Below are 57671 nucleotides of genomic sequence, written 5' to 3'. Positions count from 1 at the left end.
ACTTAAGTTCAAGTTCAATTCTATTTTTTGAAATATCAGTAAATTCGACTTCAAATTTTTCGAGTTTTTTAATTCTAACCTTATCTTTTAAAATAAAATTTTCCAAATCTTTAACTTGACATTTAGTTAAAATATAATCAAAACTTCCTGAAAATTTCTCAAACTCTATATTTTTATTTTCAAACAAAAGGATTTCTTTCTCAAACTTTTGTTTCTCATCAATCAAATCATCTTTAGATTTCAAAAATTTTTTAATTTCTGATTTTTCAAAAAGCTTTTTCTTCAACTCCAAATCTTTTTCCAAAACTAATTTTTCAAGTTTTTCAATCTCAAATTTAATCTTTTTTTCATCAAAACTATCCTTCTCCTTTTCAATATTTGAAATTACTACTTTCAAACTCTTAATCTGTTCTTCAATTTCCAAAATTGTAGATTTTTTCTTTTCAAGTACAAGTAAATTTTTTGAAAGCTTATCTATTAAAGTATCTCTTTTTTCAATTGCATCCTTATGTTTCTTCAAATCATTTTGTAATCTCAAATCCTCTAGACTAAATTTTTTAACATCCTTTTCAAGAATCTCAACATTCCCATTCAAAACTTTAATCTCATTTGAAATTTTAGATTTTCTCTCAAGTTTCACATCAAAAATTTTTTTATCCTCTCGAATCTTCTTCAAAAAAATATCAAAAGAATTCAAAAGTTGTTTATACTTGTCAATACCAAAAATTTTTCTTATAACTTCAAGTCTGCTCTCAGAAGTATCAAACAAAATACTCTTCAAATTCTCTTGAGGTGTATAAACACTAAATCTATAAACTAGATTTTTATTCTTAGTCAAAAATTCTTTAGGAAAATTAAGTAAACCAAAAACATAAGCATTAAGTTCTTTTGGAGTAAGTTCAATTAAACTATCTCCATCTTTCACATACCCTATTTCTTGAGAAATCATATCAGTACTTTTCTGCTTCTTAACACTTCTAAAAATCTCAAAAACTTTACTCTTATCTTCTAAAACTAATTTTATCGAACCCTTACTCTCTCCCTTCCTCAAAAGTTCAAATCCTTCAATATCTCCCTTTTTAAAACCAAAAAAAGCAAACTCAATTGCAAGAAGAATAGTACTCTTACCAGAACCTATATCCCCACTCAAAAAATTAATTCCTGTATCAAAAGAAATAGTCTCTTTTTTATAACTTCGAATGTTTTCAAGCTCAATAGATTTAATAATCATTTTTATATAAAAATAACAAAGCAAAGGAGTTAATAAAAGTTGTTATTTTTCTAATCCAATTCACTAATATAAACTGTCCCTCGACGATTCTCATAAATTAAACTAAAAATACCTGCCCTAGGTTTTATACAATAAGCTCCAGATTCACCAGCCTCAAATTCATACTCTGGAGCATGAGTATTAATTATAGTATTAACATCAAACAAAGCAATTCTTGAACCTCCATCATAGAGTGTTTCTAAAATAGAATTATCTTCATTTGAAATACCAGTCATATCAATACTTGAAATCGAATCTCTATCACTAACAAAACAAACTAATTCAACTTTAGTCGAAACAGCATACTTGTAAACTTTCTCAGACCCAATAGTAGTATAAACACTATAAAAATGTTTCTCAAAATCTTGATAAAATTTACTATTCTCATATTTCTCAGAACTACTCAAAAAACTTGAGACAAAACTAATAACCATAAAGGATGCAAAAACTACAATAATTATTGAGAACACATAAATAAATACTTGACTAACATCTCCTTTCTTAGATTTAGAAAAAAAGGTTCCGAACAAATTATTAGGAGTGACTGCATCTTTTTTACCTTTTGGTAAAAATGGTACCGAACGAGTATTACAAGTGACTGCATATTTTTTAGACTTCATACAATTAAATAAAAAAATTAGTTTATAAATATTATCTAAAACATAAAAATAATAAAAAATTAATTCTTTTTCAAAACATAAAACAAAATACCATTAAAAAATAAAACAATACTAAGCATCAAAATTGATTGATAAATACTAAAAATATCTGCCACATAACCAACAATTGGAAGTAAAATCAATTTAACAACGGACTTAAATAACTCTAAAATAGAGCCCATCGTAGCACGATTTTCAGAATCAACATACGAATGAAACAAACTATTTGCAATAGGTGATCTAATATTTTCTATAATAACAATTAAAAAAAACAAAAAAACTCCAATAATTGAAATATAACCAAAACCTAAAATCAAAGCAGGAATAACTGCAAAGAGAGTCAAATAATTAATAGTCTTAATTTGACCAAACTTATTCTCAAACAAGTAAGAATAACGAACAATAATTGCTCCTAAAAATAAAAAAACTGCATAAATAACTCCAACATATTCAATCTTTATCCCAGCATCAATCATATAAGGTTGAATAAACTTATCAAGAGCCACAATAACTCCTGAAAATAATGCAATATTTAAAACCAATTTTAAAACGCTAACTTTTTTTAAAATCTCACCAAAAGAACCTCTAATAAAAATAAGACTTTTAGAAAAACTTATTTTCTTTTTCTTCTCTTTCAAATCCTCCCAAAATAAAGTGAAAACAAAATTCAAAAATGCAGGAATTGCAGCAATAAAAAATATAAAACTAAACCCAAAATAAACAACTAAAAAACCACCAACAAATGCACTAAGCGATTCACTAATTCTTGCATAAAATTTTTGTTTTCCTTTAACTTCAGTATAAGTAATCTTAGTCTTATTCCTATTTGAATCCAAAAAATCATAAACATATGCAGTCTCAGTACCCGACCTAAAAGCAATTCCTAATTCATAAACAACCTGTGCTAAAACAAACATCCAAAAACTAGAAGAAAAACCAAAAACCAAAAAAGAAACAAAAATCAAAAATTTAGATAAAATAATACTTCTCCTCTTCCCGTAAAAATCTGCAAAAATCCCCGTTGGAATCTCAATTAAAAAACTAAACACACTACCAATTGTAAAAATCCAAAAAATCTCTTTATAGCTAAGTCCAAAATCTAAAAAAAATAAAATTAAAATTGGCATAAAATACAATTGATTCTTCAAAAAAGACGCCAAATAAAACTTAAAAACTTGATTCATATAAAATTAAAAAACAAACAAAACTATTTAACATTTATGCAACCACTAAAAAGAAACATTATTAAAACGCCTAAGAATAATAAATATATGATGATACTTTGGATACTTGCACTAATAGACATACACACTCTAATAGTTCTAATGTTCAACGAATATATGAGTCCACTCTACATATTCTCCGGAAGCTCATTTGCAATACTCAAAGGAATAATATTTTATCTTCCAAATCGAGATTTTTTTTCTCTTTTGGACATAATTGTTGGCGTTTTAATGTTATTTCTATTAATTGGAAGTTTATGGAATCTTATTTGGTGGACAATATTTTTATACTTAATCTATAAAATAGTTTTAAGCTTTGCAATCATTAGTTGAAAATCAAATGATAATTTAATACAGCTGAACTTGCATGTTGTGTGAAATCATTTCTTAAAGTTTGACAAAAATAATCACCATCATTTCTTCCACCACAAAACCCTCCTATTAACAAATCAGGATTCCCCTCAAATTTATTTCCAGTTTTATTTTCATAATCTTCTACAGATTCAATTTGCATATTAATTACATCTCGATAAGTCAAATCAATATACTCCTTCAACTCATCAATTCTAGAATAATTATTTTTATCTGCAATATCATATGCAATAATATTTCCTTCTAAAAACGCAGCTTCAGAAATAGTAATACTAAACATTAAACAACCAGAATTTTCACAAACAGGATTATTTACTCTATAATCCAATCCTTTATTTAATAAATCTTCCATATAAGGATAATAATCTTCATCAACTTCATCTAACTCTGTTAAAAAATATAATATCCAAGAATAAAATGATCTAGCTTCTTCTTTATCAAAAGTATACTCACCTGCAATTTCAAAATACTCCTCAAAAACATCTTTTGAAAAATTTAAAATATTTTCATCAGAATCAATATAATTATAATATGAAATTAAAGCAAATAATGTTTCAGAAGTTCCATAAGGAGAAATTTTATTATGTTCTTTAGGTAAATAATAAATATACCACAAACCTCCTTCCTCTGCCTTCATTAAATAAATACCATTAATTATTTTTTCTAAATCATCATATTCTCTTTGTGTTAATTCAACTCCAGATTTTCTTAATTCAGAAAGTGCTAAAATATAAAATGCTTGAGTATTTATTTGCGCAATACCATCATGCTCAATATATGCTATTTCAGTAACACCTAAAGTATCATATTTAATATATTCTTGAATATTCTTTCTAATCTTATTTATTTGATTCAGAGAAACTTCATTCTTATTAAAATTATATAACCTTACATAACCCCAAAAAGAACCTAGTTCTCTTACAATATTTCTTTCGTTAAAAATTAAATCATCTTCAGGATAATACAAATAATGAAATATATTCGATTCATTTTGAAAATTGTCAAACCATTTTTGTGAGATTAATAAAGAATTTTCTAACTCAACTAAATTTTCAGAGTTATTATTTATATCCCTATTCACTTGGATTTTATAATCGTTATTTTGATTAATAATAATAAAAGAAAAGAAAACTAAAATAATAATAATAAATAAATTAAAAATAAACAATAATTTAAAAAAATTAATTTTTTTCATAATCTAAATATAATTTAATAAAGACATTTATCTCTTTTTCCCTTTTCAATTAAATCTTTATTTTCTTTAACTAAAATCTTATAAAACTCTAATTCTTCAGGAGTCAAATCAATATTATCATCACCATCATCAGGTGCATAGTAAAACAAACAAGCCCCTAAATCCGTAGAACTGCCATCATAATATCCATAGGCATAATCCTTATAACTAGATGCCAATTCCTGATACCTAACCACAAATTTATTATCTATTATTCCAAAACTAGGAACTGTCAATGTTTTCTCATAGTCCCTATTCCAAGCTGTATAGCTACAAGTAACTTGAGAAGGTACACTCATACCTAAACTTATCACATCATCAATTGAAGTAGGTATATCTTCAATCTCCGACCAAGAAATACTTCCATCATTTAAATCAGAAGGAATTCCAGAAACTTCAGACCAACTAACTCCATCTTTAATATTAGCCGGAACTGTTGGATCACTCTCAAAAGTCAAATAACCATTATTTGAAACATAAGTATCAACATCTGCTTCAGTTAAAACACTATCCAATTCACAAGCAACAGTTCCATCAGAATTAACTGCTCTAATACTTTGTCCAGAAGGACAGATGTCATTAATCCTATCTTGAATTTCCAAATCATTAACATCATCTGAACCAATTGTTCCATCAACAATCATATTAGAAGTAATCGAATTTGCCTGATTCTCATTAACCATTCTTGCATCAAGTTCAACTCCCTTATATCTTGTATCTTCATTCAAATCAACTTGATTTACAAAAGTAAAACTATTACTTGGATCTGCACCCTCATCTTCCCCAAAAATTCCAGGGACAATATCTTTCGCATATGTCCAAATACCATTATTATCTGCATAAGCAACTCCTCCAAAAAAAATTATACACAACAAAAAAATATTTGTATAAAAATTAAAATTCTCTTTAAATTGACTTTTCATAATAATCCTATTAAATTATTCTTATATTAACTTTAAGATTTACTGATAAGTAACACAAAAAACTAAATTCTCAAAAATCAATCCCTTTTTTCACTACAAAACCTTTATTAGAATAATGTCTAATATCTTTAACCTCAATCTTTCTAAAACAATTTTCAAGTAAGTTATCATTTGCATATCTTCCTGAAATAATTAAATTAGAATCAAACATTTTAACAACTTCTAAAACTTCTTCCAACCCTAAAAGTCCAGTTTTAATTGTTGTATTTAATTCCTCTGCAACAACTAAATCATATTCGTCAACTGATTTCTTAAGTTCTTCTAAACCAAATTTTGCTTCAGTAAAATCTTCATCAATATTTTCAAATCTGAATTTTTTCCCATCAAATCTTTGAGTTCCAGAAACAAAATATGGTATCTTCATTTTATCAAACAAAAACCTCTCAGAATAGAAATCTCCTCCTTTATCAAAATAAATAAGTTTAACTTTTTTTCCTGAGATAAATTGTCTAAAAATCTCTCCAAAACAAAAAGTACTCTTCCCCTTTCCATTTCCAGTAATATTTGAAATATTACTCTTTTCCAAATCAACTTGTAAATAATCAAAATCACTAATTAAATCTGAAAAATCAAAAACTTTTTCAAAGTCTTCTTTTTTAGAAAAAGTAAAAACTATTTCTCCATAAATTTCTTTATTTTCTGCGATTTCTCGAATTCTCTCAAATGATAATTTATCTAAATCACAATTATCAAAAACAATTAAATCATAACTTCGACTTAAATCAAAATTATCATAAGAAAAAAAATCTATTGGAAACTCTTGCAAAAAACTCTCACCAGAAAAATCTGAATTAATATATACTACCTTTAATTCTGCTCCCAATCCACGCAAAACTAAACCTAAAGAAACATTTGAAAATTGATTCAAATGTGAATCCAAATACAAATGAACTCGATTATTTTTTTTAATCATTTACTTATTTATTCTTAGCAATATTATAAGCTCTCATATAATTCTCTACAAATTTTTTCCAACTAAAATTACTTGAAAATAAAACTGACTCTTCTTTTTGTTTTCTAATTTCTTCATCAGATTTATTCAAAAAATCCTCAAAATAATTAAACAAGTCAATTACAGTTTCATCTGAATTTTGACTCTCACGCATCAAAACCTTTGTTGAAATATTCTCAGTAAAATCTCTAACAATTGCCCTTCCAAAACCTGCTAAATCGGAAGTAACTGTAGGTACTCCATAAGCAATACTCTCTAGTGGCGTATAACCCCAAGGCTCATAAAATGAAGGGAAAACTCCTAAATCAAAACCAAGAATTGTATCATAATAAGGAGTATTCAAAAATCCATCATTACCATTTAAATAAACTGGCATCAAAATAACTTTTACTTTATCATCTTTTCTATTCAAAAGACTTCCGTCAATAAATGCTTTAATAATCTCATTATCGTAAGGAACACTATGAGTAGAAAGTGGCGCAACTCCCATTAAATCCTCTTTAATATCTTCTCCTTTAATAGATTTTAAAACAGTTTCATTAACATCAAAATTTCCAATCGGAATAAGGAAAAAATTAACCAATTGTTTGCTAGAATTTTCATCCTTCAACTTCTTATTTAATTTTGAAAGTGATTCAATATAAACATCAACCCCCTTATTCCTAAATTCGTTTCTCCCACTAGTATAAAAAAACTTAGTATTTGAAAAATTAACATCATAAAAAGGTCTAAAAAAATGCTCTGCAAAATCTTTAATTCTCTCATTTGACATTTTATGAACCATATCTAAATTATGTAAAAATTCAAAATCAAAATTATCAAAACCATTATATAAAATTACATCAGCTTCCTTACCATAAAGATACTTAGCCTCTTTATTAGTAATATGAGAAACTGTTGTAAAACAATCTGCAAATTTTGCAAGTGCTCTCTCAGTTTGATGTTTCGTATAAACTCCTAATTCATATGCTTTCTTGTCTGAATCAACATTTTCAAGCAATTTATATACATCATCACCAGTACCACAAATAGTTCTACCAAGCATAGTTGCATGAGTTGTAAAAACTGTTTTAAAATTATCTCTTGCAAAATTTTTCAAATAAAAAATAGCACCACCAGACATCCATTCATGAGAATGAACAAAAACCTCTCCTACAATTTTATTTCCTATTTTCTCACAAACAATACCACAACACCAAGACCACAAAATAACCTCATCAAAATCATACCAATCAGAATTAAGTGAATCGATTTCATACTTATCCCAAAGTAAAGATTTAATCTCATTAATATGTGAAGAATATCCACTATGCTCAACTAGAATTACTTTAGGTCTTCCTTCAATTTTCCACTCACCAAAATGAACTTTAATTCCTAAATTCTCAAGTTCTAAAACTTCATTTTTAAATTCTTCAGGAACTTCAATCGAATTAAACTCATCAGTATTGCCTTTAAGGTAAGGTCCAACAGTAAAATAATTTTCAAATTTATTTCCAATTTGAGGCACTTTTGAAGAAATAACAGTATGAATTCCACCAACTTTATTACACACTTCCCATGAGATCTCAAACAAAGATCCTAATTTTTCCATAGAACTAAATGTGTAATCTTTATGAAAACATTTCGTAACTCTAAAAGCAAGTCCTAATATATTTTAATTCAACAGTAAAGACTAAATTGTATAAACAATTTATAATATGTATTATTAAATGAAAGTTTTAATGTTAGGTTGGGAGTTCCCACCATATTTTGCAGGAGGTTTAGGTATTGCCTGCTATGAACTAACAAAATCTTTGAGTAAAATTGACAACATTGACATAACTTACATCATGCCATATGGACCTAAGGAAAAACAACATAGTTCTAAACTAAAAATTAGGTCCGCAAATCAGCCAATAAAAAATATAGATTTTGACCTAAAAATAAAAAATGTAGATACACTATTATATGCTTATGATTCATTTTCAACATATAGAAGTAGATTCCAAAATATACTAAGAAACGAGTCTGAATTTTGTGAAGATAAAAATCTAAAAGATTTATATGGACCAAACATTTTAAAAGAGGTTTATCTTTATGCAAAAAGAGTCGCAGCCCTATGTATGAATGATGATTTTGACGTAATTCATGCTCATGATTGGACATCAATCCCTGCAGCTTTACTTCTAAAAGAACTTACAGGAAAACCAGTGATACTTCATGTTCACATCACTGAATTTGACAAAACAGGTGGTGCCGGTGCAAACCCTGAAATTTTCAAAATAGAAAAAGAAGGATTTGAGAGAGCTGATGTATTACTTGCAGTAAGTAATTTTGTAAAAGATAGATTAAACAACAACTATGGAATTAATTCTGAGAAAATCAGAGTAGTACACAATGGTGGAGTATCTGATTTAAGACCAACACTTGAAAGACAAAATGTTGTAAAAAAAGAAGACAAGATTGTTCTCTTTGCAGGAAGAATTACAACACAAAAAGGTCCGGAATTTTTTGTAAGAGCAGCAAGAAAAGTTTTAGACTACGAACCAAATACAAAATTCATAATGGCAGGAAGTGGAGACATGCTTCCAAAAATGATAGAACTTGGAGCAGAATTAGATATTGGAAAAAACTTATTATTTTTTGGAGTATATACAAGAAAAGAAGCAGACATACTTTTCGGAACTGCAGACTGTTTTGTTATGCCTTCAGTATCAGAACCTTTCGGATTAGTACCTCTTGAAGCAGTTGCAAAAGGAACACCTACAATTATATCAAAACAATCAGGAATAAGCGAAGTATTAGACCATTCATTCAAAGTAGACTTTTGGGACACTGAAGAAATGGCAAATAAAATAATCTCACTTTTAAGATATGAACCTCTTCACTCCCACATAAGAGAAGAAGCACATAGAAACTTTGACAAATTCAGTTGGGATTTACCAGCACAAAAAATTTATAACATATATCACGAAATATCAAGAAGATGAGTTCAAATATATTTAGTTCAGGAGGAGAAAAAGAAAAAACTGAATTCAAAGATAAAGTAGATACTCATTCCAAAGCAATTTTAACAGTTGTCGAGAGACAAAAAGACCTTGAAAGTTCTCTAGATATTGTTAATGAAAAAATCGAATTAATTGACCATAACTCAATTAAAAATTTTAAAAAAATATTCAATGATATGAATATAATTAGAACAGACTTAAGAGATCTAAAAGAAGAAGTTGCTGACATAAAAGACTATAATTCTAAAATCACTAAACAACTAAAACTAATGTCAACAAAAGATGAAGTAACCAAATTAGAAAAATACATTGACCTTTGGGATCCAATGAATTTTGCAACAAAAGATGACCTAGAAAAAATCAGTAAAAGAACAATTAATGAATTAAAAAAGATTTTACACGAATTCTTAAAAGAATAAAATTAACAATTAATGAATTAAAATGTCACAAATTTTATTTGTGATGAGTTAAAAAGTAAAATTCTCATAATTATTAAAAAAATAAATTCATACTCTAAATTTAGAAACTAAAGATTTAACTCTAGAATTATTACTATTCTCAACATACTCTTTTATAAAAAAGTCCAAACTATCTGTCGCAGAAATTATATCAAAACTAGGTAATGCAAATAGAGTGAAAGTTTCAGACTCATAAGCTGCCTGAACATATCTTCCATTTGAATATAAAATTATATCTCCTCCAATTAAATTCGAATCACATTTAGCAAACCTTTTAAATCCATCAAACAAATAATCAACTATAATATCATTCATATTCAAACATAAACAATACAATTATATAAAACTATCTCTAATCCATCCCAACAACAAAATTCTCAAGCAAATTATAATCTGAAGTCCCATTCATCTTATATAAAATAGTCTGAGAATCAAATTGATTAAGAGATAAATTCCAAGTAAGCATATCACCATCATAAGTCCCAGCTATAGCTGAGAATCCTGAATTAATCAAACTCAAATCATAATAATTAAAATTAGAATCGATAAAGTCATGGAAAATATAATCTTGATAAGTTCCATAATTAGTAATATTAATCAAAACAGTATAAGCATTAACACCCAAATAAGTTATACTTTTATTAACTTCAATATTTTTATTAGGAATAACATAAAAACTAATCGAAGCATTTACTCTATTATCAACAGAATCATTAGCATAAAAGACTAAATTTCGAGTACCACTAGTAAGATTCGCTAAAGTGAAAATCCAATTCTTAAGCGCATATTGATTCAAATTATAAATAGTAGAATTCGCATCAAACTCCATCCATACATTATCAGCCTCAACCAAAGTAGTAACATTAAAATCAATAATATCATCATAACTAATCTTCATACCATCAATAGGGAAAATAACAGTAATTACTGGCAAAGTTCTATTAATATTAATATATCTCAACTCTGAAACATTCATATTACCTAAACTATCATTAGCATAAACTTTGTAAGTATATAGATTATTCTTTAACATACTCTTATTAATACCACAAACATAATCAGGAGTTGAACCAGTACAAGACATAGTTTCATTCACCCCATCAAATTCTAAAGTAACAGTATCTAGAACCAAATCATAAATTGAAACATTAATATAAGTCCAAGATCTATTCACGTAACTATTATTAGCATCAGTAATTGGAATAAAAGAAATTTTAGGTGCAATATAATCAATATAAATAGTTCTATTCAAAATACTAGTATTGCAATTAGCTGCTAAATCACAAGCAATAAAAGTCCATTTAAATTTCCCTGAATAAGGAAAAATAAAACTCAAATTAGATTGATTAAATTTTCCAGAAATTAATGAAGTGTTAACACCAATTAAATCTCCAGTAGAATTATAAACCAAAAGACTAAAATTTTTCAATCCAACAATATCAGTAAAATTACCAACAAAAAAATTCTTACTAATATTAACAGCAGTATCATTCTCTGGAGAAACCAGCTCAATCATAGGTGGAGTCAAATCAATAATTAAAGTATAATTAACACTATTCCAAGCATAATTCCCTGCTTCATCATAAACTAAATAATTCCAATAATAAGCACCTTCCACAACAAAATCAATTTGAAGATTTGAAGAATTAAAAGTCCCAAAAACAATTGAATCATTCAAATATATCAAAGAACCAGTCTCATTCCAAACATGCAAAGTTGAATTCCACAAAGCAACATTATCACTAAAATTTCCTAAAAACAATTGAACATAATTACCAAAAGAAGCATTCAAAGGCGATGTCAAATTTACAACTGGAAGAGTTGTATCAAGATACAAGGTAATATTCTCATTCAAAACATTAAAATTACCTGCCTCATCATAAACCAGATAATTCCAATAATAAATTCCCTCTCCAGCAAAATCAAAACTCAAGTTAACAGAATCTGAAAGCCCAGAAAGACTAGTAAAATTTGTACCCAACAAAGCACCAACTGAATCATAAACTCTTAGAGTTGCATTTTTCAAACCAAAATCATCAGTAAAATTAGCAACAAATAATTGCTTCAAAACATTAGATTTCGTAAGATTCACAGGAGAAATAATTGTCACATTAGGATTAATTAAATCTATGTTAATTGTAAAATTATTTAATGCAAAAACACTATTTCCTACATAATCATAAACTAAATAATTCCAATAATAAGTTCCCTCAGTCAAGAAATTAAAACTTAAATTAGTAGAATTATAAGTCCCAGAAATACTAGTAAAATTAGTACCCAACAAAAGACCTAAATCATCCCAAACATATAAAGTTGCATTAGCCAATAACATTAAATCAGAAAAATTTGCAGCAAAACTAATATTTTGTTGATTAATAAAAGAATCATTCAATGGCGATATTAAAGAAACATTAGGTGTAGTCTTATCTACATAAAATAAAAATTTAGATGAATTTCCTCTCTGCAACTTAGAAGAATCCTCAATACAAGAAACATACCAACTATGATTGCCCTCAACAAAGTAATGATTAATATTAAAATATTGATCCACATCATTAGTAATAGAAATATCTGTATCCTCCAAAATATCATCAATATATAACTCACAATGACTCATATTAAAAAAACCATTAGTAACATTATAAGTGAAATTTTGATAAACTTCAACATTACTCCAAGTATTATTTAAAGGGAAAATATTCTCAACAAAAGGAGGATTAATAGTAAAGTTTCTCATAACATAAACAAAATTCACATACCAATCTTCAGCTGGGCCACCATATTCAATCAATCTAACATTAACAGAATTAAAATCATTATTAAATTTAACATAATTTGTCAAATCACAAGAATATGTTAAAGAACCTTCAGGCACAGTACATGCAACTTGATACAAACCACTAGTGTCATTTAACCATTCAACATTTCTAGTTGTAGTACCTCCAGTAGCATATTCTAATAAAACTTCATAACTATCTAATATTGCTCCACTTGAAGGCAATACTGGAGGGAAACCAAAAGTCAATGTTTCAGTTGCTCCCGAACCACCAACATTAAATACCTGACCATCACTCTTATTAATCTCACTAAGATTTGAAGCACTATTAGGTCTAAAAATTAGATTAACTCCAACTTCATCAAAATAAGAAGCATTTAAATTCTCACTAAAATTAAAAATATACTCTCCAGTATCAGATATCAAATCATCAGGTTGAACATGATTATAAATAAAATTTCCTGAAGAATCTGTATTAACAAAACCTGAATAAGTAGGACTAAGTAAACCACCAGGATAAATTTGAGAAACATTAACAACTCCAGACTTTAGCCATTTAGATCCTGTAAAGATTATAGTCTCACCAGGTGCAAAAAAGAAATCACCAGGATTCGCTATAGGAGTCCTCCTAATAACTTCAAAACTAGCAGTTTCATTAATAGAAGTATCGTTAACTTGAAAAGCAGTAATATTATATATACCTATTGGCGCATAATCACCAAGAGTATAAGAAATATCAAACTCATTAGAAGCATTAACTAGAACCAAAGGCAAGTATGTAATAGCACCTAGACTATCAATAATTGAAACATTTGCATAAGCACCAGAATCCCAAACTTGAGAACCTAATATATCTACAATTTCTGACTGTTCATAAATAGTAAATAAAGTCTCTATAGCAGATTTAGAATAATTATAAGTTACCCTATAAACTAAAGTATCTACATTAATAGCATATGTTCCTGAATTTCTAGCACCAGCACCACCATAAAAAGCTTCAGCACTAGCTGTTGAAGTATCCGAAAAAAAATCTGAGCAATTCCAATATTCTCCAACTGGTAAAGCATTCGTTACATCAAGAACTCTATTACTTACAGGTTCAGAAAAATCAATAATTGCACCAACTACAGAATAACCATCTCCATCAGCATCTATTAAAATTTGTTCAATACCTTTATATGTAAGATCATCTGTTGCAAACCATACTTTGTAAAGTAACTCTACTTTAATAATTTCCTCACATTTACTCTGGGTCAAATCCTCAAAATACATCTGAACACCTCCATCTAAATCTCTACTCATAGAATGAATCTCCATATAAGTATCATCACAAAAAGCAAATTCACCTCCCACTCCAGAAGGGCATAATTTAGAACCAGTATAAGAAATATCATCACAATTCAAAGAATCCCAACCATTACCATTCTCTTGACAAGATGCACCTGTAGGAGACAAAACATAATCAGAAACTTGTGCAATAATAGGATCTGTTGGAGTAAGTTCAATAGTATACTCTTGTCCAGGAATTGTATCTAAAATTTTTACATATCCACCGAAACAATTTTGAGCTGTAAAATTATAATTAGAACACTTATACACTTGATGTCCAGTTGCAGTAAAAGTAATATTATAAGTTAAAACATCAGGTGCAAAATGAGGGTCAATTGCAAATACATCAGATACAAAATAAGGCAAATTAACTTTAGAAGTTGAAACCTCCTCAAAACCAATACTCACATCTTTAATATAAGAATTAGGTACAACTATATTTTTAACACTAGTTCCCATTGGCCAAAAAACTAAATCATTTTTACTAGTTTGATTTGTTCTAAAATTACCATTTGGAACTTTAAATCTCTTCAAACTCACACCATTCTTTTTAATTTCCAATTCAACTTCTGAAGATAAATCAAATGTAGAGTTATAAAACAAATCTTTACCATCAATTAAAGTATCATTAATAATTTTAATTGTCGTTTTATTAGAAGAATAGTTTAATAAAGAATTAGTATTTGAATACGCCAAAACTTTAAAATTATTTGAAACATTTATAGCACCAGTTGCATTAAGTCTAAATATAAAAGTTCGAGTCTCATCCTTAAGCATATTTGAGAAAGTATAAGTATTTTGATTCCTTGAAAAAAAAGGAGTTCCACTACCAACTGACACTAAACCAAACTTAGAATAAGTAAGACTTACATCATCTATAGCCATATCACTCCTAAATCCATTACCTGTCAATCCATAAAATCTAACTTTTTGAATATTCTCTGAAATATCTGCAAATAAATTATCCTCAAACCATACATCCCCCAAATTACCAACATAGGATGCTAAATTAATCCAAGAATTACCATCGAAAACATCTAAAAATAAACTACCCATATTAGAGCCATACATATGATACCAATAATTAATATTCAAATAATCATCAGCATTAATATCTAAACTCTCCAAATAAAAATCCTTATTAGGATTATTCGGGTTTGAAGCCTCAGTGTACAAATAATATCCTGTAGCTGTACCCAAGCTATGGTCAATACTAGGACCTGTCGTCCCAGTTGTAGTTCCTGCCCTATCCCAAGTCCAATCTGCATCATCTCCTACAACATTTTGCCAATTACCAAAACCTCCCTGAAAATCATCAAACAAATTATACTCCTCTGCCATTAATAAATCTACATTAATATCTCCACAATCATTCCCCTCACAAGTAACCTCAACTTCATATTCAACCTCATTATTATACAAAACCTCATAATAATTAACTGGATAAGCCTTAACATTCAATGTTGGAATTTTAATCTCAAGACTCCTATTACTCACTGCCCAAGATTTAGAACCTCCAATATCAGTAACTAAAACATTCCATAAATAGTCTCCACTCATCACAAACTCCAAATTCCAACTACTAGAATCAGCAACACCAGATAAACTATCAGAGACATTATAAATTAAATTCCCTAAATTATCCCATACAAAAATCTCAGACTCAAGTAAAGACGTATCATCAGTAAAACTTGCATCAAAAGAAATAATATTTTCAATTGAAGAACCAACATACCCATCAATAGGAGTAATCAGATTAAGAATAGGAGGATTATTATCTGATATGAAAACATTTAAATCATCACTCTGTGAACGAAGAGAATTATCTGAATTCGAAATAGCAACTCCATAAAGTTCATATAAATTAACAGCACCAACTGCATTCAAATCAAAAGATACAATAATAGACTCACCTGCCGCCAAATTCACTTGTTGAGTCTGAGAAGCACCAGTCCAGAAAGGAGAAGTAGCAGGAATTGTAGAAACTAAACTACCTTTATTATAATAAAACATATATGATTTATCTGAATAATCAGAAGCATCAGTTGCAAAATAATCATAATTAGAATTATCTCCTGCACTAAGTCCATAGAACCCACCACTTCTAGGAATAACAGTCCCATGATTAATTTTCACATTACCATTATTATACAAAACAACCTCAGACTGAGCAACCCCTGCTCCATTATACCACTGAGAATCAACTCTAAAAACTGAATACTTCTTATTTACACCTTGATCCAAACAAGCATATTCATTATTATAAGTCCCATCTCCCAAATCTGCCCACAAAAATGCAATATTCTCATCCGCTATCATCTCTGCTACAGTAGGGTTATAATCTGAAGCACTATCATCAAAAGACAATCTTCCATTAGTATCAAAATAAACTGAATCAACAGAACCAATAACTTGACTATAAAAAGGAAACTCAAACCCTAAATTATAAACATTAATCCCATCATCAATACCTAAAGTAGGATTCTGACTACAAGAAAATTCATTATACTTATTTCCAGTAACCTCATAAAAATCATAACCAGTAAAACCAGTAGTCATATACAAACCAACATCAATTAACCCACAATCACCACTAATACAACTAACATTCAAACTAATAACATCTGAACCACCTTGAGATATCAAAACATCAGAATAATCTTGGAAATCAACATTAAAAGAATAAGAAGAACCCTCTGCAACATATGCACTAAAATGAGTTACATTAAATTCGACATGAGAATTATTTTGACTAAAAATCAAATTCGAATCTTCCCAACCAGAGATACATTGTTCATTAATAAATTCATTACAAACTAAAATATTTTTCACGAATTCAACTTTCTCTAAAGAAATTTGAGCCTGTTCAAAATTATCTGCCTCGACATGAACAACATCCGAAACCATATCTAAATTAATTCTCTCATTTAAATTTTTAACATCAATAACTTCCACTACTTCAATATCTTCAAGACTAACATCTTTAAAATTAACCCTACCATTATTTTTAGTAACTTCTAAATCTTTTTTACCATTATCCAAATTTTTAATTGATACTATATCAATTTTATTTTTAGATTCAAACCTCTTCACATCAGAAGAAACATTAACCTTCAATTCAAACTGAGAATACAAATTTCCATATGAATCATAAATCTTAAACTCTCCATCTTCAGAATCTGCAACTCCTGTATATTTTAAACTATTTTTAGTATCGGAAAATTTAGTTGCTAAAATCTCCAAGCCCTTATCTATAAAATCTGACTTTCTCAGCTGAATAGACTTAGGAAATCTCAGTTTATTATAATCAATACCATCCTCAACTAAAATTGAAAAATCAAATTCATCTCCCAAATTAACACTATCGGGTAAATCTATAAATTCCAAATTATTAACATCAAAATTAGAATTAATATCAATATCAAAATTATCATTTAAAAAATAATTATAATCAATTTTAACATCATCAACACACTCCTCACCCTCACATTCCAAATATAAAAACTCTTCTTCATCAAAGTAATCATTAATATATTCATTCAAATTATCTCCAGAAACATCATCTGAAGATCCATTCTCTCCATTCAGTATAGGATCAATTCTAAAAGAATCAGAGAAAACACCATTAGGCAAATAAACATTCAATTGATAATCTCCAAAAATAATAGGTTTTTTAATATTTAAAACAAAATCACATTTATCATCACACTCAATCATCTGTTTTACCCTTTTCTCATTATGTTGAGTAGGATAATACTCTAAAACAACCTTTGATGAATCAATCAAATCCAAAGAACCAAAAATGTCAACCTCTTTTTGATTCTCTTCAACATAAATAACATCATCACTAACAAAATTATTCTTACTATCATTAAGATTATTATTCTCCATATCAACAGATTTATTCATTAAAAAAGTGGAAAAAGATTCTTGTGAAGAATCTAACTCCGAATAAACATTCACCAAATAATCTCCAATAAAAATATCTGAAGTTAAATTAAAATTAAAATCGCACATTAAATCCTCACAAAAAAAATCAAAACTATCTTTAACTTCCGGATACAACTTAGGAAAAATATCTAAATAATAATGAATATTAGGAACCGAAGAAAAAATTATTCCATCAACAAACAACTTTCCTTCATCAATATAATAGTATGGATCCAGATTAACGCTAAAAGATGCCTCAGGTTCATTCAACACAAACTCTAATTCCTTCTTGTATCTCCTACCATTATAATCTGCAACAACCTCAACTAAGTAATCATCAAAGAAAATTTTATTCAAATTAATTTTCTCTTCACAACTTCCATAACACTCAAATCTCTTAGAACCAACAACTAAATTCTCTTTCTTAAAAATAATCTCAACATCAAATTCAATCTCATCATAAACTTTATTATCAATCTGAAGAATAATAGAATAAGGTAATTTCTGATCATTCACATATGAAATTTTTGCATCAAAAACATCTTCTGAAGTCAAATAAGTAACAGCAAACATAGAAGAAACTAAGAATAAAATAAAAAAAACTAAAAATCCAAAATCCCCGGCTAACTTAAATTTTGACAAGCTATATAAAAAGCTATAAAAATCATTTATAAAATTATGTTATTATATAAAAGATACGCACAGGTATTATATATAGAGACTAATCTAAACCAACCATAAATTCTCTACCCAAATAATAGTCATCAATCCCACTAACGGAGTAATTAATTTCTCGAGAAACTAATTGAGGGACAATTAAATCCCAACCTAAAATATCTCCTACATAATATCCAATTGTTACATTAATCCAATCATAAATGACACTATAAGAACCTGAAGAAAAATCTGAATCAACATAATTCATTACACTAATTGGAGAAGTAAAATCACTAAGAGAATTACTTATATTTACTTCTATAAAATACATATTTGTATTAATATTTCTAATACTTTTTGATACTCTAGCAGACTGATTATAAATCATCCAAAACTCATACTTAGAAGAATTAACTGAATTATACATCTCATCAATTACATTAACATACCAATCATAATTACCTGGGTAAAAAGACAAATTAAGTGAATAATTAGTTCCACTATTACAATTAAAAGATTGATTTAAAACATCATCTAAATAAAAACTACAATTCAAAATACTAGAATCATCATCAACCTTAAATAAAAATTCTACACTCCCATTACCTAATATTTTCGTAACATTTAATGGATTATACAATGTAATCACTGGTTCAATATTATCAGTAATATTAATAGTAGTATATAGAGTTTGATTAGGCAAGATACTAGATAAATTAGAAACATAAAAAACACTTATATTCCAAGAACTATTTATAGCACCTGTAGCATTAACTGTCCATGAAAAAGGACAAGTTCCATCTTCAATTGGGATACAACTTTGAGGTTGAAATGAACTTGTCCAAAAAGGAGTTTCTGATAAATCTGTACTAATAATCAGACTCTCTTCTAAACTAACATCATCTAATAATGGTTCATTTTCAACATAAGTTCTTGCATAAAAATCACCCCCAAAATTAACATCATTAAAATTCAAATAATTAGTTCCACCTCCTGGCAAATCAACACAAAATTCAGAATCCTGACCTCCACTAACTTCTTGCATAACATAATCTATCCAATAACCAAAACCATCATTTAAAGTCCTTGACCTTTCAATTCCTGCTGTAGCTCCACAAGTTCCACTTCCATGAGCACCATACCAATCAGTTACTATATCATGATTAGATAAAGAAGTTGGTGTTGACAAACCATATCCATAACCATCATAACTCCACAATCCAGCATTAGAACCATCATCGGAAGCAGTTCCAAACCAATAAGTTCCAGTTACAGAAGGAATATAAAGTGCTCTGTATCTCAAATAAAAATTATCATCTATTCCCGAATAAGGATTATCAGGATTATTAATTGTACTAACATAACCAGTTCCATCAACATCCCAATTAATTGCCCCAATATTAGCTCTAATTGTTTGACCATCTACAATATTATCCAAATAATTACAAGCACCATCAGAAGCAGGACATCTACCCGCAGTTAAATGAATTAAATCAGAACTAAAAACTGAACTAGCATTACTATTTGACACCGCCCAAAAATTTCCATAATACAAATCTAAAATATAATTTGAAGAAGAAGCAAAAGCAGAATCACTCTCAATCCAAACATATAAATTTTCAGTTGTTGAATTACAAGTCTCAATCCAATAATTTAATTCAGTATTCCCATTCAAAATTCTTACATCATTACAATTATTCGACCAATCAAAATTACTTCCAATAGTACTCGAAGTTAAATTCAATAAAATCTGATATCCTAAAGGTATTGCATCCGAAATTGAAATATTCAACTCCTGTCTATATGACCAAGCAGGATTCCACCAACTAGAACTTGAATAAACTGCATATGCACTAACATTGCCACAAAGTCCAGTGCAATTAAAATAAGAATCAAAACTAAATGTTCTATTCTGTCCAACAAGCTTTGTACTTAATGGAGTTGGACTAGTCAAATAAACATTAATAGGACCATAAATAGGATTAACAAAACAACTAACATTAATTAAAGATTTATCATCATACTCATCAGAAGTCACACTAAAAATTGCGCTATAATCACCATAACTCGAATCAGAACAAGTGAACTCAATATTATTTGAAATACCCTCATTCAAATTAATTCCATCTAACCAATTATCTGAGATCAAAGAACAATCTCCACTCTCACAAGAAACCACTAAATTTGTATTATCACCGTTATCTGAAATAACTTCTAATGTAATTTCTCTATCACCACTATTTTTATCAAATGATGAAAAATCATAGAAACTCTGATTAAAATTCACACTATCACCATTAATGATTTTAATTGATGCATTTTTAGAAGTCTTATTCAATATATCAGTAACATTACTTGAATACAAAACATTTAGCTTATGAATTGAACCAACTATACCAGTAGCATTAACAGTCCAAGTAAAAGTACAAGAACTATTATATAATAAATTACAACTTTGAGGATTAGAACTAATAGACCAAACAGGAATTGAAGAACTTGTTGCAACACTACTAAAGACACTCGAAGAATTATACTTTAGATTTGCACTAACATTCCCACAATCCGAATTATTATCAATCCCAAAACAAGAAACACTGCTATTAAAAACAAAAGTTTTATTCTGTACCATATTAGTAATTGCTAAAATAGAAGGATCATTAACAACTGAGCTCAAATAATTTGTAAGTTTATCCTCATTCCCAAAAATTTCTGAAAAAGTGTCTGTTGAATATCTTCTAACAGTAAAATCATCAAAAGTTGCTGTACATAAAGTTGAACCAGCATGTGAAGTAAGTGAAATTCCTATATCTTGAATATTATTTGTTGAAGTAATTGATGAACTAGTAATTAAAGTCCAAGCATTAGGTGTAGTTTTCGAATAATAACCAGTATGTGTATTTCCACTTTTAACTAATCTAACATAAGAAGGTGAAACTGAAGGAGCACCTCCATTATTATTCGTATCCAAATAACCATTATCATTCATATCTCTTTGAAATGAATAACCATTTCCAGGAGTCCTAACATTAAAAGAATATCCTGTTGAAGATGCTGCAGCAGTCATATCATTTTTTAACATAATTCCAGCTTTAGCCCATACATTAGGATTTGTTTGTGAAGTAACTTCAAGTCTTACATCAACATCCCCTGACACTCCTGTCAAATAAACAGAACCATAATGATCTGTCCCAGTCCAAGTATCTGAACCACCAGCAATAACAGTTAAGACTCCTGAACCCTCACTAAAAGAAGTTCCTGCAACAGTATCTAAATCAACTGTTGACAACCTAGAATCAATTGAAGCATCTGCAAAATCATCACAATAAATAAATACACTACAATAATTCTCCGAATTCGACTTAGTAGAATCATGATAATACATAAATAAATTAGCATCAGAACTTGCATCCAAATAAGGAACCTTAATCATTAAAGTTGCATTCAAATCAACAACGCTCCAAGTAGAAGCATAATGAGGTATTAAAGAACTAACATTAGAGGTTGAATTAAAATAATAAAATCTAACTGAATCTCTATCATTTGTAAAATCAAAACTTGCACCAACATTACTTGAATCTATAACGAAAGTATGTGTTAAATTATCAATTGAAACACTTGCTCCAGTAATATTAATTTCTTGCCTATAAAGTTCAGAAGCATCAGCCCAAGGCGCAGCACTTATTCCATAAATCGAAGGTAAAATAAACATACTAAGCACTAGAATCATCGTCCAAACATTCAAAGTCCTCAGTACATTTTTGTTTACCATAAAGTCGTACTAAGTACGACTTTATAAAAAGAATATTTAAAACTTTGTCCAAACAATAAGGAGTGAAAACTTAAAAAAATATAGGAATTATTTCTTTTTCAAATTAATTAAGAATAAAATATCACTAACTAAGCAATAAATTACCAAAAAACAACAACTACCACTTTTTTTGACAACAAATATTTATAACCTAATTTTAGGAGAAATATAGTATAATGAGTATAATTAAACGTATTAAATTAAAAGGGTTCAAATCTTTTGCAAATCCTACTATTCTAAACTTCGAAGATGGATTCAATACAATCGTTGGTGCAAACGGTTCAGGGAAATCCAATGTCTTTGATGCACTATGTTTTGTTTTAGGAAGAATGTCCTCAAAAGGGCTTCGTGCAGACAAATTAGGGAACCTAGTTTTCAATGGAGGTAAAACTACTAAGCCTTCAAAAGAAGCAGAAGTTGCAATCTATTTATCAAACGATGAAAGAGAATTATTAAATGTAGAACTTGATGAAATTAAAATCTCAAGAATTGTGAAAAAAAGTGGAAGTTCAAACTATTATTTAAACAACAATAAATGTACAAGAACTGAAATCGTAGAAATTCTAAAAAGAGCATCAATTGACCCAGACGGATACAACATTATATTACAAGGAGATATTATGAGAGTTGTAAATATGAGCCCAAATGAGAGAAGAGAATTAATAGAGGAAATTGCATGTATATCAAACTATGAAGAAAAAAGACAACAATCTCTAAAGAAACTTGACAAAGTAGAAACAAATCTAAAAGAAGCAGACCTACTACTTGAAGAAAAAACTAAATACATAAAAGAACTAAAATCAGAAAAAGAACAAGCAGAAAAATTCCATCAAGTAAAAGATGACTTAAGATTCAACAATCTACTCCTAGTAAAAGCAAAACTAATTCGGAACAATATACTAAAAGAGAAAAAAGAAACAGACATCAAAACTCAAGAAGTAGAATTAACTAAACATAAAGACAAACTTGAAGAATTCGAAACAACAGAAGCAGACATTAATAAAAAAATCGAAGAACTTGAAAAATCAATTGAAATCAAATCACATCAAGACTTCATCTCTGTAACAAACAAAATAACTTCACTTGAAGCAGAAATTCAAAAACAATCCGAAAAAAAAGCAGAAATTCAAAAACAATCCGAAGAAATAAAAACAAAATCTACAAACATTAAAGAAAACATCAAACAAACAAAAGAAAAACTAAAAATTATTGAACAAAAAAATAAAGATTTAGAAATAAAAAGAAAAACTATCCAAAAAGAATTAGGTGAAGTAGAAACTGAAATTACAAAAATGAAAGGCAATTTTTCAGGTGACAGCTTCAAAGACTTAGAAGAAGTTGATGAATTAATAGACCAATTAAATGATAAAAAACACAACAAAAATCAAATCAGACAAGACAATGCAATCCAAGTTGAAAAATTAAACACAAAAATTGAGCATCTTGAAATTGACTTAAGAAAAATTGAATCATCTTCAACAGAAAACAAAGCGCAATTTGATGACTTAGATAAAAAGAGAAAACAACTTAAAAAATTAATAATAGAAATATCAAGTTCAATCTCAAATAATTCCGAAACTTCAGCAAAACTCCACAATTTAAACAAAGAATATTCTGAGCTTGTTGAAGAACACTCAAAATTAAGAATGAAAGTTGAAAGTTCAAAAGATTTAATGGCAACAAACAAAGCAGTTGATACAATATTAAAACTAAAACACAAAGACAACTCGATTCATGGAACAGTAGCAGAACTTGCAACAGTACCTGACAAATATTCTATGGCACTTGAAACAGTAGCTGGAAAAAACCTATTCAATCTTGTAGTTGATAATGACAACACCGCAGTAAAATACATCAATTATCTAAAAGAAAATAAAATAGGAAATGCAACATTCTTACCTCTAAATAAAGTTAATACTAAATTCAGACTAGATGATAGCGTATTAAATAAAAGAGGAGTAATTGACTACGCATTAAACCTAATAAAATACGACAAACAATATGATAACATATTTAATCTAGTATTCCAAGACACAGTTGTAATTGAAAAAATTGAAGATGCAAAAGGAGTAGGAATTGGAGACTACAAAATGATAACTCTAGCAGGAGACATTGTTGCAAAATCAGGAGCAATGAGTGGAGGTTTTAGATCAAGAAACAAAGCACTAGGAGCATTCAAAGATGATAAATCAACTGAAAAATTAATGGAACTAGATGCAAAAGTTATGGGTCTAAAATCAACTATGGATCTATTAAAAGAAGACAAAGAAGACTCTGAAAGAAAAATCTATGACCTAAGACAAGAAAAAGCAGACCTTGAAGGTGATATATCAAAACTTGAAAAACTATTATCAATTGAAGGAAAAGATACAGACTCAATCAAAAAAGATATTGAAAGCATAGTTTCAGATAAAACTGTAATAGAGAATTCACTTAAGAAAATCTCAAGAGAAATCGATGAAATTGACAAAGAACTTGGCATCGCGCAAGAAAAGAAAAACAAATTCAAAACATCCTCATCAGAAAGTGGACAAGCATTTGGGAAAATATCTGAATACGAAGAAAAAAGAGACAAACTAAAAGAAAAACAAAGGGAAATATTCTCACTAATAGATTCAAACAATACTCAAATTAACAGCGTATTAAATCCTGAAATTATAAACCTTGAGAAAATCCTAAAAGAAAGTGATGAAGCAATAATTAACATCAAAACTCAATTAGACGATTTAACACAAATCCTAAAAGAATTAAATGAAGAGTTAATAATATTCAAAAAGAAAGAAAAAGAATTATCAAAAGATTACAAAGACTTCATTGAAAAAAGAGATTTATTAAAAGAAAATAAAAAAAAAATTGAAGAAAAATATGAAAAAGAATATTCTAAATTTGATAAAGTAAAAGAAAGACTTGCTCAATTAAACTATGCAATTTCAGAATACGAAACACTAAAAAATACATTAAACGATGAACTAGAATTATTATACGAACAATTAAAAGTAGAATTTATCGAAAACAATGAAGAAGAACAAGAAAATAAAACTGGAGAAAATAAAATTGATGAATTAATCAATTCAGTTGACGATAAACTTCAAAATAGAAATATCGACATCAAAGAACTTCAAAATAAAGTTAATTATCTAAAAACAAAATTAAACAGTTTTGGATCAATTAATATGAAAGCTGTTAAAATTTATGATAAACTAAAAGAAGAGTTTGATTTATTACTGGAAAAAAGAAGTTCATTAACTGAAGAAAAATTAGAAATTTTAAAACTAGTTACGGAAATGGATGCAAAAAAGAAAGAAAAATTCTTAGAAACTTTCGTCCAACTAAAAGAAAATTTCATCAAAATATTTGCCGAACTTTCAACAAAAGGAGAAGCAGAATTAAACATGGAAAATGAAGCAGATTTATTCAACTCAGGAGTTGAGATTAAAGTAAGAATGACTGCTAAAAACTATCTTGACATCAAATCCCTTTCAGGTGGAGAAAAAACAATTACAGCAATCGCGTTCATTTTTGCAGTCCAAGAATTCTCTCCAGCTCCATTCTACATCTTCGATGAAGTAGATGCAGCTCTAGATATAATGAACGCAGAAAAACTAGGAAAACTAATTAAAAACTATGCAGCAAATGCTCAGTACATTGTAGTATCTCACTCTGAACACTTTATTCAATCATCAGAAACAATATATGGAGTAACAATGGACCAATACAAAATCTCAGATGTAGTAAGTCTAGACTTAAGAAATATGAAAGGTTACCTTGATGAAGACGCTACTCCAGTAGTGGAATTAAAATAAAATGGAATTTAAAAAAATTATTCAAAATATTAATATTAATAATCCAGAATCAAAATTAAGAGATGCTAAACTTCTAATTTCATTCATTTTAGGAATTGTAAGTCTGACTTTATTTCTCGGATTACTTGTTCCATACATACCATTAATATTACTAGGATTGTTTGCAATATTAAGCATAATCATGATTATCAAAGAAAATATTATTTTTTATAGTATAAATTATATTTTCATGACAATCATATTTTTATTGATTAGTTATACAATATTATTTGAATTAGAAATTGGATTACTTCCTCCTATCTCAGTTGCAAATATAATTACATTTCTAATATATTTATCTATCGCTGGACCTTTTATCTATTATGGGACAATAGGAGAAATAATTTTAATCAAAAAAAGATTAGAATAAATAAATTTACTTTTCTTTATCCCTAAAGAGAGCAATCAAACCACCAAAATCAACTTTAGTCTCTAAACTCTCAAGATGAATTTCATCACTCATAACAGAAGGATAATTTTTCATTAAATGATCAACCATATTAAAACTAACATGAGATCGATTATTCCCAGAATACAAACCAACAATCTCACCAGAATCTAAATCCGAATATTTTTTTAACAAATATAAACTCTTACAATTCTTATAAACTTCACTACCTACTTTAAATACACTTTCAACATTCTCAGCAACAATACCATCAACATAAAAATCCTTCATTGAAGTAATTTCTAAATCCTTAAATTGACAATTACTATCTTCAGCATAAATTTGATTATGTAAACAAATATTCTTTCTAAAAAATTCTTCATCAATACCAGTACCTACTGCAATTTTTCGCTCTCCATCAGAATTAAAAAAAGGCCCATACATAAAAATATTATTACTCATAAAAAAACAAACAAGAAGTAATATAAAAAAGTTTCCCAAAACAATTAATACTTCATAATCTTAATACCCTTAATAAAACTAACATCTCTACCAACTAAATCTCTAGCATCTTCCATCTTGATTTTAGAAATAGTCTCAGGTTTTAAAAACTCTCGAAGATCATATCCATAAATTCTTGAACCCTCAATAAAATAAATATCTCTACCCTTTGTGAAATTTCTAACAGCATCACTCATATAAACATAAGGTCCAGTTATTTTTTTAAATTTGGAAAGTTCTTTCTTCTCAAAAAAGAAAACTAAAAGAGCAACACCAGACTTAGTATCAATAAAAAATTCATTTTTAAAAACCTCAAAATCATACGCCAAATAATAACTTTTAATCTTATTATTCAACTTCAAAAGTTTAGACCCTACAATATCCTCACTATTCCCACCAACTTCAAAATTAATAGTATAAAATATAGCCTTCAAATTGCCTAATTTAGTATATTTCTTAGCCCCAGATATCACTTTCACCAAATCAAATTTAATAACCTCAAAATCCTTCTCTCTTAAAACATCAAAATTTTGTGCAACAAGTAAAAACTTGTAATAATTCTCATCACTAAGCGCTCTTGCAGCATTTCTAGTTTTAATAATTGGATCAACAACAACAAGCTTTGAAATCTTATCACTCTCAAGTTTCTTCTTAGCATCATCAAAACCTTTGTAAAAATTATTAATATCAATAAACTTCATCTCGTCCCAAGACTTAGCATCCAAAAGTAAATTCTCAAGTGAGCCATAATAAGCAATTAAAATATCAACAATATGACCTGAAAAACCATTAATATAACTCTCTGCCCCATACAATCTTTTTGCCTTAAAAAATTGTTTTGCAAGTCTTATCTCATCAAAAAGTAAAGAATTTTTAAGAGACAACTTTTTTAAAAAATCAACATGAAAAGGAGAAACATCCGTAGAATTCAAAACATCCGAAATAGTCTTAATCTTTCTATTAGGAACAAGCTCAAATTTAATCTCAGTCTTATCATTCTTAAAAATATAAGAATAATAATCCCTAGAACCTTTTTGTTTCACATAATCAACATTAGCCAAATCTAAAATCTTTTGTAAATATGAACTAATTTTCGAATCATCATACTTCAAATCAAAAGAAACAAAAATATCAACATCACTGCTTCCAGTAAGATAAGTCTCTTTTCCAAAACTACCACCAATAAAAAAATCACACTTCAAACCTAGTTTTTTACAACTAATCTCAAGACTCGAAATAAACTCATCAACCAACTTCTTTCTCAAAGAATCTTCTTCAGGTGTAGGTTTAATCTTATTCAAAATCCTCCCTCTTAAATCGATATCCATATTTACCTAATAATATTCATAATCGGATTCAAAAAAAAATCCGAAAACCAAATCCTCACATAACCAATTAAAGGAACTCTTGCAACTGGAACTCCAATAACATCATCTTCTGAAATTGCGCTCTCAAAATTATTAGCATCAGATGAAACTGAATTATGATCACCCTTAGTTCTGAAAAGATATTCCCCATTTTCTTCCCATTTATCAACAACCCTATGAATCACAGGACCATGAGAATTATACCAATTCAAATCACCAGGAATAAAAACCAAAACTTCTCCAACTTCAATATTTTCAGGACTTTTACCATAAATTATCATAACATCACCAGTATTAAGTCCATTTTTATATTCAAACTCTGAAAAATCATCCTTAGTCATCCCATAATTTTCAACATAATAATAACCACAAATATCCCACCAATCATCAAAATTTAAATTTTTATTAGTTATAGAAGGTTTGTAAACCCCACAAATTTGATGACTAACAATCTTATGCTCCATACTACCTGAAACAATAGCAACAACAGGAAAATCATTCCCCAAAACAAAACCAACACTTGGCAAAAATAAAAACTTAATAAAAAAAAATGCAACAACCAAAGTAACAACATAAGAAATCGCAGAATCATCATACCACATAAACTTCCAAAACTTCTTCAAATAACCTAAAAAACTCTTATCTTCAGGTTCTTTCTTAATTTTTTTTTTAAATTTAAACTTCATCTGTATATATAACTCTTTATTTATTTAAAAAATGTTGTGCTAAAAAAATCATTTTTTAATAGAATCTGACTTTTCCTTATCCTTTTTCTCCTTATAATAATTCTCAAAAGAATCAGCCTCATCTTTAAGTGAAGCTTTTGAAACAGCAGAACCATCTCCAACTTTAGAAGAATTCTTCTCATAAAACTCATCATACTCCTCTTTAGTAAGTTTTGCACCTTTATTTTTCTTAACTAAAGTGTCATCATATTTTTCATGCTTACCCTTAGAAGAATCATTAAATTTGTCAAACAAACCTTTAGAATTCCCAACTTTTGAATCAACAAACTTATTCAATTTATTCAAATGATCATCATATTTGCTTGACTTCAAATTCTTATCATTATCTTTTGATTTTATAGGTTTTGAAGTAAAATTATACTTATCATCCTTATTTTTAGAAGCAACCCCAACTCCAGCATTCCCATTACTTGTCGAACCTTTAGTCTTAATTCCAAGTTTTTCAAGTTCCTTATTCAAATAACCTTTTTTATAAGCATAATAACCTCCACCTGAAACTCCTACAAGAATAAGAGCCAAAGCTCCAACTAAAACAATACCTGTCGTATTTGAATCTCCTGAACCATCATTTGAACTAACAAAAGGATCTTCAAAAGTTTCTTCAAAATTTTCCTCATCTCCCAAACCTTCTTCAACTGGAGTTTCTTCATCACCACCAAAAGTCTCATTATACTCATCTACTTCATCTTCATCCCTATTAAAATCTGACAAATCATCAACCTCAAAAGTTTCAAGTCCAACACCATTAAATGCATTAGCACACAAATAATTATTACCTAAAACCTCCAAACTAGAACTATTGTAGAGTTGATTTGCAGAACAATCAATAATAGTCTGCGAAAAACCATAAAAAACTTTAGAGCATCCACTCTCAGAATCAGCGCAAACAATTGCTCTTCCACCATCAACACTAGAAAAAGTAACAAAAGGCGGAGTCATATCAAACTTAACATCTTTCTCAACAGATTTATTAATCTCCAACATATTAACTGCATACAAAATAACTTTTGCAGCATCTAAAAATTCACCATTAATTTTCCCAGTAAAACTTGAAATATTAGTCTCATCCTCATCACCATTCAAACTATTATACTCTTTATAATTACCATAATCAACAACTAAAATATACTCTTTAATTGGAATAATAGAACTAATATCAACTGAAAATCCTAACTCAGAACCACTTGATAAAAAATCACTCAAATAACCATCATTCTCAAACTTAAAATTAGAAAGAGAAATTCCCTTAGTATCATAAATAACATTCAATCTTTCAGGACCATAAATTTGATTTGAATCACTACAATAAATATAAACTAAATTATCTCCTGAACTAAGAGAAGTAAGTGAAATACTTTTTCTACTACCACTCTGTGTAATATTACTCATAGAATCAAAAGCCCTCTTTCCAAGATCGCTCAAAGAATATCTACAATCTGCATCATCATCACTAAGAGAAATATCAACTTCAACATTAGAAGCCATTGTATATTTAGGATTAAAATCAACAACCTTAATTCCAGCATCAGTATCAACATCCAAAGAATTAGAAACCCTTGCAACATTATTTAAAACATCATAACATTCAAAATCTAAATTATGACTCCCTAAACTAATATCAACTCCAGAGTTTTGATGAACTAAAAAACCTTCAAGATAAGGTAAAAACTCACTATAAGAATCAAGCTCAGAAAAACAAACTGCTCGACTACTTGTCTCAAGAATATAACTTGTAGGCAAACTTGTAACTAAAGTTTTAGGATCACTATAAGTAATCTCAACTGCAGGTTGATTATAAACTTCAATACCTACAACTCTTGAAGAAGCAATACCTAAAGCATCAGTCAAATAAACAATCTCAGAATCATAAAATTTATTTTGACATACAATCCAAAGCTCATCAATCAAACTAGTAACTTGAAGAGAATGAGACAACCCAGTTGCAGAAGAAGTAAATTCATCTGGAGAAATTGCATCTTCAAGTCTTAAATTCTCATTAATAACACCATCTAAATAATAACACACAGCAGGTTTATTAGTATTAATTTTCAACTCAAAATCTGAACTCTTAGAATAAATTTTCCCATCAAAAAGAGCAGTAAACTCAGGAGCAGGATTATAAAAATATTCAAGCTCACCATTAGTAGCAAGAGTTACAAGCTCAACATTAAGAGGCTCAGACTCAATATATACTTCTCTTACTTCTTCAGCAGAATTCTGAGCAAAATCTTGAAAAACAAACTTCAAACTATTTGCCTCTCCAGCAAATGCACTCAAAGGAAAATCGATTTCAACAAATCTTTCATCCTTAACCCTTAAATTATTCGCTAAATTTTTATACCTCATAAAAAAATCCTCATTAATATAAACATCAACAAACATCACAGGTTCAGAAAACTCCAAAACAACTTTTTCAGAATCAACAATCAAATCTTCAAAAGATAAAAGTTCAGGAGTTAATTCATCTAAAACAATTTTAAACTCAATAGGGTCTCCTTCAGGAACTATTTTTTTCCCAGAAGCTCTATCAATCACTTCTAATTCAAAGCTCACATCATCAAACTCAGTAATAACTTCAACAACATCAAAACTATAAATTCCTTCACTAAACACACCTAAATTCTCATCAATAACAAAAGTTGAAACATTCGAATTAAAATCTAAAAAACCATCTCTAACATAAAGCTCCAAATTACCTGAACTAACATTAATATCAATAGTAGGCGTAGGATTAGAAACAAAATTCATAAACTCACCTTTTGAATCATAATACCCATAAGAAAAAACTGACTCAGCAAAAAGAACAATTAAAATAAGCCACAAAAATACTTTTCCTAATTTCATTTAAGTTTAAACCAGCAAAAATAAATATAAAAAGATGTATACACTAAAAGGTAGTCTAAGCATTTAATATTATAATTAAGATTATTAAAGTCAAAATTAAAGTCAAAAACTTACAACAAAATTTTCAACAAAACTAACGATAATAAACATAAAGTTCAAAATTAACATCTCTTTGAGCAGTTCTCCAAGAAATACGCCCTGAAGATTCTCTTTTATATCCTAGATTAATTCTTGAAGAATCATTAACTTCAAATCCTCTATAACTAATATCACCTAAATTCGTTCTACTCTCATTAAAAAAAATACTATTGCTATAACTCGGAACATCAATTATAAGTTCAAAAGGAATAAGACCTATCCCACTTGAGGAATTAAAAATCAAATACAAACTATCATTCAAAAAATTAAGAGCATGAGCGCAAGAAGGAAAATTCTCAAGAATTCCATCTCCCTCAATGTCGCACCCAATCTCTACATCTCCACCATAACCCTCATTCTCCAAACAAAAATTAATCAAATCCTTAACACTATCTTTATTTCTCTCAACAGTGCATCCAGTACTCACTTTAAGCAAAGTATTCAAAGTTCCCTCTGCAAGAATTTTATACTCACCTTGAGTTTGTAAATCAACATCATTCAAATCAGAATTAGATTGAATTTTAGCATAAACTATAACTCCTATCAAAATAACAACAAAAAGAAGTGCAATACCAAAAATTTCACCCTGCGATTTTTTCATTCTTAACTATAAGTCAAAAATAAAATTTTATAAATGTTAATCACCTAACTTAAGTAATGCAAATGAAAAAAATGAAAAAAATTCTACTTACAATAATCCTATTTTCGATGTTTTTACCACAAATATTAGCAATAGACGAAGATATAAATTCTTACGAATACTTAAAGCTAAACATCAATCAAAAAATAGATTTCCAAGTAGAAATAGAACAAGACTCAAACATAAATTATTTCTACATAACTTCTAATTTTTTCCCAAAAACCTATGAAGAATCCCAATACCTAAATAACTACACAACAACAAACCCAGACTATAAAATAATAGAAGACGACACTAATTATATGATCAAATACAGTTATACTGATGAAACAATAAAAGAAAAAAACTCAATATCAAACACATTCACACTTGAAAGCACAAAAAGTACTCCTAAAATCAAAAAAAAAGTAGAATACCCAATAAAAAATAAAGACTCAGAAAATCAAGTATATATAGAATTCACAGAATTAATCGATACAAATTCAGAAATAAAAAAAAAAGCATCAGAGTTAGCATATAGTGAAGATGACACTTACATTATCGCAGTAAAAATTGCTGATTGGATACAAAATGATATAACATATGACCTATCAACTGTAACTGAAAATCCTAATCAAAAATCTTCACAAGTTTTTACATCTAAAACCGGAGTATGTAAAGAAATTACTAATCTATATGTATCAATGATGCGAAGCCTAGGAATTCCTGCAAGAACAGTTTCAGGATACGCATACACAAACTCAGAAGAAGTAATAGAATTTGTAGGTTCAAACTGGGGTGGACACGCATGGTCTGAAATTTTAATTGGAGAAACTTGGGTACCATTTGATCTAACATACTCACAATACGGATATATAGATGCAAGTCATATAATCATCTCCAAAAATGCAAATTTACAACAAAATTCAGTATCAATAAATGCAAGTGGTTATGGTATAAATCTTGTCGAAAATTCTTTAAAAACTTCAACTAAATTTGAAATAGAAGAAAAAGAAAAAAAGATATTTGATTATGGATATCAAATAACAATTGATGGAACAAGAGAACTCTCTCCTGAAAGTTACGGTTACTTAGAAATAAAAGTTAAAAATACAAAAGACTATTACAAAGTAATTGACTTAAAAATAGCAAAAACTGAAGAAATAGAGCTTTTAGGACAAAATAAAAAATTAACAATTCTAAAACCAGATGAAGAAAAAACAATCTATTTCAAATATAAAATACCTGAATTAGATACTAAATTCATCTACACATTTCCATTCACAATTTACAATAATGACTTCCAAGAAAACCTCTCACTTGAAGTAAAAAAAGGTTATGAGAACATACTAAAATCTGAACTTCCTAAAGACATAATTCAAGAAACTTCAATGAGCAATAATCAAATCATAATAAACTGCAATTCGACATATAATCTGCCTGAAAATATCTACTCTTGTACATTAAAAAATCCAAACAATCATGAAATAAATAATATCAATATCTGCTCAGAAAACGACTGTGAAATTTTTTCCCTTTTATTAAACGAAGAAAAAATAATTGAATTCAAATCTGAAAAATTAAATCAATCAATAATTGTAAAATACTCAAACCAAACAAACACACAAATCTTAGAAATAGAACCTCCAAAACTTGATTGTGAAGCCAAAAAAAATGCAAACAAAATAACTCTAAATTGTCAAACAAAAAATATTGTTGAAAACCTTAAAATAACTCTAAATTTAAATAACAAAACAATAACTAAAACTAATAAAAACGAATTTGAAAAGTTATTAGTTTTAGAACATGAAAACAATGAAATCAAAGTAGAATTAGAATACAAAAATCAAATAATTAATATGAAAAAAATTGACATACAACTAAGTCCTGAAGAGCTACCAAAAACAGGATTCTCAAAGTATTTTTCAAACATGTTAAAATGGATAACTGAACTATTCTCTTAAATAGTTCTATATATATTTAAAATTATTTTCCCTTATTAGTTAAAACTAAACTTCTAAAAGATAAAAACTTCAAAAAAGATTAGAATGAATGATATGTCTTTAGGTTTTGAATCAAACATTAAAAAATTTGTAAAAGGAGCCAAAAACAGAACTGGACCACATGCGAATTTTGTTATGAGATTTGAAGGTCATAATGAAGACATAACTGAGAGTTATTATTGGATAATCAATTTCCCTTACTACACAGGAAAAGGATATGTTACTCTAAAACTTGAAGATAACCATTATTTTAGTGAAAATTCTCAATATGGAGGTCAAGTAAGACAAGTAAAAGGTGGGTCAATTAGAGCCTTCTATGAAAACTTCAACCAAATAATACAACTGATAAAAGTTCATCTAATGCCACTTTTAAAAGAAGTAAAACAAGCAGATTTTTATCACAACTGGATAAAAGAAATTGTTGATAACGACAAAATAGTTCAAGAAGCAATTGAAAAGAAAAAAGCCAATAATGAAAACAAAGAATTTGTGAATGCAAAAGCTGCAAGAGATGAGGCAATTAGCCACCTTAAAGATGAATGGGTAAATAAAGTCGAAGGAGGGAGAATGTGGGCAATGAGTAAATCGGCTACAGAACAAGGATTAGACTACTCACTACTACCTCAATTATTCTTTGGAACAAATTTAGAAAATCCTCTACACGGAGTTCACGGTAATGGGAAATCTATCAAAAATCAACTAGATGAAGACATCTACAAAATCGATATAACTGAAGGTGCAAAAGAACAAATAGGAAGACAAATCTATAAATTTTATTTCTGGTTACCTTCAGCAATCAGAGATACACAAGTAACATACAAACTAAAGCTTGCATCTCTAAAAAATATCTATGCTCAAGTCCAATTAAGCATAAATCTAATAAAACCTATTTTAATGGAAATAAATAAAAAAGGAGAAAAATTTAACAAAAATAGTTTTTATTATGGAAATGAAAGTGAGAACCACGAAATTATTAATGTATTTGACTCATCATACTCATTCATAAGAACTCTTGGAATAAGAGACTTTGGATTGCCTGAGAGAGGTCAAAAGTGGAAAATCAAAGATTTAGAAATTGGTGATTATGGATTATTCATAGATGCAAGCAAAGGTGAATTAATTTTACAAGGAAATGGGAAAGAAAAAAGTGGATATATTATTGGTGAAGAAGAAAAAAATTACAGATTCATACCAACAGATATTGAACCTGATTCTATGACTCCTAAAAAGTTTGAAGAACTAAAAAAAAATGTTATAATTATTGAAAAAGAGCATCTTAAATTATTCCCTATAATCGAGCTAGAACTAACACAAAAAAGAAGAATGGAAACAATGAGTTCGCCTCAAGGTCAACAACAAGTACCATTTATGAAAAATCAAATTAATTTTAATTCATATGCTTGGGACATATATGAAATCGCAACATACAGAGAATCACTAAAAGAAGAAAATTTAGATTTAATTGAATCATTTATGGATGAAATAAAAGCAATCAAAGAAGACCTACTAAAATATGTACATAGCTACGAACCAAAACCAATTTCATTAGACACAGAAAAACCTAAAAAAGAAAAGAACAAAGAAAAAGCTGACCTAACTCTCATCACTGGACCATTTAAAGGAATCTATGACATATTCTCCCCATTAATTCCAAACCTCTCACTACCTAAAACAACAAAAAAAAATAAAAAAGAAGGAATAGAATCTACAACAAAAAAACAAAGAATAATTGCAGAACTATCTTGTCTTGAAGATGCTTGGAAAGTATATAACATATACAAAAAATCGCATCAAAAAATTTCCTATTAAAAGAATGAGAAAAAATAAAAAAGCAAATATATATGAAGAAGAAATACTTGCAATAATCTCAATAATCTTCATAGCATTTGTACTATTCATGTCATCAAAATTTGTAATACAAACAAACGAAGATATAAATAAAATGGCGCCAGAACTAAGCTATCAATTCCCAGCAGTAGTTACTCACGCATTTCTTATGAAAAAAATTGATAAAACTCATTTAGAAGACTTAGGTTTGGACATAAATAATAAATATTTCATCAAGGATCTCCTCAAGATAAACTCAGAAGAATCACTCAAGATTGTTGATGAATACAAAGAAAAATACTTAGAAAAAATAAACACAAATACAAATAGTGGCAAAAAACCAATTGAATATTACGAAGAATATTCTTCAGATTCATTAAATATAGACAATCTACTAATTTATCAAACTAACCTTGAAAGTATAAGTTCAAATCTTGAATCAGAAATTGAAAATAAAAATTATTTTTTCTATTTCAAAACATATGACAATAAATATGTCAAAATAGATTTCAAAAGCTAAAAATGAAAATTAGAAAAAATAAAAAAGGAATTGGATTTTTTGCTTTAATTGGAATCGTTACATTATTTCTAATGGGAATATTATTTTTTACAATAGTTAATCCTTATGAAAAAATTGATGATGTGATCGATTTCGGGAAAACTATAACTACAATTGATACTACAAATTCTAAAATTGCTGCAGAGGAATTTTTCAAAAAACAAGAAATTGATAATATATTTTCATCAGGAAAAAAACAATACATAAGTTCTCTAGGACTTAGTACAAATGAATTATTAAATAGAAAATATGAAAACAATGACGATGAATTAGTAACTTGTACATATGCAGGAATTGAACTTTGGTATAATCAAAGAAATCTAGACACAAATAATCAAGATATTACAAAGATAGAAGAAGATGTGGACGAAGAGACAGAAGAAGGAGAAGAAGAAGAAGAAGACTCTCAAGAAAATAATAATGTAGAACATGAATCCTGTCTTCCAAATTTTAATGAAAATCTCGAAGAGAGTCTCAGCTATTATTTCGAACAAAAATTAAAAAATGAATTAGAAAAAAGTCTTAGAGTTCAAGAAATAAATGATGAACCTGTAATCAATTTAGAATACAATGAAGAAACAAACACAATAAATAGTAAAATTACAACTTACTACAAAGAAACATCAAAAAATAGTGAGATAATATTAGAAATAGAATATGAAAAAGAATATATCCTTGGAGAATTTCCAACCCTACTTAAAACTATAACAAATAAAGTAATTCCACAAATATCAGATGAACTAAAAAATAAAGTACCAGGATGTCTTAAAGAAAATGATTTTGATGAAGATTTTTGTATCGATAAAACATTTCAAGATTTAATAAAAAAAGAAGATGATAAACTACTAAATACATATGAATTTAAAATTGAGAGAATTAAAGAAATAAGTAGTGAAGAATATATAGGTCTAAAAATTACTATAATAAATAAAATTCTAAATGAAGAAGAATTCATATTTGGAATAATACTAAAAGACACTATTCCCTACACACTAATTAAATTTGAATTAGAAAATTTTCAAGGCGCAGATAATGTGGCAAATATTAAAATTGAAAAACCTAAATTTGACGACCAAATCTCATACTATGTAGTCTTATTCTCTTACGAAAACTTCTTTGATAATCTAAACAACCCTGAAGATTACAATATACTCCTAAAACTCCTTCAAGAAAACAAAGTTCCAAAAAATTTTGAAAGTACAGGAATTTTTGATTTACAAGAAAACGAGTATCACTTCTCTACAATCAATGATAAAATAGACTTAAATTTATTACTTGTAAAAAATGAGATCTCAGAAGAAGATCTAAGTGACAACAAAGAAAAATTAATTGCAAAAATTTATCAGATATATAATCATCAAGAAAAACAATATGAATTATTAAAACCAAACAAACCACTTTATGTATTTGTTTTTGCAACAGATAATAATTACAATTACTATGTAGAAGAAATTCAAGGAAAAGCAAAGCAAATAACAACTCAAACCCAATATGGTCCAAGTGCATTAATCTCTGAAAATGTACCAAAAGCTAGTGGAACAATTGCAGGAGAACAAAGCTCATTATTTTTCCAAATAAGTGGATATGAAAACTCTAATTTTGCAAACTATGACATATACATAGTAGAAAAAGATCAAAAACTAGCTAACAAATGTGAAGCTGATGATGCAATAGGATGTTATTATCTAGATGGCGCCCAAAAACTAACTATACAAAATCCGGAAAAATTAACTTTAATAACCTCCGAATCTCAAATTACAAACCCAGAATTATACAACATAATTTATGGAAGTGATTTTACACCAAATTTAGTTTTAGAAAACAAAAAAGAATACAAACTAAATATAATTCCAGTAGACTCACAAGGAGTAGGAATCATAAAAAACACACCAATAGATTACGAACTAAAAAAATCAACAAACGAAGAATTCACATTTTACCAATTAATAAATTTAGAAGGACAATACAAAACTCCTTATTCACAAACAATAACAATTGTTGACAACAAAGCACCATCTGCAAATTCATTTATATTCACCAACACAAACAAATATGAAATCTCAGGAAACACTGTAAAATTAAAATGGCAATCATTACCTAATGAAAATGTAGTAAAACTTGATACGAAAATCACAATCAAAGATGAAAACATGCAAATTATAGAACAATACAACAAACTAATCGGAACAGACCAAATAATAACAACAATTCCAAATGGAGCAAAACAAATAGAAGTGACACAAATTGTCCCTATTGACTCATCTGAGAATAAAAATTCTGAAATTGCAAACCAAAATATAAATGTAATAATACCTCTACCTTAAACTGTCACCACAAAAATATATACATAATTCTTTTATAATACATATCTTTAAAATTTATATGGTAGCAATCGCATTATATTTTCAAATTCATCAATCTCTAAAAATTAAAAATTATAGAATATTTGATATCGGTCATGACGAAGAATATTTTGATGAAGAATCTAACAAGAAACATATATTAAACATAGCAAGAAAATGTTATATTCCTACAAATAACTTACTTCTTGAATTAATAAAAAAACACGATAAAAAGTTCAAAATAACTTTTTCCATATCAGGAATTGCTCTAGAACAAATAGAAAAATATGCGCCACAAGTATTAGAAAGCTTCAAAGAATTAGTAAATACTGGATGCGTTGAATTCTTAAGTGAAACATATTATCACTCATTAAGTTTCTTATACTCAAAAGAAGAATTCAGAAGACAAATTGAATTACACAAACAAGCAATTAAAAAACACTTTGACTTTGAACCAAAAATATTTAGAAATACTGAACTAATATATAATAATGAACTATCAAATTTTATAGAAGAATTAGGATATTCAGGAATACTCAGTGATGGTTCTCAAAGGATTCTTTCTAACAAAAATCCAAATTTTATCTATTCACCAAAAGAATCAAATAGCAAATTTATTTTAATTACTAAGAATAATGAACTATCAAATGATTTAGTAAACAAATTTTCAGACAAAACTTGGGATGACTGGCCACTTACTTCAGAAAAATTTGCATCTTGGATAAATTCTCAAAAAGAAAATTCAGAAATAATAAACCTAGTTATGAACTACGAAACATTCGGAGAAAAACATTTAGAAGAAAGTCAAATATTTGAATTTTTAAAAACACTACCTGATGAAATTTTAAGAAATGAAGAAAACAAATTTGTAACACCTACAAATATAATAAACTCATTCAAAATAAAAGATAAAATTGACATACCATTTTTAATCTCACAAACTTCATATTCAAATTTAGATAATTGGATAGGCAATAAAATGCAAAAATCCGCAATTGATGAAATATTTGCACTAGAAAAAACAGTAAAAAATACTAAAGATAAAAATCTAATCACCAAATGGAGAGAAATGACAATTTCAAATCATTTTTATCTAATGAATACTAATGATGTGAATATGGTAAATAATGTCTACAACAGTCCATATGATGCTTACGTTTACTATATGAATGCTCTAAACGATTTAATAGTTAGAATAAAATTAAAAGAGAAAAAAGAAGAAATTCAAAAAGAAATCCTAAGTAATGAAAAACCTAAAAATATATTAAATAAAATTAAAGAAGCAATCAAAAATTAAGAAATGAGGAAAATACATTATAATTATTTAAAACCACAAAATTATTACAATAGGCTTTTAACATTTTTTTTAATTATAGGATTTAGTCTTACAATTTTTCTGATAAAATTCGAAGAAGAAACTATGGAAACATTTCTTCTAAAATTTATAGTAATTGTTTTTTTAATGATACTTATAGCAATTGCAATCGAATTTTTCTATACTGGAGAATATATGAACCCTCTTGAAGTATATGACCTAGAACATTTTTTTTTAGAATTTCTTTCAAAAACTGAAAAAAAAGGAGAAATTGAAAAATTTTTCAACAAATATGACTCAAAAACAAAAAGCAAATTCAAAAAAACATTTTTACACAAAAGAAGATATTTCTTAAGTTCAATAAGAAAAAATAAAAACACATACGAATTAACTCTAATAGATGAAAAAAAACTAGCAGAATATTTCATATTAAAATTTCTAGTAAAAAAAGCAATACATAAAATATTTATAAAAAAATTAAACGAAGAATTTAAAATAATTAGAATCACATAAAAAATAAAAAAATGATGAAACAACCACATATCCCTATCCTTAAAGTATTTGATGATTTTAAATTCAATTTAGGTAAAAATACTCTTGCAGACTATATCAAAGGTGACCAAAATAAAACCATTGAAAAAAATAATCTTGATGAATTAAATTCATATGGATGTCTTTACATGTACGAAAAAAATGAAATATTAACAATTCTAACTCTTTTAATAAAAAACAAATATTTAGAAATACAAAGTTTAGCATCAGGACATCAAATAGTAGTCAGAACAAAAACTGGACTAAAAGAAATATTTGAAAAAAAATTCATACCTGAAGAAATAAAACACAAAAAAATAAAAAAAGAATTATTTAAAGAAACAACAATTACTAATGAAGATAAAAAAATCTTTAAAGTATTTGACTTCTTTTTGAAAAAATTTAATGATGAACAAAAAAAAGCAATAATCTCAACAGAAAAAAACATCCTTTGTATTGCAGGAGCAGGGTCAGGAAAAACTAGCGTATTAACAAAAAGAATTGAACTATTAACTAAATTTAGAGGGATTGAGCAAAAGAAAGTTCTCGCAATAACTTTCACAAAAAAAGCAAAAGAAGAAATGCAAACAAGATTAAAAGAACTGGAAACTGAAATTGTTCAAGTAGAAACATTTAATTCATTTGCAGAAAAACATCTTAAAAAATATGGAACTAAAATATATGGAAAAGAAGTTCAAGTAGCTAAATATAAAGATAAAATTATTATAGTAAAAAATGCAATAACTAAAGCAAATACAAATTTTGAAATATTCATTGACGATTATTTTACAAAAAAACAAATTAGAGAAAAATCAAAAGATGAACTTTTCTTCATATTTGTAAATGATGTATTTTCAATAATTGATTATTACAAGAACAAAAAAGGTGAAGTAATGAAATTCTATGAAAAAGAAAGAAATTCAACAAAAAAAAGAATTGCAAAAGCTATTTATGAAATCGCAATAATTGCTCAAAAAGAACTAAAAAAAAAAGGACTAAGAGATTTTACTGACCAAATCATAGATTGCATAGAACTATTCAAAAAACACAAAGAGCTAATCCCAGAATATGAATATGTACTAGTTGATGAATTTCAAGATGTGAATCAACTCCAAATAGATTTAATCAAAATATTAAATGCTAAAAATAACTTTGCAGTAGGTGACCCAAGACAAGCAATTTACGGTTGGAGAGGTTCAGAGATAAGATTTATTTTAGAATACGACAAGATATTTGAAAAACCTGAAATAATTCAATTAAAGAAGAATTATAGATCTCCAAAAGATATTATTGATTTCTTCAATTTAACAATTAAAGATATGGGACTAGTTGGTCTAGAATCTACAAAAAACACAATCTCAAAAAATATATTTTTAATAGAACAAGATAATGAAATGCTAGAAAAAAGATTTGTACTTGAAGCAATTAAAAATTCATCATCAAAAAGAGAAGAAATATTTGTACTTGCAAGAACCAATAAAACTCTTGATGACTATGCAAAATTCTTTTCTCAAAATGGATTAGGATTTGCAATAAAATCCGAAGAAGAATATAAAAATGAAAATCCTTCAGAAAATCAAATAACACTTGCAACAGTTCATTCAATAAAAGGAATGCAAGCAAATGAAGTATTCCTAGTAAACACTAATTCAAACTCATTTCCAAATAAAGTTCAAGATAATTTCGTACTAGCTCTTGTAAAAGATGATGAGGAATACGATAAAGAATCAGAAGAATTAAGATTGTTCTATGTTGCACTATCAAGAGCAAAAGAAAAATTAATAATCACATACACAAAAAACTACTCAAAATTCATAACAGACGAAATGTTAAAATTCACAAATTACAAAAAAAAGAATAAGTCTGTATTTGATTTTGGAACTGAGCATAAAAAACTTGATAATTCTAATTTAGGAATTCTTAAAAATATGATGAAAGATTGGCGTTCACAAAAAGCAAATGAGACTAATCTCCCACACTATATGATACTAAGTAACAATACAATAGATGAACTCTGTGCAAGACTACCTAAAACAAAACTACAACTAAATCAAGTAAATGGGCTTGGAGAAATAAAAATACTAAAATATGGCGACGAAATATTGAGAATCATCAATGGATGATTCACAATGCTTAAAATTATCAATGGATAAAATCTTTTTATCTTATAAAAAGTAATCATTTATAAATAAATAAATCTAGGAAATAATAAAATGATTAAAAAAAATAAAAAGAAAATTATGATTTATACATTAGTTACATTATTTTTATTAATTTTTAGTGGGTGTAGTGTAATTGAGAAATTTACAGATGAATGTAAATCTAATTTTGAAGAATGTAAATATTCTTGTGGGGAAGGTCTATTGAGTAACATATGTCAATCAAAATGTACTTATGATTATAATCAATGCAAAGAGGAAAACAAATAATCTATTTAAATATTAACATAAGAATAATAAACAATTTTGAATTTAATTCAATGAAAAAATAATCAAATTATTTTTCATTTTTATTTCTAAAAGAAAATCATAAATTTCTAAAAGAAATTTATTTTTTTGCTTCTGCCTTTTTAGGAGCAGCAGCTTTTTCAACTTTCTCTTTCTTAGGTGCAGCTTCATTAGGAGCAGCTCCTTTAACAAAAGATTTAGTCCACTTAAACTTTCTAGAATCTCTTTTCAGTTTTAGCATATTTTTTTCACATTTAGATTTACAAAAATACAAAATTTGTCCATTATCTTTAACAAACATCTTTCCAGTACCTTTTGCAATCTCAGTTCCACAATAACTACATTCTACCATTTTAGAACTTTACTCCTGTTTTAGTTTTCTTAAAAAGTTTTCTTGCTTCGTATTCTGTTTCTGTCATCATTAAAGTATCACCTACTCTAACTGGACCTCTAACATTTCTAGTAATAATTTTGCCTTCATCCCTACCTGCAAGAACTTTAACTCTTACTTGAGTAACTCCACCCTTAGCTGAAGCATTACCAACAATAGTCTCAACAGTACCAGGAATACTCACAGAAAACTTTTCTGCTCCAGTCTTTTTTACTTTAGCCATTTTTCAAAATTTATTTAGCTTCCTCAACAGCAGCTTCTTCCTTAACTTCTTCTTTAACAGGAGCAGCTTCTTCTTTAACTTTTTCAACAACAGCTTCTTTAACAAGAGCAGCTTTTTCTTCAGTTAATTTTTCTAAATCTTTCTTTGCAGAACCTGCATCGATAATTGCAACAGCAGTAGTTGATTTAATACCAACTGCGCTACCTAATTCAGCTTTTGAACCAAGGGAAGCAAATACTGCTTTCATCTCAGTACAGATACCAGATAAGTGAGCTACAATTTCAGCAGGGGAAACATCATTAGCAGCAAATACTGCTTTTGCTTGTCCTCTTTCTACAGCTTTAGTTACTTCATTAACACCAATTCTAATTGAACCAGTTTCTTTTGCTTTTTGAATAATCAAAAAAGCTTGTTTTTCATCGATTTCTACCATTTTTTTACTATGTACAAAAATAGACAAATTTCATTTCTGAAATTTTTAGACAAAGCAATGCTAAGCATTTAACTTTGTACCATTTGTCATTTAAGTAATTGGTTTCATAAATCTCAAACATAAATAAGTTTAAGATCTAATAAAAAAAATTAATAGAGGTTTATAAGTTTGATGCTATTTAAGCAGTCAACTTGTGACTTGAACGACAGTGAAAATTTATAAAAATAATGGTATTAAAATAAGAAATAATCAAATATAATTTTAAGTGAATTAAGACCTAAAATTATAATTACTATACTCTTAAATGTACTTGTTGAAACAAATTTCCTTGCATAAATCCCACCCAAAAATCCAACTAAAACCATAAAGAAAAGTTGCATGGAAACAAAAAAACCACTTAAAGTAAACAAATCCTTAGAAAGATATACAGCAACTAAAATCAAATCTGAAAAAATAACAAAAGTCACAAAATTTGCCATATATTTCTCTTTAGGATACTGATAATACATGAGATATATTGAAGGCGGCATTGCATTAAGTGTGAAAAGACCAGTCAAAATACCAGCCCCAAACCCAAAAAAACCATTAGATCTCTCAGAAGGAGTCCTCATTTGATGAATATCAACTTTCTCAACCAAAACAAAAAGCAAGATTAAAATTAAAATTGCAAAAGAAATTTTTAAAAACTCCCCATTAATTGCAGTAAGTAAATAAGTTCCAAACAAAACTCCAATAAAAAGAGTCATAAGAGTAGTTGGATGCAAAGTAAAATTTTCATTAAAATCAAGTTTAATATTTTTTCTATTCTCCAAATACAAGATTATATCTAAAACAACAAATAAAGGAACAAGAATAGGTAAAAACTCAGAAACAGTATAACCCATTTCAAAAAGAACTGAAATCAAAATCAAACTAAGCCCAAATCCAGTGAAACCCTTAATAAAACCCGAAAGTACAATAAGTAAAACTAGAACCAAACTCAACTCCATATAAAGTAAACAAACTAATACATTAAAATATATTGTATCTATCGTTTCGTGAGTATTCGAACTAAACGATGACCAAAAAAAATATTTTTTGATTTATTCTTTCGTGAGTATATGAACTAAAAAATCAAATTCTCTTCCAAGCAGTCTCAATATAAGTTACCTTTCCTTCATCATCAACAATTGCAAATAATAAAATCTTCTTAGTAGAATGAGCAACTCTATTCTTACCAGTTAAATCAGAAATTTTAAATCTTTCAGACTCAGAAATAGGTTCAATAAGCCAAATAGCATGATCTTCTCCAACCTTTTTACCCTTATCATAAACCCTAAAAACAAAACCATACTTAAGTCCACTCTTAACATTATAACCCCTAGATCTCAAATCCTTAAAAACATAATAATTTATCATAGACTCTTTCCTACTCAAAATTTTATCCTTCCCTAAAACCTTTCCAACTGAAAACACTTCAATTTTCTCTTTCTCCAAAAGATACAAAACCTCATAAGAACTTAGTTCTAAAACTATACCATTTTTACTACCAAAACCTTTTGAAAAAAGACTCTGTGTTCTAGACTCATCAAAAACAAAAAAACTACCTAACTTCTTATCAACTCTAGTTCTGCGATTCATCCTTAAACAATATTTTACCTAAAATGTCACTTCTTACAACATATGTAACTTCTTTACTATCTGAATTAAAAACCTTATATTTACCGTCCTCAATAGAAAAAACTCTACCATAACTAACTGAACTTGTCTCAGTAATATAAATTATATCAAAACCTTCTTCAAGTCTTATTTCATCCTTTAAAACAATATAATAAATATTCTCAAATTGTTCTATCTTAGAATCAAAAACAAAACTAATAATTCCTTTATCCTCATCAACATTCAAAATCGAAAAATCAGTAATACTATCTTCAAAACTATTAAACTTAAACCTATCAATATTTCTCTGTTCCAAACTTGTTAAAGTATCTACTTCATCAATTGGAACTTCTACTTCATTAACATCATCCAATAAATCTTGAGTAGAAGTAACATAACCACCTAAAGAATTCTCTTCAGATAAAACATATCTACTTACAAAAATTAAAGAACCTAAAATAAATACAATAAACACTATAAAAGCAATTGATAACATATAATTAAACAACTTATTCTCAGTTTTCATAAATATACTACTCTAAAAAATTATATAAACTTTGCCATACATTAACTATTATCATCCCAAATAGGGCAAATCCAAAAGCTTTATAAATTAGTACTTATTGAGTAGTAATAACAATAAATCAATTACGATAAACAAAAAAATGAAAAAAACAATAAAAATGATATTTTTTGCATTATTCTTAATGCTAACATTAACAATTACAAGTGTTTTTGCTGTTCAAGATTTCACAGTAACTCCTAGCGCTATTTCTTCAACAGATAGTGTTAACACAGCGAAAACTGAAACATTAACAGTTACAAACACTGGAGATGAGGTGTTAAATCTTACAATTAGTAAAACAAACACTCGAATTACAATCACAACAAATGTAACTGCAATTGAAAACCTACAACCTGCTGCAACTGCAGATGTTAGTTACAGTTACAATACAGGCTCAAGTACAGGTACATTTGATGAAGTTCTAACATTTACAAATGATAATACTCCTTCAAACACAAACACTGTAGACTTTAGTATTACAGTAAATATTGTTGGTGCTCCATCAATTGATTTAAATGGAATTACAGGAACAATTATTGATTTTGTAGGAGATATAGATAAAGATGACACTATTAGAAATCAAGAAGGTTCATTTACAATTGAAAATAATGGTGATGTAGAACTAACAAACATTAGAATAAGTATAGAAAGATTAGATGGAGAAAATTCAAATGATGAATTAGACGAAAATGATTTTATTCTAGAAGGAGATGACATCGATAAATTTGAAATCGATTCACTTCCAATTGGAGAAACATCTCAAAATTTAGACTTTAAAATTGATCTTCCAAATGTTGATGCAGATATTTATGAAGGAGTTATGACAATTACTTCAGATGAAGGTTTAGATGAAGATTTTACAATCAGAGTAGTATTAACTGGTGACTTAGAAATCGAAATTCTACAAAACTCAGCTGATGTAAGATCAGGAATTTTAAAAGTAATCGCTGAAGAAGGAAATATTGAAAAATATGAATTCGATGTAGATAACACTGGTGATGTAGATGCTACAGAATTAACATTCTCAGTAGATGGAGACCTAGAAGAAAAATTCACAAGCAACATCATTCCTAAAGAAGCAATCACATTTAGTCCAACAAATATTGATTTAGATAATGGTGATGATGATACAATTGAAATTAGAATTGATGTACCATCAGGACAAGCTAGTGGAACTTACATTACTCAAATTCATGTATTAGATGCAACTGGAGATGAAATTGAAGAAGAAAGTATAACTCTAGAAGTTAAAGTAATTGGTGATATATACATTCAAGAACTAATATTTGATGATACAGTAGAACCAGGTTCTACACTTGATGTTGAAGTAGTAGTTAGAAATCAAGGTTCAAGCACAGTAAGAAATGTGAAAATTACAGGTATTTTAGAAAATGTAGATTTTGGTAATAGTGATATTACTGAGAGTTCATCATCATTCATCTTAGATATTAATGATGAAAGTTCACAAATTTTAAGATTCAACATTCCTGAAGACGCACAAGATGGACCACATACATTAGAGATTAGAGTTTCATACGAAGATCAAGAAGTAATTGAAGTAGAACAAATTGAAATAGTAAGGCCAATGGATAACATTATTATTGACTCTTATGCAATTAGTCCTTCAGTAGTAAAATGTGATAAAGAATTATTCACATATTTAAAATACAGAAATTTAGGAGCAAATGATAAATTTATTTCAGTATCTTCAGAGATTGTTGGAACAAATATCGAAAAATCAACAAATAATTATGAACTATCAGTTGATGAAATCGATCAACAAAACTACATTTTAGATATTAGTTTATTAGAAGCTGGAACATACACAGTAGTACAAAAAATTTCATTTGGAACTAAATTTGTAAAAGAAGAATCAACTCTAACAGTTCTTGAATGTAACACTGGTGGAGTAGGTGGAATTGATATTAAACCTATCAATAATACTCAAGAAAATACAACAACTAATACCACTATAAGTTTATTTGGTTCAGAAGTTGAAAAATCTTCAGTATATTTAGGAACAGGTTTAGGATTAATTGTAATCTTAATTGTAATCAGTTTATTTTTATTATAAACTTATAATTTTAATTTTAAAATAATAGAATGCCTTCTCTAAAAAATTTAAATGGATTTCTAACTTCAGATGAAAATCAAATTCTAGATTATGTAAAATTCAATGAAAAAAGAGAACATATTTCAAAATTAAGAGAGGAAGGTCTATATCCATTTCAAAAATCAGAATTATTCAAACAATTAATACAAACTTATGATGGACAAGAACCTGAACCAAAATCTCTAATCGATACATCTATAGAACACATACAAAAACACTCAAATCTTAAACTAAAAGATAATTTAATAGTACTAGTTCATCCATTTTTTCTATACTTACATCACAATCCTAAAATTCCAATAATAAACAATTTATTAACAAATAGACATGTTGAAGATTCTCTTGAATACATTGAAAACCTTCAAAGAGTACTATCTGGAGATAAATATCTAGACTATAGTATTGTATTCTTTGAAGAAACAGATACTTATTACCAATTTAGTAGTTCATTCTTAGAAAGAAAAATTATTGATGATATAAAACTAACTCGAAATTATAGTGGAAGATTAATCAGAGGAAAAGAGAATAAATTAAATAACTTTAAATGTAAAAATCTTTTCTTTGGAGGAGGTTATGCTGCATCTTATGACCTATCTAAAGATATAAGAATTCAATGTTTAGATGAAGGAATAGATGAGACTAATAAATCTTATTATAAGCAAAATGAGAAACCAAGAATACATATAATTGAAGACTTTTCAATAAATTCTGCAGTAATTGGAGAAAGTTTATTTGAACATACAAAAAATAAAATTTATCATAAAAATTATTCAGCCTCTCAAATAGTAAAATTAGATGATTTATAATATTAAATAAAACATTTTTATTCTAATCCAATAATAAATTCATCAAGTAAATAGTAATCATCAACATTTTTTGTAACAGAATAATTTATATTAAAATTAGCTAAAGGAATCAAATTCAAATCCCATCCCAATATTGAACCATTATACAATAAACCATTTGTTAAATTCAACCAATCATAAGTTGTGCTAAAAGAACCATAATTAAACCTATTATCAACAAAATCTATTGGAATAATATTATTTGTACTATTAATTCTATTTTCTATATTTAATTCTAACTTATACAAATCAAGATTAATATTTGAAATTTTTTTAGATATCCTTGAATCATAATCTTCTATTATATTAAAATTGAAAACTTGAGAATCAGTACTTGCTAAAGAATTATTTGATTGTATATACCAATTATAAGCCCCTCTATTAACAGATAAATTAAAATTATTCTCACCCACATTACAACTATGAGTTGTATTAAAAATACCATTAACAAATAAAGCGCAAGAAACATTTGTATCAATAGAAGATACATTATATTTAAGTTCTATAAAATCATTACTTATCAAAATTTTAGAATTATTATTCGGAGATATTAAATTAACTAAAGGCGGTAAATTATTTACAATATTCACTTGAGCAAAACCTGATGTTGCACTTAATATATTAGAATAATTTGACAAAAATAATACACTTACATTATAACTTGAATTGATTAATCCTGTTACATTAACAAGCCATTCAAAAGAACATGATCCATCCTCAATAGGATTACAACTTTGAGGCTGCAGATTAAAAGTATAAAAAGGTATATCTAAAACATTGGTTGAAATAATATTGAGTTTATCTTCATTTGAAATTAAAATTGTAGGTTCAATTGCACTATACATTCTAGTTCTAATCCAATCCCATCTTTGATTATATGCTTGATTTAAATTAGCATTATCATATTTTCTACCAAGTGCTATTTTTTCTAAATTCACTGTATTTGAAAAAGACTTTGTACTTGTAGTTCCATCAATTAAATCCACAATTGTTAATACAACATTATTAGATGAATCTATTGAAAATTTATTATAGTGATAATTATATAAACTATCAAATGCAGTAGCTGAGCTCCAAGCTCCATTATTTCTATAATAATACTGACCTGGAGCAACATTTATCTCTTGAATACCTACTCCATCTCCTGCACTAGAATAAAAACCTAAACTCATCATTCCATTTGCAGCTCTAGTAACCATTTTAGTTTTAGTTTCCAAAATTACAGGATTTGAAAAAGAATTTACAGAATGCAAAATTCCATTAGTATTAGTTCCAATAAGTTCACCACCTGAAACTGACCATCCTTGGTCATATAATAAATTCCATTTACTTAGATTAAGGCTAGAACCTAAAAAATCATCAAAGAAATTAAATACACTCTCACCATTACTTTTACTAGTATTAATATATCCATAATACATTCTAAAATCATATCCTGAAACATTAATTTGATTATTAGTCTTAATCCATACTTTCATTTCCTCTCCAACAACATTACAAGATTCAACCCAAAATGAGAGTTCATCATAATTTGTATAAAAAGCAATATCTTCGCAATTATTTGACCAATCAAAATTAATTCCAATATTTGAAGAATCAAAACTTAACAAAGTTTGATAACCCGAATTAATACTAGTTGCTGAAGTCAAAGTAATATTTTGTTTAAATGGATATAGAACATTTTTCCAAGTATTAACATAACTATCATATAAAGCAAAAGCAGTAATTTCTCCACAATTACCAACACAATCAACAGATGCATTTATTTTAAAAGTTTCATTTTGCATAACATTAATACTAGTATTCTCAACAGGAATAATTAGATGAGGCATAATAGGACCATAAATTTTATCAACACTACAACTTAAATCTACAAATGATTTCATAGGATTTTCATTAGAACTCACACTAAATATTGCATTAAAATCTCCAGAAATACTTTCAAAGCAAGTAAAATCAATTAAAGAGGAATCACCATCATTCATATCAGTTCCATCAACCCAATCATCACTAAACATTGAGCAGTCTCCACTCTCACACGTAACAGTTACATTTGTGCTAATTCCTAAATCCGCCAAAATACTCAAAGTCTTCAATTTATTTCCAGAATTTTTAAAAAAACTTCCAAAATCATAAATACTCTGATTAAATGCAACAATTGGTTGATTTGTAATTATCACATGCCCATTTTCTGCAGATTTCTGATTAAAGGTAAAAGCATCAGAACTTACAGCAAACACATCAAGTAAAAATGAATCTCCAGCATTACCACTTCCATTTAGAAGCCATGAAATAATATGAGTCTCATCATCAACTAAAGAATAACTTTGAGCAGGACTTGTTATCCATAAAGGAGTAGTTGAACTTAAAGAAATATTCTCAAATGTTGTAGAAGTATCATTGTATCTTAAACTAAAATTTATATCTCCACAATTAAAAGGGGACGCTTTCTTCCTACAACTTACAGCAATACTAATATTAAAAACATCATCTTTAAATATATAACCAATACCTACAGAAGATGGTGTTAAAAAACTAAAATCTAACAAACCTAAAGATTCTTCAACACCATAAACTATATTCACATTTGATGCAAAATATTTTCTAACTCTAATATTATCAAATCTTGAATATAAACCATAATGATTATGAAATGAAATTTCTCCTGCAGTATTGTAAGAATTATCTGTACAAGTTACAGACTTACCTTGAGTTACAATATTAAATGTATTTGAATTAACAGTAATACTAAAAGGAAGCCAAGTATGAGTGGTAATACCTCCACCTGTTGCAGAACATCCTGCTAAAAACCCCCAACCGTTATAAGGAGGCTTTAAATGAGAAACACCCTCAGAAGGTCTAGCATCAGCTCTTGATTTATATCCAGTATTAGAAGCATAATTACCTCTAAAACCCATCTCCGCAATTGCATTAGTATCAAGATATAGTTCACCATCAATAATTCCATTCAAGAAACCAGAATAAGTAGCATCAGAACCAATTACTGAGTGTCCATAAGGAGCAGAAGTTGTTGCTCCACTAATTTGTAAATAATTGTCAACAATAAAAATTTTATCTGGATTTTTATGTTCAGTCCATTTACTCAAATCTCCACTAAAATCATCAAAGAAATCAAATACAGCATCTCCACTACTCTCATTATTAACATTCAAATTTCCATAATAAATATGAAGAGTCTTTGGAGCAGTTGTAAAACTCAAAGGCATCTTAACCCAAATAGTTGCCTGCTCACTAACCGAATTACAACTTTGAATCCAGTAATCTAATTTAGTTTGATTATCAAGAACTCTTAAATCTTCACAACTCCTTGACCAATTAAAATTAGCACCAACATTTGTATTATCAAGATCTAACTCTATCTGATAATTTGCAGGAGTTGCACCAGCAGATGTAGAAATATTAATCTCTTGTCTAAATTCAAATGAAGTATTCCACCAAGGCTCTCCCGCACTATAAACAGAAGGTAAAAACAAAATAGTAAAAACTAAGAACAACCCAATCAAAAACTTCGTTTTTGAATTCAATTTCCGAGCACTATTTTCTTTTACCATAAATCGTACTAAGTACGATTTAGTGATTAATATTTATAATATTTTAGAATAAAAAATAGTAGTAAAATAAAATAAAATTAAAATTAAAATTATAAATCTCTAATTAAATCTTTAATCAAAACTTCTTCTGAAACTTGATATTTAATTCCATTACTATTAAGAACCCCTATCATCTTCTCTCCCAATTTTCCAGAAATAATTAATTCAACTCCTTCGTTAGTAAGCATTTGAGCAACAGCTGGCCCAGCACCTCCTCCACCTATCTTAAATGGATTCTTAATTGCTTTAACAAACTCTTTATCATCATAAATTAAATAATATGATGCTCTTCCTGAAATAGGACTAACTTTTGCAAGATTTTCATCTTTTGATTCACTCGCGACTGCTATTTTCATTTTTCTAAAATTACCTCGACAATTTTTCCTTGAACTATTGAAGCTAAAACCATAACAACAAATAAAACAAGAATATAATTTACATTAAATACTATAAGCATAACAGGAATCAAAGGAATTTTAATTGCTCTATTATATAAAAAAGCTACTAAAAATCCCGTCCTTACTCCTTTATTTTTTAAATTTGATAAAAAAGGATACCACATATAAATTGGTCCAGATGAAATAATTCCACTAATAATTGCTAAAATCCATCCTCTAAAACCATTAAATTTACTACTAAGTTTCTTTATTTTTTCTTCAGTCAAATAAAAATCACTAATAACCATCAAAATATAGATAAATAAAAGTAATGGTAAAACATTTTTCATTAAACTAAAGAAATAATTCAAAGAAACAACTATTATTTCAAAATTATAAATACTAAAAAATAAATATAAAATCAAAACAAATCCTAAAAAATAATATCCAAACATGGATTTTTCTGTTGGTTTCATAAGAAAATCACCTCATAAATTAAAAAAGTAAGGTATGAAACTATAATTGCAAAAACAAATGCAACAATATTTCTAGTCACAGCAAATTTTTTACCCATTAAAACACTCTCTGCAGGAAACTGAACTACTCCAACAGTTGTCCATGCTAGAATAAAGGCTGTAATTAAAAACAAAGAAACTGAATTATTCATCAATTCCTCACTAATCATATAAGCTGTAATAGGATTTCCAGCAAGAACTGAACCAAAAAAATCAAGCATCAAAACATCATAAAAACTATTTCCTGTCAAAATCTTTGAATAAAAGTCTTGAGGAACTAATGAATTAACTATACTAATCAATAAAATAACTCCTAAAAGAATAGGTAATAAATTTACAATACCTTTAAAATTCTTAATTGAAACTTTCTTAATCTTCTTTACTGTATTATTATTCATCTTTAATATAATTTCCTCCCTCAATTCTTATGGCAGAACCATTCACTAACGCAAAAGTTACTTTTTCTCTTGCCTTAATTAATAATCTTTGAAAAGTACTCTGATGAACTCCCATTATCTTAGCACAATCAATTTGACCCTTCTTTTCTAAATCTTTTAACCTTAAAGCCTCAAACTCTTCTATATTTAAGATCATCTCATTTAAATCCTTCATTGGGACTCCTACAGGTTTAAAGTAAGTAAAGTTAGGATTTTCTAAAACTATCTTACATTTTTTAGCTCTCGCCATAATGCATATATATGCACAAGGATTTATAAATATATCGTGGGAAATCAATAATCCCTATCTTCTAATCTCTTTGTCCAATAAAGTTTCAAATCACAATATTCTTCTTTTTTCTTCATTAATAATTACCTCAAAATATTTTCAACTATGATTTATTATTTATCACACATTAAAAACATTTATATAGCTCATTTTTGTTAATTCAGATAAGATGAAAAGAACTAAACAAAAAATAGGATTGCTTCTTCATATGTATCAACCACCATGGCAATATCCTGAGGTTCTTCAAAAAATAACAACTGAGTGTTATAGTTGGCTAACAAATTGGCTTGCTACAACAGATGAAAACTTAAAAATTTCATTAAACATGAATTATTCTTTAACACAATTATTAATCGAGCACAAATTAGAAAACATAATTGACAATATTGGTAGGGGTGTCGAAAGAGGAAAAATTGAATTAACTGGAAGTGCTGCATATCATGCATTTTTACCTCTTTTGCCTGAGAGTGAAATAAAAAGACAAATTGAATTAAATCATAAAGGAAATGAGGAAGTCTTTGGCTCTCTTTGGCAACCCAAAGGTTTCTTTCCTCCAGAAATGGGTTTTTCTTCAGATCTTGCAAAAATAATAAAAGAGATGGGTTACAAATGGACTATAACAGATGCACCAGTCTTTAGTGCTCATAACGATAAACCTATACCTCACAATTATATAGCCTCAATACATGGTCTTCCTGTATTTTTTCGTGCTAAAGTACCAAGTACAGATTTTGCAATGACTCGTCCAGATAGTGGTGATACTAATACTGAAGCTTTTATTTTGGAACTAAATAAGGAATTGAAATCTCGGTTTGGAGATCAATCTGCCTATACCTGCTTAAGTTTTGACATAGAAACAATTGGTCATCACCAAAATTACACTGAGAATTCGATGATATATCTCGCACGTACGATTGAAGATGTAGGTTTAGAATCTGCTCACTTCTCAGACATTTTAAGTAAATTTCATAATGTAGATTTATTGGATGTTGAGAAATACAAGGGTTCATGGTCAACAGAACCTTACGAAATTCACCAAGGAATACCTTATCCTTTATGGAAACATCCTGATAATAATGTTCACAAACTTCAAAGGGATTTAGAGTCATATGCACTTGGACTTATAAGAAATATTGGGGAAGATACACCTATATATCAAGAGGTTAGAGATGAATTAGATCAATCCTTAAATAGTTGTAAATTCTGGTGGGCAACACCAGGTAGATGGAATAAAGATTTAGTTTTAGATGGAACCTTAGGTCTTGTAGGCACAGTTAGAAAAATGGAAAATTATCTGCAAGATAAATGTGCAAATATTTTATCTCTTCCAAAATCTTTTGAGGTCCAATCCTTTTCAAAATCCACTTATGAATTATTAGAATCTATTGTTAATGGTTAATTATGTTAATCCATACTTTTTCTACTCGAACTCCACAGAGTCTATAAGTCCTCTTTCCAAAGGTTTCAGCACTAAACTATAAAATAACATTCTAAAGGTTAAAAACAAATCAAAAGTAGAAATTATTCTAAATCACACAATTCAATTGCATGTGAAAATAACGCTGAGGATGGGATTTGAAGTTTTTTGTTTACAAAAAATGTGAGAACAAAGCTTTGCGTAGTGACCACATCACAGGGTTAAAATCACGAACTTAAGTTTGAGTTTAGAATAAACGAAAACGCTGAGGACGGGATTTGAACCCGCAATTCCAAAGGAACTACATTAGCAGGCGAGTTCAAAAACTGTTATCCTTTGAGCGTTAAGAAAGTTTGATTGTCTTAAAATCATGTTTCTTATCTAATATTAAAATAATTTACTTCTTTATAATATTTATGTTTTAAATTCCAAAATTTCAGTTTATAGGCGTATAGGATTCGATTTATAAATCACATAAAACACTCTATTTATATGAGTGGTTTTCATACTCTCTTTTGTAGAGTCAATTAATAATAAAAAACGATAGAAATTGTTTAAATTTACTGACCATCCCTCGCAAAAATGGTAGAATTAAGTAAAATAAATGAACTAGAGAGTTTATTCTCTCAGATGAATGGAAATATGGCTTCTCAGTTTTCAGACCTTATTAAGAATACAATTATTGATACTCTTAATGTCGGAAAAGTTGA

At 27.9% G+C, this 57671-nt stretch carries 42 protein-coding genes (1 of these 42 running past the window's edge); 16 read left to right on the top strand and 26 right to left on the bottom strand.

Annotated elements, in window-relative coordinates; all coding sequences use genetic code 11:
* The 3 genes in view from PF569_09065 to PF569_09055 are tightly spaced (at most 59 nt apart) and all read right to left on the bottom strand, a layout consistent with a single transcriptional unit that may run on beyond the window.
* On the bottom strand, nt 1-1231 hold the beginning of the coding sequence (locus PF569_09065) for an SMC family ATPase (GenBank protein ID MDA3856384.1). It extends 1316 nt beyond the left edge of the window; only the first 1231 of its 2547 coding nucleotides appear in the window; its start codon is at nt 1229-1231; its stop codon lies beyond the left edge, outside the window.
* A 50-nt stretch (nt 1232-1281) separates the two neighbouring features.
* The gene (locus PF569_09060) at nt 1282-1890 is read right to left on the bottom strand and encodes a hypothetical protein (GenBank protein MDA3856383.1); all 609 of its coding nucleotides are present in this window, start codon (nt 1888-1890) and stop codon (nt 1282-1284) included.
* A gap of 59 nt (nt 1891-1949) precedes the next feature.
* Entirely contained in the window at nt 1950-3113 is a 1164-nt protein-coding gene (locus tag PF569_09055; GenBank protein ID MDA3856382.1) for an MFS transporter, read from the bottom strand.
* A 36-nt stretch (nt 3114-3149) separates the two neighbouring features.
* Between PF569_09055 and PF569_09050 the strand changes: the two genes are divergently transcribed.
* A complete protein-coding gene (locus tag PF569_09050; GenBank protein MDA3856381.1) occupies nt 3150-3485 on the top strand; it encodes a hypothetical protein in 336 nt (111 codons plus the stop codon).
* Here PF569_09050 and PF569_09045 read toward each other — a convergent pair.
* The 4 genes from PF569_09045 to PF569_09030 form a co-directional block, all read right to left on the bottom strand.
* Entirely contained in the window at nt 3478-4719 is a 1242-nt protein-coding gene (locus PF569_09045; GenBank protein ID MDA3856380.1) for a hypothetical protein, read from the bottom strand. The genes PF569_09050 and PF569_09045 overlap by 8 nt on opposite strands.
* Nucleotides 4720-4733: 14 nt before the next feature.
* Nucleotides 4734-5681, bottom strand: coding sequence for a hypothetical protein (locus PF569_09040; GenBank protein MDA3856379.1), 948 nt, complete (start codon nt 5679-5681; stop codon nt 4734-4736).
* A 70-nt stretch (nt 5682-5751) separates the two neighbouring features.
* Nucleotides 5752-6654: a cob(I)yrinic acid a,c-diamide adenosyltransferase gene (locus tag PF569_09035; protein ID MDA3856378.1), complete on the bottom strand. Its 903-nt coding sequence runs from the start codon at nt 6652-6654 to the stop codon at nt 5752-5754.
* Between the two features lie 4 nt (nt 6655-6658).
* Nucleotides 6659-8284, bottom strand: coding sequence for a glycogen/starch synthase (locus tag PF569_09030; GenBank protein MDA3856377.1), 1626 nt, complete (start codon nt 8282-8284; stop codon nt 6659-6661).
* A 118-nt stretch (nt 8285-8402) separates the two neighbouring features.
* On the opposite strand from PF569_09030, the gene PF569_09025 reads away from it, so the two are divergent.
* Nucleotides 8403-9662 carry a glycosyltransferase family 4 protein gene (locus PF569_09025; GenBank protein MDA3856376.1) on the top strand — a complete coding sequence of 420 codons (1260 nt, stop codon included), beginning with the start codon at nt 8403-8405 and terminating at the stop codon, nt 9660-9662.
* Nucleotides 9659-10099 carry a hypothetical protein gene (locus PF569_09020; protein ID MDA3856375.1) on the top strand — a complete coding sequence of 147 codons (441 nt, stop codon included), beginning with the start codon at nt 9659-9661 and terminating at the stop codon, nt 10097-10099. The genes PF569_09025 and PF569_09020 overlap by 4 nt, the downstream gene beginning before the upstream one ends.
* 87 nt (nt 10100-10186) lie before the next feature.
* Here PF569_09020 and PF569_09015 read toward each other — a convergent pair whose 3' ends face one another.
* The 3 genes from PF569_09015 to PF569_09005 all read right to left on the bottom strand — a co-directional run bounded on the left by PF569_09015 (nt 10187) and on the right by PF569_09005 (nt 22599).
* Nucleotides 10187-10453 (bottom strand): hypothetical protein, encoded by a 267-nt coding sequence (locus PF569_09015; GenBank protein ID MDA3856374.1) that lies wholly within the window; start codon nt 10451-10453, stop codon nt 10187-10189.
* A gap of 37 nt (nt 10454-10490) precedes the next feature.
* Nucleotides 10491-18815 (bottom strand): hypothetical protein, encoded by an 8325-nt coding sequence (locus PF569_09010; GenBank protein ID MDA3856373.1) that lies wholly within the window; start codon nt 18813-18815, stop codon nt 10491-10493.
* 79 nt (nt 18816-18894) lie between these two features.
* Nucleotides 18895-22599: a DUF2341 domain-containing protein gene (locus PF569_09005; GenBank protein ID MDA3856372.1), complete on the bottom strand. Its 3705-nt coding sequence runs from the start codon at nt 22597-22599 to the stop codon at nt 18895-18897.
* 215 nt (nt 22600-22814) lie between these two features.
* On the opposite strand from PF569_09005, the gene smc reads away from it, so the two are divergent.
* Entirely contained in the window at nt 22815-26441 is a 3627-nt protein-coding gene (smc, locus tag PF569_09000) for a chromosome segregation protein SMC (protein ID MDA3856371.1), read from the top strand.
* Between the two features lies 1 nt (nt 26442).
* Nucleotides 26443-26850 carry a hypothetical protein gene (locus PF569_08995; protein MDA3856370.1) on the top strand — a complete coding sequence of 136 codons (408 nt, stop codon included), beginning with the start codon at nt 26443-26445 and terminating at the stop codon, nt 26848-26850.
* A 6-nt stretch (nt 26851-26856) separates the two neighbouring features.
* On the opposite strand, the gene PF569_08990 is transcribed toward PF569_08995, so the two are convergent.
* The 5 genes from PF569_08990 to PF569_08970 form a co-directional block, all read right to left on the bottom strand.
* Nucleotides 26857-27330, bottom strand: a complete 474-nt coding sequence (locus PF569_08990) for a hypothetical protein (protein ID MDA3856369.1) — start codon at nt 27328-27330, stop codon at nt 26857-26859.
* Nucleotides 27331-27374: 44 nt separating this feature from the next.
* Nucleotides 27375-28697: a nucleotidyltransferase domain-containing protein gene (locus PF569_08985; protein MDA3856368.1), complete on the bottom strand. Its 1323-nt coding sequence runs from the start codon at nt 28695-28697 to the stop codon at nt 27375-27377.
* A gap of 2 nt (nt 28698-28699) precedes the next feature.
* Nucleotides 28700-29422, bottom strand: a complete 723-nt coding sequence (locus PF569_08980) for a signal peptidase I (GenBank protein ID MDA3856367.1) — start codon at nt 29420-29422, stop codon at nt 28700-28702.
* A 48-nt stretch (nt 29423-29470) separates the two neighbouring features.
* Nucleotides 29471-32326 (bottom strand): hypothetical protein, encoded by a 2856-nt coding sequence (locus tag PF569_08975; protein MDA3856366.1) that lies wholly within the window; start codon nt 32324-32326, stop codon nt 29471-29473.
* A gap of 133 nt (nt 32327-32459) precedes the next feature.
* Nucleotides 32460-33065: a hypothetical protein gene (locus PF569_08970; protein ID MDA3856365.1), complete on the bottom strand. Its 606-nt coding sequence runs from the start codon at nt 33063-33065 to the stop codon at nt 32460-32462.
* Between the two features lie 56 nt (nt 33066-33121).
* On the opposite strand from PF569_08970, the gene PF569_08965 reads away from it, so the two are divergent.
* From PF569_08965 to PF569_08930, 8 genes are all read left to right on the top strand, one after another.
* Nucleotides 33122-35047, top strand: a complete 1926-nt coding sequence (locus PF569_08965; GenBank protein MDA3856364.1) for a hypothetical protein — start codon at nt 33122-33124, stop codon at nt 35045-35047.
* An 84-nt stretch (nt 35048-35131) separates the two neighbouring features.
* Entirely contained in the window at nt 35132-36895 is a 1764-nt protein-coding gene (locus tag PF569_08960) for a hypothetical protein (protein MDA3856363.1), read from the top strand.
* A 4-nt stretch (nt 36896-36899) separates the two neighbouring features.
* The gene (locus PF569_08955) at nt 36900-37433 is read left to right on the top strand and encodes a hypothetical protein (protein ID MDA3856362.1); all 534 of its coding nucleotides are present in this window, start codon (nt 36900-36902) and stop codon (nt 37431-37433) included.
* Between the two features lie 2 nt (nt 37434-37435).
* Nucleotides 37436-39796, top strand: coding sequence for a hypothetical protein (locus PF569_08950; protein MDA3856361.1), 2361 nt, complete (start codon nt 37436-37438; stop codon nt 39794-39796).
* Nucleotides 39797-39854: 58 nt separating this feature from the next.
* Nucleotides 39855-41111: a glycoside hydrolase family 57 protein gene (locus PF569_08945; protein MDA3856360.1), complete on the top strand. Its 1257-nt coding sequence runs from the start codon at nt 39855-39857 to the stop codon at nt 41109-41111.
* Nucleotides 41112-41234: 123 nt separating this feature from the next.
* Nucleotides 41235-41642, top strand: coding sequence for a hypothetical protein (locus PF569_08940; GenBank protein MDA3856359.1), 408 nt, complete (start codon nt 41235-41237; stop codon nt 41640-41642).
* Between the two features lie 14 nt (nt 41643-41656).
* Nucleotides 41657-43783 carry a UvrD-helicase domain-containing protein gene (locus PF569_08935; GenBank protein ID MDA3856358.1) on the top strand — a complete coding sequence of 709 codons (2127 nt, stop codon included), beginning with the start codon at nt 41657-41659 and terminating at the stop codon, nt 43781-43783.
* 90 nt (nt 43784-43873) lie between these two features.
* Nucleotides 43874-44089, top strand: a complete 216-nt coding sequence (locus tag PF569_08930; protein ID MDA3856357.1) for a hypothetical protein — start codon at nt 43874-43876, stop codon at nt 44087-44089.
* 118 nt (nt 44090-44207) lie between these two features.
* On the opposite strand, the gene PF569_08925 is transcribed toward PF569_08930, so the two are convergent.
* The 6 genes from PF569_08925 to PF569_08900 form a co-directional block, all read right to left on the bottom strand.
* On the bottom strand, nt 44208-44459 hold the full coding sequence (locus PF569_08925) for a 50S ribosomal protein L24e (GenBank protein ID MDA3856356.1): 252 nt from the start codon (nt 44457-44459) through the stop codon (nt 44208-44210).
* Between the two features lies 1 nt (nt 44460).
* On the bottom strand, nt 44461-44721 hold the full coding sequence (locus tag PF569_08920) for a 30S ribosomal protein S28e (protein ID MDA3856355.1): 261 nt from the start codon (nt 44719-44721) through the stop codon (nt 44461-44463).
* Nucleotides 44722-44731: 10 nt separating this feature from the next.
* Complete coding sequence (locus tag PF569_08915) at nt 44732-45154, bottom strand: L7Ae/L30e/S12e/Gadd45 family ribosomal protein (protein ID MDA3856354.1); 423 nt, start codon at nt 45152-45154, stop codon at nt 44732-44734.
* 233 nt (nt 45155-45387) lie between these two features.
* Nucleotides 45388-46143, bottom strand: coding sequence for a sulfite exporter TauE/SafE family protein (locus PF569_08910; GenBank protein ID MDA3856353.1), 756 nt, complete (start codon nt 46141-46143; stop codon nt 45388-45390).
* Nucleotides 46144-46267: 124 nt separating this feature from the next.
* Entirely contained in the window at nt 46268-46774 is a 507-nt protein-coding gene (endA, locus tag PF569_08905; protein ID MDA3856352.1) for a tRNA-intron lyase, read from the bottom strand.
* Complete coding sequence (locus tag PF569_08900; protein MDA3856351.1) at nt 46758-47318, bottom strand: hypothetical protein; 561 nt, start codon at nt 47316-47318, stop codon at nt 46758-46760. Before PF569_08900 ends, endA begins: the two co-directional genes overlap by 17 nt.
* Before the next feature lie 139 nt (nt 47319-47457).
* Between PF569_08900 and PF569_08895 the strand changes: the two genes are divergently transcribed.
* Complete coding sequence (locus tag PF569_08895) at nt 47458-49431, top strand: hypothetical protein (GenBank protein MDA3856350.1); 1974 nt, start codon at nt 47458-47460, stop codon at nt 49429-49431.
* Nucleotides 49432-49460: 29 nt separating this feature from the next.
* Nucleotides 49461-50276 (top strand): hypothetical protein, encoded by an 816-nt coding sequence (locus PF569_08890; GenBank protein ID MDA3856349.1) that lies wholly within the window; start codon nt 49461-49463, stop codon nt 50274-50276.
* A gap of 17 nt (nt 50277-50293) precedes the next feature.
* Here PF569_08890 and PF569_08885 read toward each other — a convergent pair whose 3' ends face one another.
* The 5 genes from PF569_08885 to PF569_08865 form a co-directional block, all read right to left on the bottom strand.
* A complete protein-coding gene (locus PF569_08885) occupies nt 50294-53887 on the bottom strand; it encodes a DUF2341 domain-containing protein (protein ID MDA3856348.1) in 3594 nt (1197 codons plus the stop codon).
* An 89-nt stretch (nt 53888-53976) separates the two neighbouring features.
* Complete coding sequence (locus tag PF569_08880) at nt 53977-54282, bottom strand: hypothetical protein (GenBank protein ID MDA3856347.1); 306 nt, start codon at nt 54280-54282, stop codon at nt 53977-53979.
* Nucleotides 54279-54779 carry a hypothetical protein gene (locus PF569_08875; protein MDA3856346.1) on the bottom strand — a complete coding sequence of 167 codons (501 nt, stop codon included), beginning with the start codon at nt 54777-54779 and terminating at the stop codon, nt 54279-54281. The genes PF569_08880 and PF569_08875 overlap by 4 nt, the downstream gene beginning before the upstream one ends.
* The gene (locus PF569_08870) at nt 54776-55216 is read right to left on the bottom strand and encodes a hypothetical protein (GenBank protein MDA3856345.1); all 441 of its coding nucleotides are present in this window, start codon (nt 55214-55216) and stop codon (nt 54776-54778) included. The genes PF569_08875 and PF569_08870 overlap by 4 nt, the downstream gene beginning before the upstream one ends.
* Complete coding sequence (locus PF569_08865) at nt 55209-55505, bottom strand: DUF134 domain-containing protein (protein MDA3856344.1); 297 nt, start codon at nt 55503-55505, stop codon at nt 55209-55211. The genes PF569_08870 and PF569_08865 overlap by 8 nt, the downstream gene beginning before the upstream one ends.
* Before the next feature lie 208 nt (nt 55506-55713).
* Between PF569_08865 and PF569_08860 the strand changes: the two genes are divergently transcribed.
* Entirely contained in the window at nt 55714-56943 is a 1230-nt protein-coding gene (locus PF569_08860; GenBank protein ID MDA3856343.1) for a hypothetical protein, read from the top strand.
* Nucleotides 56944-57671 lie beyond the last annotated feature (728 nt).

This window comes from Candidatus Woesearchaeota archaeon (assembly GCA_027858315.1).
In the GTDB taxonomy this organism is placed as follows: Archaea; Nanobdellota; Nanobdellia; order Woesearchaeales; family UBA583; genus UBA583.
This window is presented reverse-complemented; position numbering and strand designations above follow the sequence as displayed.

Bases quoted from the DNA above. Each gene is read 5' to 3' on its own strand.
- PF569_09050 (MDA3856381.1), top strand. From the start codon at position 3,150: ATGCAACCACTAAAAAGAAACATTATTAAAACGCCTAAGAATAATAAA.
- PF569_08955 (MDA3856362.1), top strand. From the start codon at position 36,900: ATGAGAAAAAATAAAAAAGCAAATATATATGAAGAAGAAATACTTGCA.
- PF569_09020 (MDA3856375.1), top strand. From the start codon at position 9,659: ATGAGTTCAAATATATTTAGTTCAGGAGGAGAAAAAGAAAAAACTGAA.
- PF569_08935 (MDA3856358.1), top strand. From the start codon at position 41,657: ATGAAACAACCACATATCCCTATCCTTAAAGTATTTGATGATTTTAAA.
- PF569_08890 (MDA3856349.1), top strand. From the start codon at position 49,461: ATGCCTTCTCTAAAAAATTTAAATGGATTTCTAACTTCAGATGAAAAT.
- PF569_08895 (MDA3856350.1), top strand. From the start codon at position 47,458: ATGAAAAAAACAATAAAAATGATATTTTTTGCATTATTCTTAATGCTA.
- PF569_09015 (MDA3856374.1), bottom strand. From the start codon at position 10,453: ATGAATGATATTATAGTTGATTATTTGTTTGATGGATTTAAAAGGTTT.
- PF569_08930 (MDA3856357.1), top strand. From the start codon at position 43,874: ATGATTAAAAAAAATAAAAAGAAAATTATGATTTATACATTAGTTACA.
- PF569_08945 (MDA3856360.1), top strand. From the start codon at position 39,855: ATGGTAGCAATCGCATTATATTTTCAAATTCATCAATCTCTAAAAATT.
- PF569_09035 (MDA3856378.1), bottom strand. From the start codon at position 6,654: ATGATTAAAAAAAATAATCGAGTTCATTTGTATTTGGATTCACATTTG.
- smc (MDA3856371.1), top strand. From the start codon at position 22,815: ATGAGTATAATTAAACGTATTAAATTAAAAGGGTTCAAATCTTTTGCA.
- PF569_08995 (MDA3856370.1), top strand. From the start codon at position 26,443: ATGGAATTTAAAAAAATTATTCAAAATATTAATATTAATAATCCAGAA.
- PF569_08950 (MDA3856361.1), top strand. From the start codon at position 37,436: ATGAAAATTAGAAAAAATAAAAAAGGAATTGGATTTTTTGCTTTAATT.
- PF569_08910 (MDA3856353.1), bottom strand. From the start codon at position 46,143: ATGGAGTTGAGTTTGGTTCTAGTTTTACTTATTGTACTTTCGGGTTTT.
- PF569_08865 (MDA3856344.1), bottom strand. From the start codon at position 55,505: ATGGCGAGAGCTAAAAAATGTAAGATAGTTTTAGAAAATCCTAACTTT.
- PF569_08885 (MDA3856348.1), bottom strand. From the start codon at position 53,887: ATGGTAAAAGAAAATAGTGCTCGGAAATTGAATTCAAAAACGAAGTTT.
- PF569_08970 (MDA3856365.1), bottom strand. From the start codon at position 33,065: ATGAAAAAATCGCAGGGTGAAATTTTTGGTATTGCACTTCTTTTTGTT.
- PF569_08940 (MDA3856359.1), top strand. From the start codon at position 41,235: ATGGAAACATTTCTTCTAAAATTTATAGTAATTGTTTTTTTAATGATA.
- PF569_08980 (MDA3856367.1), bottom strand. From the start codon at position 29,422: ATGAAGTTTAAATTTAAAAAAAAAATTAAGAAAGAACCTGAAGATAAG.
- PF569_09005 (MDA3856372.1), bottom strand. From the start codon at position 22,599: ATGGTAAACAAAAATGTACTGAGGACTTTGAATGTTTGGACGATGATT.
- PF569_08920 (MDA3856355.1), bottom strand. From the start codon at position 44,721: ATGGCTAAAGTAAAAAAGACTGGAGCAGAAAAGTTTTCTGTGAGTATT.
- PF569_09030 (MDA3856377.1), bottom strand. From the start codon at position 8,284: ATGGAAAAATTAGGATCTTTGTTTGAGATCTCATGGGAAGTGTGTAAT.
- PF569_09055 (MDA3856382.1), bottom strand. From the start codon at position 3,113: ATGAATCAAGTTTTTAAGTTTTATTTGGCGTCTTTTTTGAAGAATCAA.
- PF569_09025 (MDA3856376.1), top strand. From the start codon at position 8,403: ATGAAAGTTTTAATGTTAGGTTGGGAGTTCCCACCATATTTTGCAGGA.
- PF569_08975 (MDA3856366.1), bottom strand. From the start codon at position 32,326: ATGAAATTAGGAAAAGTATTTTTGTGGCTTATTTTAATTGTTCTTTTT.
- PF569_09040 (MDA3856379.1), bottom strand. From the start codon at position 5,681: ATGAAAAGTCAATTTAAAGAGAATTTTAATTTTTATACAAATATTTTT.
- PF569_09060 (MDA3856383.1), bottom strand. From the start codon at position 1,890: ATGAAGTCTAAAAAATATGCAGTCACTTGTAATACTCGTTCGGTACCA.
- PF569_08875 (MDA3856346.1), bottom strand. From the start codon at position 54,779: ATGAAACCAACAGAAAAATCCATGTTTGGATATTATTTTTTAGGATTT.
- PF569_08870 (MDA3856345.1), bottom strand. From the start codon at position 55,216: ATGAATAATAATACAGTAAAGAAGATTAAGAAAGTTTCAATTAAGAAT.
- PF569_08990 (MDA3856369.1), bottom strand. From the start codon at position 27,330: ATGAGTAATAATATTTTTATGTATGGGCCTTTTTTTAATTCTGATGGA.
- PF569_08925 (MDA3856356.1), bottom strand. From the start codon at position 44,459: ATGGTAGAATGTAGTTATTGTGGAACTGAGATTGCAAAAGGTACTGGA.
- PF569_08960 (MDA3856363.1), top strand. From the start codon at position 35,132: ATGAATGATATGTCTTTAGGTTTTGAATCAAACATTAAAAAATTTGTA.
- PF569_08860 (MDA3856343.1), top strand. From the start codon at position 55,714: ATGAAAAGAACTAAACAAAAAATAGGATTGCTTCTTCATATGTATCAA.
- PF569_09045 (MDA3856380.1), bottom strand. From the start codon at position 4,719: ATGAAAAAAATTAATTTTTTTAAATTATTGTTTATTTTTAATTTATTT.
- PF569_08915 (MDA3856354.1), bottom strand. From the start codon at position 45,154: ATGGTAGAAATCGATGAAAAACAAGCTTTTTTGATTATTCAAAAAGCA.
- PF569_08965 (MDA3856364.1), top strand. From the start codon at position 33,122: ATGCAAATGAAAAAAATGAAAAAAATTCTACTTACAATAATCCTATTT.
- PF569_08900 (MDA3856351.1), bottom strand. From the start codon at position 47,318: ATGAAAACTGAGAATAAGTTGTTTAATTATATGTTATCAATTGCTTTT.
- PF569_08985 (MDA3856368.1), bottom strand. From the start codon at position 28,697: ATGGATATCGATTTAAGAGGGAGGATTTTGAATAAGATTAAACCTACA.
- PF569_08880 (MDA3856347.1), bottom strand. From the start codon at position 54,282: ATGAAAATAGCAGTCGCGAGTGAATCAAAAGATGAAAATCTTGCAAAA.
- endA (MDA3856352.1), bottom strand. From the start codon at position 46,774: ATGAATCGCAGAACTAGAGTTGATAAGAAGTTAGGTAGTTTTTTTGTT.